Source organism: Rhizobium tibeticum (assembly GCF_900110205.1).
GTDB classification, from domain to species: Bacteria; Pseudomonadota; Alphaproteobacteria; order Rhizobiales; family Rhizobiaceae; genus Rhizobium; species Rhizobium tibeticum.
Genome location: NZ_FOCV01000017.1, coordinates 1 through 57671, shown reverse-complemented (window position 1 = coordinate 57671; position 57671 = coordinate 1). Strand labels below are relative to the sequence as shown.

At 60.2% G+C, this 57671-nt stretch carries 48 protein-coding genes and 6 pseudogenes (1 of these 54 running past the window's edge); 29 read left to right on the top strand and 25 right to left on the bottom strand.

The features are described from left to right. The 6 genes from BSG20_RS19075 to BSG20_RS19050 form a co-directional block, all read left to right on the top strand. A protein-coding gene (locus BSG20_RS19075) for a hydantoinase/oxoprolinase family protein (protein ID WP_072377137.1) crosses the window boundary here: on the top strand, positions 1-1558 show its 3' portion. It extends 485 nt beyond the left edge of the window; 1558 of the gene's 2043 nt are visible here — the last part of the coding sequence; its start codon lies beyond the left edge, outside the window; the stop codon is at positions 1556-1558. A gap of 2 nt (positions 1559-1560) precedes the next feature. Further along, positions 1561-3534, top strand: a complete 1974-nt coding sequence (locus tag BSG20_RS19070; protein WP_072377135.1) for a hydantoinase B/oxoprolinase family protein — start codon at positions 1561-1563, stop codon at positions 3532-3534. A 27-nt stretch (positions 3535-3561) separates the two neighbouring features. Beyond that, the gene (locus tag BSG20_RS19065; protein WP_072377132.1) at positions 3562-4452 is read left to right on the top strand and encodes a LysR family transcriptional regulator; all 891 of its coding nucleotides are present in this window, start codon (positions 3562-3564) and stop codon (positions 4450-4452) included. A 137-nt stretch (positions 4453-4589) separates the two neighbouring features. Further along, positions 4590-6053 (top strand): aldehyde dehydrogenase family protein, encoded by a 1464-nt coding sequence (locus tag BSG20_RS19060; RefSeq protein WP_072377129.1) that lies wholly within the window; start codon positions 4590-4592, stop codon positions 6051-6053. Positions 6054-6062: 9 nt separating this feature from the next. Continuing rightward, on the top strand, positions 6063-7106 hold the full coding sequence (locus BSG20_RS19055; RefSeq protein ID WP_072377127.1) for a tartrate dehydrogenase: 1044 nt from the start codon (positions 6063-6065) through the stop codon (positions 7104-7106). 69 nt (positions 7107-7175) lie between these two features. Continuing rightward, a complete protein-coding gene (locus tag BSG20_RS19050; protein ID WP_072377125.1) occupies positions 7176-8633 on the top strand; it encodes an NAD-dependent succinate-semialdehyde dehydrogenase in 1458 nt (485 codons plus the stop codon). Between the two features lie 63 nt (positions 8634-8696). Here BSG20_RS19050 and BSG20_RS19045 read toward each other — a convergent pair whose 3' ends face one another. Together BSG20_RS19045 and BSG20_RS19040 are read right to left on the bottom strand one after the other, a co-directional pair. After that, on the bottom strand, positions 8697-9971 hold the full coding sequence (locus tag BSG20_RS19045; protein WP_072377282.1) for an NAD(P)/FAD-dependent oxidoreductase: 1275 nt from the start codon (positions 9969-9971) through the stop codon (positions 8697-8699). A gap of 13 nt (positions 9972-9984) precedes the next feature. Next, positions 9985-10653 carry a haloacid dehalogenase type II gene (locus BSG20_RS19040; protein WP_072377123.1) on the bottom strand — a complete coding sequence of 223 codons (669 nt, stop codon included), beginning with the start codon at positions 10651-10653 and terminating at the stop codon, positions 9985-9987. Between the two features lie 311 nt (positions 10654-10964). Here BSG20_RS19040 and BSG20_RS19035 point away from each other — a divergent pair, with 311 nt between their 5' ends. The 7 genes from BSG20_RS19035 (at position 10965) to BSG20_RS19005 (ending at position 19392) form a co-directional block, all read left to right on the top strand. After that, the gene (locus BSG20_RS19035) at positions 10965-11801 is read left to right on the top strand and encodes a GNAT family N-acetyltransferase (protein ID WP_072377280.1); all 837 of its coding nucleotides are present in this window, start codon (positions 10965-10967) and stop codon (positions 11799-11801) included. Positions 11802-11814: 13 nt separating this feature from the next. Further along, a complete protein-coding gene (locus tag BSG20_RS19030) occupies positions 11815-13194 on the top strand; it encodes an aspartate aminotransferase family protein (RefSeq protein ID WP_072377121.1) in 1380 nt (459 codons plus the stop codon). A gap of 233 nt (positions 13195-13427) precedes the next feature. Next, positions 13428-14141 carry an HAD-IA family hydrolase gene (locus BSG20_RS19025; RefSeq protein WP_072377119.1) on the top strand — a complete coding sequence of 238 codons (714 nt, stop codon included), beginning with the start codon at positions 13428-13430 and terminating at the stop codon, positions 14139-14141. A gap of 77 nt (positions 14142-14218) precedes the next feature. Further along, positions 14219-15829: an ABC transporter substrate-binding protein gene (locus BSG20_RS19020; RefSeq protein ID WP_072377117.1), complete on the top strand. Its 1611-nt coding sequence runs from the start codon at positions 14219-14221 to the stop codon at positions 15827-15829. A gap of 94 nt (positions 15830-15923) precedes the next feature. Next, the gene (locus BSG20_RS19015; RefSeq protein WP_072377115.1) at positions 15924-16874 is read left to right on the top strand and encodes an ABC transporter permease; all 951 of its coding nucleotides are present in this window, start codon (positions 15924-15926) and stop codon (positions 16872-16874) included. Next, positions 16871-17737: an ABC transporter permease gene (locus tag BSG20_RS19010; protein ID WP_072377113.1), complete on the top strand. Its 867-nt coding sequence runs from the start codon at positions 16871-16873 to the stop codon at positions 17735-17737. The genes BSG20_RS19015 and BSG20_RS19010 overlap by 4 nt, the downstream gene beginning before the upstream one ends. Continuing rightward, positions 17737-19392 carry an ABC transporter ATP-binding protein gene (locus tag BSG20_RS19005; RefSeq protein WP_072377112.1) on the top strand — a complete coding sequence of 552 codons (1656 nt, stop codon included), beginning with the start codon at positions 17737-17739 and terminating at the stop codon, positions 19390-19392. Before BSG20_RS19010 ends, BSG20_RS19005 begins: the two co-directional genes overlap by 1 nt. Positions 19393-19426: 34 nt before the next feature. Here the strand turns inward: BSG20_RS19005 and BSG20_RS19000 are convergent, their stop codons facing one another. Then, a complete protein-coding gene (locus BSG20_RS19000) occupies positions 19427-19903 on the bottom strand; it encodes an Lrp/AsnC family transcriptional regulator (protein WP_024315500.1) in 477 nt (158 codons plus the stop codon). A 236-nt stretch (positions 19904-20139) separates the two neighbouring features. On the opposite strand from BSG20_RS19000, the pseudogene BSG20_RS18995 reads away from it, so the two are divergent. Together BSG20_RS18995 and BSG20_RS18990 are read left to right on the top strand one after the other, a co-directional pair. Beyond that, a pseudogene (locus BSG20_RS18995) lies at positions 20140-21468 on the top strand (NAD(P)/FAD-dependent oxidoreductase). A 159-nt stretch (positions 21469-21627) separates the two neighbouring features. Further along, positions 21628-23055, top strand: a complete 1428-nt coding sequence (locus BSG20_RS18990) for an aldehyde dehydrogenase family protein (protein ID WP_072377111.1) — start codon at positions 21628-21630, stop codon at positions 23053-23055. A gap of 443 nt (positions 23056-23498) precedes the next feature. On the opposite strand, the gene BSG20_RS18985 is transcribed toward BSG20_RS18990, so the two are convergent. Both BSG20_RS18985 and BSG20_RS18980 read right to left on the bottom strand, forming a co-directional pair. Next, on the bottom strand, positions 23499-26645 hold the full coding sequence (locus tag BSG20_RS18985; RefSeq protein ID WP_072377110.1) for an efflux RND transporter permease subunit: 3147 nt from the start codon (positions 26643-26645) through the stop codon (positions 23499-23501). Positions 26646-26654: 9 nt separating this feature from the next. Next, the gene (locus BSG20_RS18980) at positions 26655-27887 is read right to left on the bottom strand and encodes an efflux RND transporter periplasmic adaptor subunit (RefSeq protein ID WP_072377109.1); all 1233 of its coding nucleotides are present in this window, start codon (positions 27885-27887) and stop codon (positions 26655-26657) included. A 404-nt stretch (positions 27888-28291) separates the two neighbouring features. Between BSG20_RS18980 and nuoH the strand changes: the two genes are divergently transcribed. The 3 genes from nuoH to BSG20_RS18965 are packed head-to-tail and all read left to right on the top strand — an operon-like array spanning position 28292 to position 30361. Next, entirely contained in the window at positions 28292-29278 is a 987-nt protein-coding gene (nuoH, locus tag BSG20_RS18975) for an NADH-quinone oxidoreductase subunit NuoH (protein WP_072377108.1), read from the top strand. A 30-nt stretch (positions 29279-29308) separates the two neighbouring features. Next, complete coding sequence (locus BSG20_RS18970; protein ID WP_072377106.1) at positions 29309-29875, top strand: NADH-quinone oxidoreductase subunit I; 567 nt, start codon at positions 29309-29311, stop codon at positions 29873-29875. A gap of 45 nt (positions 29876-29920) precedes the next feature. Continuing rightward, positions 29921-30361 (top strand): CBS domain-containing protein, encoded by a 441-nt coding sequence (locus BSG20_RS18965; protein ID WP_072377104.1) that lies wholly within the window; start codon positions 29921-29923, stop codon positions 30359-30361. 14 nt (positions 30362-30375) lie between these two features. On the opposite strand, the gene nuoG is transcribed toward BSG20_RS18965, so the two are convergent. From nuoG to BSG20_RS18895, 14 genes are all read right to left on the bottom strand, one after another. Further along, on the bottom strand, positions 30376-32991 hold the full coding sequence (gene nuoG / locus BSG20_RS18960) for an NADH-quinone oxidoreductase subunit NuoG (protein ID WP_072377102.1): 2616 nt from the start codon (positions 32989-32991) through the stop codon (positions 30376-30378). Positions 32992-33021: 30 nt separating this feature from the next. Next, complete coding sequence (nuoF, locus tag BSG20_RS18955) at positions 33022-34287, bottom strand: NADH-quinone oxidoreductase subunit NuoF (RefSeq protein ID WP_072377100.1); 1266 nt, start codon at positions 34285-34287, stop codon at positions 33022-33024. Positions 34288-34291: 4 nt separating this feature from the next. After that, positions 34292-34807 carry an NADH-quinone oxidoreductase subunit NuoE gene (nuoE, locus tag BSG20_RS18950; protein ID WP_072377098.1) on the bottom strand — a complete coding sequence of 172 codons (516 nt, stop codon included), beginning with the start codon at positions 34805-34807 and terminating at the stop codon, positions 34292-34294. Positions 34808-34824: 17 nt separating this feature from the next. Further along, entirely contained in the window at positions 34825-36039 is a 1215-nt protein-coding gene (gene nuoD, locus BSG20_RS18945) for an NADH dehydrogenase (quinone) subunit D (protein ID WP_072377096.1), read from the bottom strand. Between the two features lies 1 nt (position 36040). After that, a complete protein-coding gene (locus tag BSG20_RS18940; RefSeq protein WP_072377094.1) occupies positions 36041-36604 on the bottom strand; it encodes an NADH-quinone oxidoreductase subunit C in 564 nt (187 codons plus the stop codon). Then, positions 36601-37104 (bottom strand): NuoB/complex I 20 kDa subunit family protein, encoded by a 504-nt coding sequence (locus BSG20_RS18935; RefSeq protein ID WP_072377092.1) that lies wholly within the window; start codon positions 37102-37104, stop codon positions 36601-36603. Before BSG20_RS18935 ends, BSG20_RS18940 begins: the two co-directional genes overlap by 4 nt. Further along, positions 37092-37457, bottom strand: coding sequence for an NADH-quinone oxidoreductase subunit A (locus BSG20_RS18930; protein ID WP_037122554.1), 366 nt, complete (start codon positions 37455-37457; stop codon positions 37092-37094). Before BSG20_RS18930 ends, BSG20_RS18935 begins: the two co-directional genes overlap by 13 nt. Before the next feature lie 160 nt (positions 37458-37617). Continuing rightward, complete coding sequence (locus BSG20_RS18925; RefSeq protein ID WP_072377090.1) at positions 37618-39057, bottom strand: NADH-quinone oxidoreductase subunit N; 1440 nt, start codon at positions 39055-39057, stop codon at positions 37618-37620. Further along, the gene (locus tag BSG20_RS18920; RefSeq protein WP_072377088.1) at positions 39054-40529 is read right to left on the bottom strand and encodes an NADH-quinone oxidoreductase subunit M; all 1476 of its coding nucleotides are present in this window, start codon (positions 40527-40529) and stop codon (positions 39054-39056) included. Before BSG20_RS18920 ends, BSG20_RS18925 begins: the two co-directional genes overlap by 4 nt. Before the next feature lie 9 nt (positions 40530-40538). Continuing rightward, positions 40539-42299: a Na(+)/H(+) antiporter subunit D gene (locus BSG20_RS18915; protein WP_072377086.1), complete on the bottom strand. Its 1761-nt coding sequence runs from the start codon at positions 42297-42299 to the stop codon at positions 40539-40541. Continuing rightward, complete coding sequence (locus BSG20_RS18910) at positions 42292-42546, bottom strand: hypothetical protein (protein ID WP_072377084.1); 255 nt, start codon at positions 42544-42546, stop codon at positions 42292-42294. The genes BSG20_RS18915 and BSG20_RS18910 overlap by 8 nt, the downstream gene beginning before the upstream one ends. Then, positions 42543-44006 (bottom strand): monovalent cation/H+ antiporter subunit D family protein, encoded by a 1464-nt coding sequence (locus tag BSG20_RS18905; protein WP_072377082.1) that lies wholly within the window; start codon positions 44004-44006, stop codon positions 42543-42545. The genes BSG20_RS18910 and BSG20_RS18905 overlap by 4 nt, the downstream gene beginning before the upstream one ends. A gap of 4 nt (positions 44007-44010) precedes the next feature. Then, positions 44011-44313 carry an NADH-quinone oxidoreductase subunit NuoK gene (nuoK, locus tag BSG20_RS18900; protein ID WP_037122536.1) on the bottom strand — a complete coding sequence of 101 codons (303 nt, stop codon included), beginning with the start codon at positions 44311-44313 and terminating at the stop codon, positions 44011-44013. After that, complete coding sequence (locus BSG20_RS18895; protein WP_072377081.1) at positions 44313-44813, bottom strand: NADH-quinone oxidoreductase subunit J; 501 nt, start codon at positions 44811-44813, stop codon at positions 44313-44315. Before BSG20_RS18895 ends, nuoK begins: the two co-directional genes overlap by 1 nt. A 410-nt stretch (positions 44814-45223) precedes the next feature. Here BSG20_RS18895 and BSG20_RS37580 point away from each other — a divergent pair. The 10 genes and pseudogenes from BSG20_RS37580 to BSG20_RS18850 all read left to right on the top strand — a co-directional run. Next, positions 45224-45382, top strand: a pseudogene (locus BSG20_RS37580) (sarcosine oxidase subunit gamma family protein); the annotation flags it as partial. Between the two features lie 578 nt (positions 45383-45960). Next, positions 45961-46311, top strand: coding sequence for an MbcA/ParS/Xre antitoxin family protein (locus BSG20_RS18885; RefSeq protein WP_024315526.1), 351 nt, complete (start codon positions 45961-45963; stop codon positions 46309-46311). Between the two features lie 8 nt (positions 46312-46319). Beyond that, positions 46320-46823 carry an RES family NAD+ phosphorylase gene (locus tag BSG20_RS18880; protein ID WP_072377079.1) on the top strand — a complete coding sequence of 168 codons (504 nt, stop codon included), beginning with the start codon at positions 46320-46322 and terminating at the stop codon, positions 46821-46823. A gap of 57 nt (positions 46824-46880) precedes the next feature. Continuing rightward, positions 46881-46988, top strand: a pseudogene (locus BSG20_RS35680) (IS6 family transposase); the annotation flags it as partial. Positions 46989-47134: 146 nt separating this feature from the next. Continuing rightward, positions 47135-47248, top strand: a pseudogene (locus tag BSG20_RS18875) (sarcosine oxidase subunit gamma family protein); the annotation flags it as partial. A 265-nt stretch (positions 47249-47513) separates the two neighbouring features. Then, the gene (locus tag BSG20_RS18870; protein ID WP_072377077.1) at positions 47514-47723 is read left to right on the top strand and encodes a cold-shock protein; all 210 of its coding nucleotides are present in this window, start codon (positions 47514-47516) and stop codon (positions 47721-47723) included. A gap of 159 nt (positions 47724-47882) precedes the next feature. After that, positions 47883-48263, top strand: coding sequence for a DUF6481 family protein (locus tag BSG20_RS18865; protein ID WP_072377075.1), 381 nt, complete (start codon positions 47883-47885; stop codon positions 48261-48263). An 84-nt stretch (positions 48264-48347) separates the two neighbouring features. Next, positions 48348-49379 (top strand): fatty acid desaturase, encoded by a 1032-nt coding sequence (locus tag BSG20_RS18860; RefSeq protein WP_072377073.1) that lies wholly within the window; start codon positions 48348-48350, stop codon positions 49377-49379. Between the two features lie 83 nt (positions 49380-49462). Next, a complete protein-coding gene (locus tag BSG20_RS18855) occupies positions 49463-49750 on the top strand; it encodes a hypothetical protein (protein ID WP_072377071.1) in 288 nt (95 codons plus the stop codon). Positions 49751-49959: 209 nt separating this feature from the next. Then, positions 49960-50550: an SOS response-associated peptidase family protein gene (locus BSG20_RS18850; protein WP_072377069.1), complete on the top strand. Its 591-nt coding sequence runs from the start codon at positions 49960-49962 to the stop codon at positions 50548-50550. A gap of 700 nt (positions 50551-51250) precedes the next feature. On the opposite strand, the pseudogene BSG20_RS38880 reads toward BSG20_RS18850, so the two are convergent. The 4 genes and pseudogenes from BSG20_RS38880 to BSG20_RS18835 all read right to left on the bottom strand — a co-directional run. After that, positions 51251-51328, bottom strand: a pseudogene (locus BSG20_RS38880) (DNA-binding response regulator); the annotation flags it as partial. Between the two features lie 393 nt (positions 51329-51721). After that, the gene (locus BSG20_RS18845) at positions 51722-52084 is read right to left on the bottom strand and encodes a hypothetical protein (protein ID WP_072377278.1); all 363 of its coding nucleotides are present in this window, start codon (positions 52082-52084) and stop codon (positions 51722-51724) included. A gap of 43 nt (positions 52085-52127) precedes the next feature. Then, positions 52128-52307: pseudogene (locus BSG20_RS37570) on the bottom strand (hypothetical protein); the annotation flags it as partial. 83 nt (positions 52308-52390) lie between these two features. After that, positions 52391-54322: a methyl-accepting chemotaxis protein gene (locus tag BSG20_RS18835; RefSeq protein WP_072377065.1), complete on the bottom strand. Its 1932-nt coding sequence runs from the start codon at positions 54320-54322 to the stop codon at positions 52391-52393. A 646-nt stretch (positions 54323-54968) separates the two neighbouring features. Here BSG20_RS18835 and BSG20_RS18830 point away from each other — a divergent pair. Next, the gene (locus tag BSG20_RS18830; RefSeq protein WP_072377063.1) at positions 54969-55193 is read left to right on the top strand and encodes a hypothetical protein; all 225 of its coding nucleotides are present in this window, start codon (positions 54969-54971) and stop codon (positions 55191-55193) included. 768 nt (positions 55194-55961) lie between these two features. On the opposite strand, the gene BSG20_RS18825 is transcribed toward BSG20_RS18830, so the two are convergent. Together BSG20_RS18825 and BSG20_RS18820 are read right to left on the bottom strand one after the other, a co-directional pair. Then, a complete protein-coding gene (locus BSG20_RS18825) occupies positions 55962-56240 on the bottom strand; it encodes a DUF982 domain-containing protein (RefSeq protein WP_072377061.1) in 279 nt (92 codons plus the stop codon). Positions 56241-56411: 171 nt separating this feature from the next. Next, a protein-coding gene (locus BSG20_RS18820; protein ID WP_093041283.1) for an IS3 family transposase occupies positions 56412-57625 on the bottom strand; the annotation gives its coding sequence in 2 pieces (ribosomal slippage) (positions 56412-57289 and positions 57289-57625; 1215 coding nt in all). Positions 57626-57671: the final 46 nt, after the last annotated feature.

The window sequence follows — 57671 nt, the reverse complement described above, 5'->3', positions numbered from 1 at the left end:
TCTGCATTCCTACCGCAATGCCGCCAACGAGCATGCAGTAAAGTCGATCATCGAGCGGCTCGCACCGGGGCTGCCGGTCATATCCTCGGCTGCCACTTGGCCGATCATCCGCGAATATGAACGTACCATCACGGCCGTGATCAGCGGCTACGTCCAGCCGCGTGTCGCCAATTATCTCGACCGCTTCGAAAAGGTACTGCGCGAGCGCGGCGTGACCTGCCCACTGCTGATCACCAAGACCAACGGCGGCGTCATGGGCATCGATCAGGCTCGCTCACAATGCGTCCAGATGATCCTGTCCGGCACTGCCTCGGGCGTCATCGGCGCCGGCTATCTGGCCAAGGCGAGCGGCTTCGACCGTATCATGAGCCTCGACATCGGCGGCACCAGCGCCGACGTCGCCGTCATCATCGATGGCGAGGCGCAGTACGGCACAGGCGAACTGATCGGTGATTTCCAGATCCATGTCCCGTCAGTATCGGTAAGCTCGGTCGGCCAGGGCGGCGGTTCGGTCGCCTGGATTGATCGGCTTGGGCTTCTCCATGTCGGGCCTCAGAGCGCCGGCTCAACTCCTGGTCCCGCCTGCTACGGGCGGGGCGGGACAAAGCCGACGATCACGGACGCGATGGCGGCCGCCAATCTCATAGGCCATATGCCGCTCGGCTATGGTGCCGTGAATGTCGATCACGCCGCATCGCGAGCGGCTCTTGCCCCGCTCGCCGAAAAGCTCGACACCAGCGTCGAGGAACTTGCCGGCAATATTGTCGATATCTCGGTGTCCGGCATGTATGCGGAGGTGAGCGCGCTCGTCTCGCGCTTTGCCATCGACCCGCGCGAGTTCCACCTTTTCGCCTTCGGTGGTGCCGGCGCGATGCTCGCCTGCTTTCTCGCCAGGGAGCTCGACATGCGGGGCGTCGTGGTGCCACCGACCCCCGGTGTCGTGTCCGCCTATGGCGGGCTCATAGCCGATCTCAAGAACGACTTCGTCCGCACGGTCTATTGCGAGGTGACGGGCGGGGCGCTGGCCGACCTTTGTGCAACCCTCGAGTCACTTGAAATAGAGGCGCGCGCCTGGCTCGAGACGCAGCGCTACAGCGGCCGCGGCAGCATTCGTCTCTCTGCGGAGATGCGTTACCTCGGTCAGTCCTTCGAGATCGAAACGCCGATCCAGCCTGCCTGGCTTCGCCACGGCGATGCCGCTGCGATACGAGCCGCGTTCCACCAGGAGCACGATCGGCTCTACGGCCACCGCGACGAGAACGCCGACGTTCAGATGGTCAGCCTGCGTCTCGTCATTGCCGGCGCCACGCCGAAGCCGCCACTCAATCCCATTGCTGTCGCCGAAGCTCCAGCCGCGCCGCGCCTTCACGTCGAGGGCTGGTTTTCGGGCCGCAGTTGGGTGACCGGCGTCTATCACCGCGCCGACCTGGCCGCAGGCCATCGCTTCCGCGGCCCGGCGATCGTCGCCCAGGACGACACCGCCACCATCGTGCCGCCTGCCTTCGAGGTCCTCGTCGACCGCTTCGGCAATCTTGTTATCACGAGGACGGAGCTCTGATTATGGCCATCGACCGCCGCAACCTGAAGGTGCTCGCAAACTTCTGCTCGGCAGCCGCCGACGCGATGGCCTTCACGCTGATGCGCACCGCCCATTCCGCCTTCGTCAAGGAGACAGAGGATTTCTCCTGCCAGATCGTCACGCGCGAGGGGCTCGCCTTCGCCAACCCCCGTCAGTTCGGCGCCCCTTGGTACAGCGGCATCGACTATGCCCCGCTGCTCGAGGCCTTTAAAGACTATGAGGAGGGCGACATCTGCATAACGAATGATCCCTATTCAGGCTTCGTCGCCACCCATTCGCCCGACATCCACATCTGGAAACCGGTCTTCTTCGAGGGGGAGATTGCCTGCTTCGTCGTCGGCCACATTCACAACACCGATGTCGGCGGCGCTGTACCGGCCTCGCTCTCCAGGTCCTTGAGCGAGATCGAGCAGGAGGGCCTGCGCCTCCCGCCGACGAAGCTTGTCTCGAAGGGCGAGATCAACCGCTTCGTCCTCGACGTGATCCGCGTCAATGTCCGTTTGCCGGAACAGAACCTTGGCGATCTTCATGCGCAAATCGCTTCTGTCAATGTCGGCGAGCGCAAGATCCGGGAGATCATAAGTCGCTTCGGCTACCAGACCTTCCTCGAGGGTGTCGCGCAGATTCTCGACTATGCCGAGGCTCAAACGCGCAGTATCCTCGCGCGCGTGCCAGACGGCGATTATTTCTTCGCCGACTATGCTGACGAGGATTCCGTCGGCGGCAAGCCCTGCAGAATTGCGCTCACCCTCAAGATCCGAGGCGACGAGGTCGTACTCGACTATACCGGGTCGGACCCGCAACTCGGCTCCTCACTCAACATGCCGACCGGCGGACGGGACCGCCATCCGCTGGTGATGGTCGGGCTGACCTATGTGCTTTACACGCTGGACACCAGCCTGCTCCTCAACGCCGGCACATTGAGGCCTGCGCGTGCGATCCTGCCCGAGGGCTCGGTCGTCAACTGCGGCCGGCCCGCAGCCGTCGGCATGCGCTCGCTCACCTGCGCCATGACCCAGATCGTCACCGTTGGCGCCTTCGTGCAGGCTTTGCCCAACCTGATGCCCGCCGCATCCCCAGGCGGCAACGCCATCGTGAACATCAAGACGACAAGTCGGGCCGGGCGCCCGGTCATGGCCTCGATCGGGCCGGTCGGCGGAGGCGGCGGCGGCACGCCTGCCGGTGACGGCAGCGACGGCGCAGGTGGTGCCACGGGTTTTCTGCGCAATACGCCGATCGAGATCAGCGAGGCAGAGGTGCCGATCCGCTTCCTGCGGTACGGCCTGGAGCGCGATACGGGCGCGCCCGGGCGGCATCGCGGCGGTCTGTCGGCCGTCATGGAGTTTGAGATCTCGGCGCCGGAAACCATCATTACCGCCCGCAACCGCAATCGCTCGATCATGCCGGCCTGGGGCGTGAACGGCGCACATCCCGGCAGCATTTCCCGGTTCCTTCGCAATCCGGGCCGGTCCGACGAGGACTCGCTCGGCAATACTGATGTCGTCCACTGCGGTCCCGGCGACGTGATCCGCATCGTTGGCCCCGGCGCCGGTGGCTATGGCGACCCCCTGTCGCGGCCGACGGACAAGGTCTTGAAAGATGTGCGTTGCGGCGCCGTCAGCGTTGCAAGCGCCGAGCGGGACTACGGAGTCGTCATTCGCGTTGGCAGGGTCGACGAGGAAGCGACCGCAGCCATCCGTTCAGGCCACGGGCGGCCTCCAGTGCCGGAAGTCATCACCCATGGCGTTGAACGGCGGGCCTTCGAAGCGACCTGGAATCTCGAGCGCTATGATCTCCTGACCGCCTTCCTCGCTTCTCAGCCGGTCGGCTGGCGGTATTTCCTCAAGCATCGGATATTCGAGGCGGTCGAGAAAGCCTCAGACGATCGCCCCCCTGTTGCGGAGGAGATGCGGATGCTGTTTGAGACGATGCGAATCCGCTACGCTCTCAGCTGAGAACGAAACTGCCGGAGCCGCCGTCTCATGAACATCCGCCAGCTGGAAGTCTTCCGTGCGATCATGCGCGACGGCACCATCACCGCCGCCGCCAATTCGCTCGGCGTCTCGCAGCCGGCAGTCAGCAAGCTGCTCGCCTATCTCGAAGATCAGCTTGGCTATCCCCTGTTCGAAAGGATCGGCGGCCGGCTCGCGCCGACGACAGAGGCGCATATTCTTTATGGCGACGCCGACCGCGTCTTTCGGCAAATGGAGGCGCTTTCATCCCTTGCCCGCGACGTCGGCGCGAGCAAGATTGGGCTCATCCGTATCGGTGCCAGCCTGCCGCTTGCCTATTCGGTCCTACCGGTGGCACTCACCGCTTTCCGCAACCACCATCCCGAGGTGAAAATTCATCTTCATACGCTGCCGAAGCGTGAGATCGCCGAGGCACTATCGCTCGGTGACGTTGACGTGGGCGTTACTCTATCACCGATCCTAGCACCGACAGTACGGGTGGAAACCCTCTATTCCGCCAAGATCGTGGCGATCCTGCCGGCAAGTGATCCACTGACCGCGGAAGCGACGATCACGCCGGCCGCGCTTGCTGGGCGGTCCATCATCTCCTACGGCTCCCACGCGGAGTTCGGCGCAGCTCTCGACGACGTCTTCGCGGCGGCAGGACAAGTGCGCGAGGTCTCGATCCAGATCGCTTCCTCGGTTGGCGCCCTGCCCCTGGTCCGTCAGGGGCTCGGCATTGCCCTCGTCGATGGACTTGCGCTATGGAGCCCAGTCGAGGGGATTGTCTTTCGCCCGTTCCGTCCAGCGATCTCGACACCAGTGTCGCTGACGATCAATGAGGCCCGGCCGCAATCACGCTTCGTTGCACCGTTCTCCGAATGCCTCAGGCAAGCCTTCGCCGATGCTTCGCAAATCTAGCCTCTGCACGAGCGCCAAAGAATTGACTGTGGCGTCGCTGAAAACGTAATTTTCCGCCGTCCCGGCATCGCCTGTCGATGCATGCTGCTTTTGTCGCCGCGCTAACCTCGCCTTTAGGCCCAGGCAGAGGACGCGCAATGACACTTAGCTTTGATCCGGACAGACTCCCCCTGCCCGTCGGACACTTCATCGGCGACCGGCTGGTACCGGCTGACGGCGTGCTCGACATGCATCGCCCATCCGATGCCAAAGCCTATGGCGGCTGCCCGGTCGCTGATGAGAACATGGTTGATCGCGCCGTCCAGACCGCCAAACAGGCCTTGAAGGTGAGCAACTGGGGCGGCGTACGCCCACGTGAGCGCACCGTCACGCTGCAGCGCTGGGCGGACCTCATCGAGGGCGAGGCCGAAACGCTTGCGAAACTCGAAGCGCTTTCCTCAACACGCCCCGTCGGCCAGCTTGTTGCCGGCGACATTGCGGTCACCGCAGAGCAGATCCGTTTCTTCGCCGAATTCGCCGACAAGGAGGGAAGCGATCTCGTGCCGACGGACGACAGCAGCCTCGGCATGATCATGACGGAACCTTACGGCGTGGTCGGCGCCATCACGCCCTGGAATTTTCCTGTTTCCATGGCTGGCTGGAAGCTTGGTCCGGCGCTTGCCGCCGGCAATGCAGTGGTTTTGAAGCCGTCCGAACTGACACCCTTTTCAACCATCTATCTCGCCGAACTGGCAATCCGGGCCGGCCTGCCGGCGGGTCTCATCAACATCGTTCTTGGCGACGGCCAGGTCACGGGCAATGCCATTACCGGCCATCCGGAGATCGCCAAGGTTAGCTTCACTGGCTCGACCGTAGCCGGTTCTGCGATCATGGCCAATATCGCCCGCACGGGCGTCAAGCCGATGACGCTGGAACTCGGCGGAAAGAGCCCGCAACTGGTTTTCGCAGACGCCGATCTCGACAAGGCTGCCATGGTGATTTCCCAAGGCATACTTTCCAATGCGGGCCAGGCCTGCGTCGCCGGCTCCCGGCTAATCGTCGAGGAATCCATTGCGGCCCCTCTGGCCGAAGCGATCGTCGCGCGCATGAAGATGGTGACGGCAGCGCCGACCTGGGACGAGACGACACAATATTCGCCGATCATCTCGAAGCGCCAGTTGAGCCGTATCCACAGCATTGTCGAGTCGGCTGTTTCGGCCGGCGGCGAATGTCTGTTCGGCGGCGCACCGATGGATGCGCCGGGCTATTTTTATCAACCGACATTGATCGCCGTTCGCGACGAGCTCTCGCCGGCGGTCACGGAGGAAATCTTCGGGCCCGTCCTCACCCTCCAGACCTTTGCAGACGAGGAGGAGGCGCTCGCGCTCGCGGACCATCCGACCTACGGGCTTGCCGCCGGGCTCTTCACCCGCGATCTATCCCGAGCGATCCGGCTCACCCGTCGTCTGCAGGCAGGCACCATCTGGGTCAACCGCTACAGCCGTTCGCGAGACCATATCCTGCCAACAGGGGGCTATAAGCAGTCAGGCATCGGCAAGGATCTTGGCCGCGAAGCTTATCTCGCCAACCGCAAGAGCAAGAGTGTGCTCATCAGCCTGTGAGGATCTGCGATGAAAACCTACAAGATCGCCCTTCTGCCCGGAGACGGCATCGGCCGCGACGTGACGGAAGCAGCCTGGGCCGTGCTCGAAAAGGCAGCTCGCGCGAACGGATTTTCTCTTGATGCAACCAGCTATCCCTGGTCCTGCGACTACTATCTGGAGAACGGCAGCATGATGCCCGCCGATGGCATCGAAACGCTCAGGTCTTTCGATGCCATCCTGCTCGGCGCCGTCGGCTGGCCTCGCAAAGTGCCGGATTCGGTGTCGCTGCACGGGCTTTTGCTGCCGATCCGCAAGGCTTTCGTGCAATATGCCAATATCCGCCCGCACCGGCTGCTGCCGGGTGTGCAGGGGCCGTTGCGGTCCGACAGCTTCGACATCCTCTGCATTCGTGAAAATACCGAGGGTGAATATTCCGGCGCCGGTGGCCGCGTCCACCAGGGCACCGACAGTGAGGTAGCGATCGAGACCTCGATTTTCACCCGCAAGGGGGTTGAGCGCATTCTGCGTTTCGGCTTTGAGCAAGCGCGTGCACGCAGCGGCAAGCTTGCCTCGGTGACGAAGTCCAACGCCCAGAAATATTCGATGGTCTTCTGGGACGAGATCACCCAGAAGCTCTCTGCCGAATATCCCGATGTCGACGTAAGGAGCTACCATATCGACGCCATGGCTGCCCGCATGGTCATGGCGCCGGAAAGCCTCGACGTCGTGGTCGCCTCCAACCTGTTCGGCGATATCCTGACCGACCTCGGCGCCGCCATCCAGGGCGGGCTCGGTTTTGCAGCCTCCGCCAATATCAATCCCGATCGCTCGGCTCCATCGATGTTCGAGCCCGTCCACGGCTCCGCGCCCGATATTGCCAATCTCGGCATCGCCAATCCGATCGCCGCCATCTGGTCGGGTGCGATGATGCTGGAGCATTTGGGAGAAACGGTTGCCGCCGCAAAGGTGATGGCCGCCATCGAGGCGACGACGGCACGCGGCATCGGCGCAATTCCAGGCAAGGACAAGACCGACGCGATCACGGCATCGGTGCTTTCGGCACTCGACTAGATCCAAAACCGCGCAGCGGTTTTGCGTCAGGAATTGTGGAAACGGAATGCTTTCATGAAAGAGGATAGAATGAACGGATTAAGGGATACCAGCCTGCTTCGCCAGCAAGGGCTCATCGACGGAGAATGGCGTGGGGCCGCAGCCGGGCGCACGATCGAGGTGATCGATCCGGCGACGCAGCATGTGCTGGGCACGGTGCCCGACATGGACGGAGCCGATACCAGGGCGGCGGTCGCGGCGGCGGAAAAGGCCTTCGGTCCATGGCGCGCAAAGACCAATGCGGAGCGCGCCGCATTGTTGGAAGCCTGGCACGATCTGATGCTCGACAATATCGAGGACCTGGCGCTGATCCTCACCCGGGAGCAGGGCAAGCCGCTGGCGGAGGCGCGCGGCGAAATCCGCTACGGCGCCTCGTTCATCAAATGGTTTTCCGAGGAGGCACGCCGCATCGGCGGAACGACCATTCCCTCGCCGACGGCGGATCGGCGGATCGTCGTTCTAAAGGAGCCCGTCGGCGTGTCGGCGATCATCACGCCGTGGAATTTTCCGAATGCGATGATTACCCGCAAGGTCGGGCCGGCGCTCGCCGCAGGCTGCACGGTCGTGATCAAGCCCTCGGACCTGACCCCCTATTCGGCGCTGGCGCTCGGCGTACTGGCTGCGCGCGCAGGCATCCCGAAGGGCGTGATCAATATCGTCACCGGCATGCCGGCCGGGATCGGCGACGAACTGATGGCGAACCAAACCGTCCGCAAGATCTCTTTCACCGGCTCGACCCGCGTCGGCTCGCTGCTGATGCGCGGCGCGGCCGACAGCGTCAAGCGGCTCAGCCTCGAGCTCGGCGGCAACGCGCCCTTCATCGTCTTCGACGACGCCGATCTCGATCTTGCCGTGGAAGGCGCAATCGCATCGAAATTCCGCAATGGCGGGCAGACCTGCGTCTGTGCCAACCGCCTTCTCGTCCAGTCCGGCGTCTACGAGGCCTTTGCCGCCAAACTTTCCGCACGCGTATCGGCCATGAAGGTCGGGGCCGGCACGGATGCCGGCACGGATATCGGGCCGATGATCAACAAGGCCGCGATCGAGAAAATCAAGCGTCATGTCGACGATGCGGTGGAAAAGGGAGCGAGGATCCTCGCCACCGCAGGTTCCGTGCCGCCAGGCGATCAATATGCAACGCCGATGGTGCTCGGCGGTGCCACGACCGAGATGCAGCTTGCCAGCGAAGAGACCTTCGGACCCATTGCCCCGCTTTTCCGTTTTGACAACGAGGAAGAGGCGATCCGCATCGCCAACGCCACGCCTTTCGGCCTTGCGGCCTATTTCTACACCGAGAGCCTGAAACGCTCCTGGCGTGTCGCCGAGGCGCTCGAATTCGGGATGCTCGGCCTGAACACGGGGGCCATTTCCACCGAGGTCGCCCCCTTCGGCGGGGTCAAGCAGTCCGGCCTCGGTCGTGAAGGCGCCCAATGCGGCATCGACGAATATCTGGAAATGAAGAGCTTCCACATCGGCGGGCTCTCCTGACCGACAGGACGACAAAGGGCGCCGGGACATCATCCCGGCGCCCTTTTTTGCTGACCATTTCTGCTACTGCAAACGGTCGAGCGTCTTGTAATAAAGCCCGACGAGCGGCAGGAACCAGGGCTTGCCGAAATGGCCAGGAACGGCCGGCCAGTCGAGGCCCTTGACCGGGTTGCGGTCGGCGTTGCCGAGAATGGCGTCGGCCATGATCATGCCGAGATGCGTCGACAGCTGCGCCCCATGGCCGGAATAGCCCATGGCGTACCAGACACCATCGACATAGCCAGCGCGCGGATAGCGGTCCTTGGTCATGTCGACGAGCCCACCCCAGCAATAGTCGATCTCTACTCCTGAAAGCTGCGGGAAGATTTCAAGCAGGCTCTTGCGGAGAATGTCGCCACTCTTTGCATCCGAGCGCTGATCGGACGTTGCCGAAAACCGCGCGCGGCCTCCGAAGATCAGCCGGTTGTCTGGCGACAGCCGGAAGTAGTTGCCGATATTCATCGAGGTGACACAGGTGCGGTTGCCCGGCATCGTCACTGCAATTTCTGCGTCCGTCAGTGGACGCGTTGCAATGAGAAAGCTGCCGACGGAAACAATCCGACGCCGGAAATAGCCGAACACTGGCGGCGTATAGGCGCCTGTCGCGACCAGCACGTGGTCTGCGGTGACGGTGCCCCGTGCGGTCGCGAGGCTATGGCGGCCGTTGCCACTTTGGTGCGCGGTCACTGCCGCCTTCTCGAAGATGGTGGCGCCATGGCGCGCGGCAGCGCTGGCAAGCCCGACGACATAGCGCCCCATATGCATCATGGCGCTTTTCTTCGACAGCATGGCGCCGTGGAAGGGCGCGCCGACCTCGCTTTTCAGATCATCTGCGCTAAGAAGCGCGGTATCCGGGTCCACCTCTTCGTGAACTGCCTCGAAATTGCGGGCGATCGCATCGAAATGCTGCGGCTTGGAGGCGAGCTTCAGTTTTCCGGCGCGGCGGAAATTGCAATCGATCCCCTCCTCGGCGACGATTGCCTCGATGGTATCGATCGAAGCATCGAGTGCCTTGTAGAGCGAAATAGCTCGCTCCTTGCCGAGTTCGGCCTTGGCGGCAATGAAGCTGTGGGCGAGGCCGTTGTTGAGATGGCCGCCATTGCGTCCGGAAGCCCCCCAGCCCACCCGCTCTGCCTCCAGTACGACAACCTTTGCGCCGGCCTTGGCCAGTTGGCGCGCCGCGGCAAGACCGGTGAAGCCTCCGCCGACAATGGCAACGTCGTAGTGTCCTTCGACAGGATCTTGCATAGCGCCTTCAAAGGCGGGGGCCGTATCGTGCCAGTAGGATTGGAACTTCATCGCCATGCCTTTCTCAGAGCCCGACAACGGCCGGCAAACCCGAGATATCGGCGATTTCGACATAGCCGTAATAGGGGTTCGCCGGTTCGTGGCCACGATTGACCCAGACCTTGTTCTTGATGCCGAGGTCATGCGCTGACATCAGATCGTAACGGAAGGAGGACGAGCAGTGGAGAATGTCTTCAGGCCCGCAGCCCAGCATATCAAGCATGTATTCGAAGCCCTTGAAGCGCGGCTTGTAGGACTGCGCCTGCTCCGCCGTGTAGACTGCATGAAACGGTGCCCCGAGCTTTTCGACATTCGACATGATTTGCGAGTTCATCGCGTTGGAGAGGATGACCAGCGGGATTTCCTTGGCAACCTTGGCAAGGCCTGCCGGAACGTCCGGATGCGGGCCCCAGGTCGGGACGCGCTCGTAGACCGCCCGCGCGGCTTCGTCATGGAACTTTATGCCGTTGCGCTTGCAGGTGCGCTCAAGCGAATTGAGAACCACCTCATGATAAGGTTTCCAGTCGCCCAGTACCTCGTCGAGGCGATAGGCGGCAAAGTTTTTGATGAACTCGGCCATGCGCGGCTCGTCGAACTGATCACCGTAAAGATCGCGCGCCGCCTCGGCCATCTGGAAGTTGGTGAGCGTGCCATAGCAGTCGAAGGTGATGTATTTCGGCCGGAAGTGTGTCATGACCTGGTCCTAAGCTGTAGCGGTTTCATCTGTGGCCATCATAGGCCGAGGTTCACCCACCCGCTCGACTGAAATCCGAACGATCAAAGCAGATTGTTTCGTATCCAAAGCCGGCTTTGGCAGAAGGTTGTGCGTCTTGGTGCGGTTTCCTCTCGCCCACGACAGCGTTTCTAGCGCGCGCGTTCGTTGCCAGCATAAGATGCGGCGGCATGCGGCTGCAAAGCCATAAGATATCGTCCGGGCCGCGTCCTTCAGACAATCTTCCGGCCGATACTGCCTCACACTTGCGAGCAGAAATGAAGGACATTCCAATGCAAACAAGTCAGATCGATCTTGTGACGTTCGGTCCCGAACACCTGGGCGCTGCCATCGACCTCTCTCGGCAGGCTGGCTGGCCGCACCGGTCGGAAGACTGGCAGATGGCGCTGGCGCTCAGCGAAGGGGTCGTCGCGGTCGAGGGCGGGCGGGTCGTTGGTACCGTACTCATGACGCCATACAAGACAGAATGTGCGACAATCAACATGGTTATTGTCGACGAGACGATGCGCGGTCGCGGTCTAGGCCGCAGGCTCATGGATGCCGCATGTCAGATCGCGGCAGACCGACCGCTGAGGCTCGTGGCGACGGCCGAAGGCCTTCCCCTCTATAAGAAGCTTGGCTTTTGCGAGATCGGCACGGTCTTACAGCACCAGGGGGTGGTCGGCGAGATCGCCGCGCCAACGGAAACCGAGGACGCGACCGTCGGCGATCTTCATGCACTCACCGAACTCGACCGGGTTTCTTTCGGCGCCGATCGCGAAGGGCTGATGGCCTATCTCGCCAAGGTCGGCGAGTTCGCCGTCACCCGCCGTGACGGCCGCATTTCAGGGTTTGCAGCTCTGCGCTCCTTCGGTCGCGGTGAAGTAATCGGCCCCGTCGTCGCCGCCGATCTCACCGATGCCAAAGCACTCGTCAGACATTTCATTGCTAAGCGTCCCAGCCGATTCCTCAGGGTCGACACCACCGACGACAGCAATCTTTCGCCATGGCTCGCCGAACAAGGCCTCGCGCACGTCGGGGGCGGCATTGCCATGGCCAAGCCGCAGATCCACCGCGCCGCAGATCGTGCTGCGGCCACCTTTGCCCTCGCCAATCAGGCGTTCGGCTGATCCGGAGACCTTCATGTTTAGCAATTCCCTGATCGAACTCGACCGCGCGCATTTGATCCATCCGGTCGCTTCCTATCGCAGCCACGAAAATCTGGGCGTGCGGGTCCTGACATCGGCTTGCGGTGCAACAGTCACCGATGCGAACGGCAAACAATTGATCGATGGTTTTGCCGGCCTGTGGTGCGTCAATGCTGGCTACGGGCATGACAGCATCGTCGAGGCGGCGGCAAAGCAAATGCGGGAGCTTCCTTATGCAACCGCCTATTTCGGCCTCGGCTCGGAGCCGGCCATCAGGTTAGCCTCGGAACTCGCCGATCGCGCGCCAGGGGACCTCAACCACGTTTATTTCACGCTCGGCGGCTCGGATGCCGTCGACAGCACGATCCGCTTCATCCGCTACTATTGGAATGCGCGCGGACGACCCGGGAAAGACCAGTTCATCTCCATCGAACAAGGCTATCACGGTTCCTCGACGGTGGGAGCCGGTCTTACTGCTCTACCCGCCTTTCACGCTGGTTTCGGCTTGCCTTTTGATTGGCAGCACAAGATTCCGTCCCACTATGCCTACCGCAACCCGGTCGGCACCGACCCCGAGGCCATCATAGCTGCTTCCATTGCCGCATTGAATGAGAAGATCGAAGAACTGGGTGGCGCCGATCGCGTTGCGGCATTCTATGCGGAACCGATCCAGGGATCGGGCGGCGTACTCGTGCCGCCCAGGGGCTGGATGAAAGCGATGCGCGCCGTTTGCCGCGAGCTCGATATCCTCTTTGTCGCCGACGAGGTCATCACCGGCTTCGGGCGCACAGGTCCGCTATTTGCCTGTTCGGAGGACGACATCGTGCCGGACCTCCTGACGGTCGCAAAGGGCCTCACCTCCGGCTATGTGCCGATGGGTGCCCTCTTCATGTCCGAACACGTCTACCAGACAATTGCCGATGGCGCCGGCGCCTCTGCTGTCGGCCATGGCTATACCTATTCGGCCCATCCCGTCAGCGCTGCCGTCGGGCTGGAGGTCCTGCGGCTCTATGAGGCCGGACTGCTGGAAAACGGCCGGAAAGCCGGAGCGCGGCTGATGGCCGGGCTCGAGAGCCTGAAGGACCATCCGCTCGTGGGCGACGTCCGCGGCCGGGGCATGTTGGCTGCCATCGAGCTCGTCGTCGACAAGGAGCGCAAGACTCCCCTTCCGGCCGCTGCAGAACCGGCGCGCCGCATCTTCGACCGCGCCTGGAGCAACGGTCTCGTCATCCGCGCCTTCGCCAATGGCGTGCTCGGCTACGCCCCACCGCTCTGTTGCACGGAGTCGGACATCGACGCGATCGTGGAGCGTACACGCAGGACGCTGGACGAGACGCTCGCCGACACCGATGTCCGGCGGGCCCCTGTGGCCTGAGAAACCCGAGCCGCAATATCGCGGAACCGTCATCTTCGGTATTTTGTGCCGCGCCACGGCCTCTTTTCGGAGACTCTGGTTTGGGACAGCTGCCAAACTCAATTCAAGAAAAGGGCCGGATCCCAGAAATCCCGGCTTTTCCACAAGAGCGAGAAAATCACCTCGCCAGGGAACAGAATATTCTTCTTCACGAAGCCGGCGTTCCCTCGGGAGGCCGAGAACTGGGAGTTGCAATGCCCAAGAGCCTTCAAGACTTCAAGTATCTTACCTTCGATGTCGTCGGCACGCTGATCGATTTCGAGGGTGGCCTTACGGAGTGCCTGGCCGGCATCGCCGCTGAGGCGGGCGTCGTGATCGACGCCGAGGAGGCGCTGAGCCTTTACCGCACGGCGCGCTACTCCAGGGATGCCGACCTCTTCCCGGATGATCTCATTCGCGTCTATCTGGCGATCGCGCCAAATCTCGGCCTGCCAGTTGAGCGGAAGTTTGGCGAGCGGCTGCGCGATTCCGCAAAACGCTGGAATGCCTTTGACGACAGCGCCGAAGCGCTGGCCCGGCTTGGCAGAGACTACCGTCTGGTGGCGATGACCAATGCACGTCGTTGGGCCTTCGATTACTTCGCGAAGGAACTGGGAAGCCCGTTCTATGCCGCCTTCACCGCCGACGAAACCGGCACAGAAAAGCCGGACCCCATCTTCTTCGAGAAGGTTTTCGACTTCGTAGCCGCCGAAGGAAATTCAAAGGACGAGATCCTGCATGTCGCCCAAAGCCAGTACCACGACATTGGGATTTCGCGGGAGCTGGGGATGAGCAATTGTTGGATTGAGCGCCGCCACGGACAGAAAGGTTATGGCGGCACCATCGAGCCGGCCAAATTCACCGAGCCCGACTATCACTTCACATCCATGAAGGGCCTCGCCAATGCAGTGGCCGCCGCACGGGGCTGAATGAGAATCTTAAAGAACCTGGCCTGAACTTTGCGCCAAGACGAAGACGCGCCAACCACCACGAAAAGGGGAATGCTGTGAACGACAAGATTTCCAACTGGACCACATCCGACGACACAAGGGTCGAAAATGCCATTCGCCGTGGCGCGACGCGTCGAGAGTTACTCCACATGATGCTTGCCGGCGGTGTGGCGATGTCGGCGGGCGGCCTCATCCTCGCTCGCGCCTCGCAGGCGGTCGCCGCCACACCCGTTTCCGGCGGCGCGCTGAAGGCGGCGGGATGGTCGTCTTCGACGGCCGACACGCTCGACCCCGCCAAGGCATCACTCTCGACCGACTATGTTCGTTGCTGCTCCTTTTACAATCGCCTCACCTTTCTCGACCAGAACGGCGTCCCGCAGATGGAGCTTGCCGAAACAATCGAGTCCAAGGATGCGAAAACCTGGACCGTCAAGCTTAAGAAGGACGTTACTTTCCACGATGGCAAGCCGCTGACGGCCGACGACGTCGTCTTTTCGCTGAAGCGCCATCTCGACCCGGCGGTCGGTTCGAAGGTCGCCAAGATCGCTGCCCAAATGACGGGCTTCAAGGCCGTCGACAAACAGACCGTCGAGATCACGCTCGCGAATCCGAACGCCGACCTACCGACCATTCTGTCGATGCACCACTTCATGGTCGTCGCCGACGGTACGACGGACTTCTCGAAGGCGAACGGTACCGGCGCCTTCGTCAAGGAGGTCTTCGAACCCGGCGTGCGGTCGGTCGGGATCAAGAACAAGAACTACTGGAAATCCGGCCCGAACGTCGATTCCTTCGAATACTTCGCCATCAGCGACGACAATGCCCGTGTCAACGCACTGCTTTCGGGCGACATTCATCTTGCCGCCTCGATCAATCCCCGCTCGATGCGTTTGGTCGAAACACAGGGAGACGCTTTCGTCCTGTCGAAGACGACGTCTGGCAACTACACCAATCTCAACATGCGACTCGACATGGAGCCCGGCAGCAAACGAGACTTCATCGAAGGCATGAAGTATCTCGTCAACCGCGAGCAGATCGTCAAGTCGGCACTGCGGGGCTTAGGTGAGGTCGGCAACGACCAGCCGGTTTCCCCCGTGAATTTCTATCGCAATGCAGACCTGAAGGCGCGCGCATTCGATCCCGAAAAAGCCAAGTTCCATTTCGAAAAGGCCGGCGTTCTTGGTCAGTCGGTCCCGGTGATCGCCTCCGACGCGGCGACCTCCTCAATCGACATGGCGATGATCATCCAGGCCGCCGGTGCCGAAATCGGCATGAAGCTTGACGTCCAGCGCGTTCCATCCGACGGTTACTGGGACAATTATTGGCTGAAGGCACCCGTCCATTTCGGCAATATCAACCCGCGCCCGACACCGGACATCCTGTTCTCGCTGCTCTACGCTTCAGAAGCGCCATGGAATGAGAGTCAGTACAAGTCGGAGAAGTTCGACAAGATGCTGATCGAAGCGCGGGGCTCACTCGACCAGAACAAACGAAAGGCCATCTACAACGAAATGCAGGTCATGGTCGCCGAAGAAGCCGGCACTATCATCCCGGCCTATATTTCGAACGTCGATGCCACGACTGCCAAGCTAAAGGGCCTGGAAGCGAACCCGCTTGGCGGCCAGATGGGCTATGCCTTTGCGGAATACGTCTGGCTGGAAGCCTGACGAGGCGAGTGGCCACGGGGCTGTAGCAGGACTGCTGTAGCCCCGGGCATTTTTGGATGCCGAAAACGATGTCGAACGTTGAAAGGGAACGCGCGTGAACAACCCGGTCCTATCCCTTGTCCTGGGGAGACTGCTCATCGCCGTGGTCACATTGTTGATCGTCTCCTTCGCCGTCTTCTTCGCGACGACACTGCTGCCGGGAGACACGGCAACGATCCTTCTCGGCCAGGCCGCCACACCCGAGGCCGTCGCAGGTCTGCGCAACGCAATGCACCTCGACGAGCCGGCGCTCTTCCGTTTCCTGCGCTGGATTGTCGGCTTGTTGCACGGCGATCTCGGGACCTCCTATGCCAATGAGATCCCGGTTGCCAAGCTTATTGCCGGACGTTTCATCAACACCATGAAGCTTGCCGGCGTGACCGCCTTATTCTCGGTCCCGATCGCACTTTCTCTCGGGATCACCGCTGCCATGCTTCGCGGTTCGCTCTATGACCGGATTGTCACGATTTTGACGATCGGCGTGATCTCCGTCCCGGAATTCATGGTTGCGACCTCCGCCGTACTGATCTTCGCCGTCTATCTAAAGTGGCTGCCGGCGCTGTCCTTCGCTAACGAGATCCATAGCTTGAGCGATATGCTACGAGTCTATGCAATGCCGGTGATCACGCTCACGTTCGTGGTTTCGGCGCAGATGATCCGGATGACGCGCGCCGCAGTCATCGAGACGCTCAAGACGCCTTACGTCGAGATGGCGCTACTCAAGGGCGCCTCCCGTCCGCGCATCGTCTTTCGTCATGCCTTGCCCAATGCGCTCGGGCCGATCGTCAATGCCGTGGCGCTCTCGCTCTCATATCTGCTGGGTGGCGTCATCATCGTTGAGACGATCTTTAACTATCCGGGGATTGCCAAGCTCATGGTCGATGCTGTTGCGACCCGCGACCTGCCACTGATCCAAAGCTGCGCGATGATCTTCTGTCTTGGCTACCTCATCCTGATCACGGCTGCCGACATCATCGCCATTCTTTCCAATCCGAGGCTCCGATGACAATGACGCCTTCAAGCACTTCGACACCCCTCCGGAAATCCGGAATCCGGCTTGGCTATCGCTTCAACATCGTGGGCATGATCGGCCTTGCGATCATCCTGTCCTGGGCGCTCGTTGCGATCTTTGCACCGCTTATAATCCCCTACCCGGTCGGTGAGATCGTTGATGTCGATTATTTCGGCCCGATGAGCCGGGATCTTTGGCTGGGCTCCGACTATCTCGGCCGCGACATGTTCTCGCGAATCCTGATGGGCGCACGCTATACCGTCGGTATCTCGCTCGCAGCCGTGACGATTGCCTGTTTCAGCGGCGTGGTTCTTGGGATGATCGCCGCCGTCACCGGAGGCTGGATCGATACGATCTTGAGCCGTGTCCTCGACGCGCTGAATTCGATCCCAAGCAAGCTGTTCGGCCTTGTGGTCGTCGCGGCCGTCGGCTCCTCGATCCCGGTGCTGATTTTGACGCTGTCGGTCATCTACATTCCCGGATCCTATCGCTTCGCTCGCGCACTTGCCGTGAACATTAACGCGATGGACTTCATCACTGTCGCGCGCATCCGCGGGGAGAGCACCCTCTATCTCATTCGATCCGAGATCCTACCCAACATCGTTGGGCCGGTGCTCGCGGATCTGGGGCTTCGCTTCGTTTTCATCGTTCTCCTGCTCTCCGGGCTCTCGTTCCTCGGCCTTGGTGTTCAGCCGCCTTATGCCGACTGGGGCGCACTTGTGCGCGAGAACATTGGCGGTCTGCCTTTCGGAGCACCGGCCGTTATGTTCCCGTCGCTTGCGATCGCCAGCCTCACGATCAGCGTGAACCTCCTGATCGATAACCTGCCGCAGAAGATCCGCGATCGGAGCGAGTGATGACCAATCTTGTAGAAATCTGTGACCTGAAAGTCGAAGCAACCACCGATTCCGGGCGCCACGTCGAAATCATCAAGGGCGTTAGCCTGGCAGTCGCCGAGGGCGAGATAGTCGCCCTGATTGGGGAAAGCGGTTCGGGAAAGACGACGATCGCATTGACGTTGATGGGTCACGCCCGCCCAGGCTGCCGCATTTCCGGCGGCATTGTATCGGTCGCCGGCAAGAACATGGTCGCGCTTTCGGAAAAGCAGCGCGCCAAGGTACGCGGCACCGAGGTCGCTTATGTACCGCAATCGGCCGCCGCCGCCTTCAACCCGGCTGCCACCATCATGGACCAGGTCATCGAGGTCACCCGCATCCACGGGCTGATGTCGCCCGACGAGGCCCGCACTCGCGCCGTCGAACTCTTCCGGGCGCTCTCCCTGCCCGAGCCGGATACGATCGGCAGCCGTTATCCGCATCAAGTCTCCGGCGGACAGTTGCAGCGCCTTGCCGCTGCCATGGCCCTGATCGGCGACCCCAAGCTCGTCATCTTCGACGAACCGACCACGGCACTCGACGTTACCACGCAGATCGAGGTGCTGCGCGCCTTCAAGGCAGTCATGAAGAAGGGCGGGATCGCAGGCGTCTATGTCTCGCACGATCTTGCTGTCGTCGCCCAGATTGCCGACCGCATCGTGGTTTTGAAAGGTGGCGAGGCGAAGGAGACTGGCACCACCGAACAGATCCTCAACGAAGCGAAGCATCCCTACACGCGCGAACTGCTCGCCGCCTTCGAGCCAAAGTCGCGCGGGCCTGTCGCCGCCGCACAGACTTCGCCTGCTCCGCTTCTGAAGATCGAAGACCTGGTCGCCGGTTATGGTCAGCGCCAGACCGACGGACTCCCGCTCGTGCGGGCTGTGGAGCATGTGAGCCTCAAGGTGGAGAAAGGTCGCAACCTCGGCATCATCGGGGAATCCGGTTGCGGAAAGTCGACGCTCGCCCGCGCCATAGCCGGCATCTTGCCGGCTGCCGTCGGCAAGATCGTCTTCGACGGCAAGGAACTCGGTCGCAGCGCACGCGAGCGCTCACGCGACCAGCTGCGCGAGATGCAAATCGTCTTTCAATATGCTGACACCGCACTCAATCCGGCAAAGTCGGTCGAGGACATCCTGGACCGGCCTCTTGTCTTTTACCACCGCATGGACAGAAAGGCGCGCAGCGCCCGCATCGACGAGCTGCTCGATATGGTGCGCCTACCGCGCAATCTGCGCCACCGGCGCCCGGGAGAGCTTTCCGGCGGCCAGAAGCAGCGCGTGAATTTTGCCCGCGCATTGGCCGCTGACCCGAAGTTGATCCTCTGTGACGAGATCACCTCGGCACTCGATACGGTTGTCGCCGCCGCCGTCATCGACCTCCTGAAGGAATTGCAGCGCGACCTCGGACTCTCCTACATTTTTATCAGTCACGACTTGTCCGTGGTCGAGGCGATCTGCGACGAGATCGTTGTGATGTATGGTGGCAGAAAGGTCGAAGAAATCATGCCGGCCAAGGTCAAGACGCCGCAGCACCCCTATTCGCAATTGCTCTTCTCGTCGGTGCCCAAGCTCGACCCCGCCTGGCTCGACGGTCTTAAACAGGATGCCGAGTTGGTTCGGGCCTATTGCCGGCGCTGAGGCGTCGGCGCTTCATGTTCAAAACGACACAGCGTTACATCGGAAACAGGCTGGTCAGTGGCATGTGGGCTTTTACGATCGGCGACTTTAGAACGACGAAGCTGAAATATTTGTCGATGCCGACATCCATGTCGGTCAGGCGTTCCATGATGGTTTGGTATTCGCCAATACCGGCAGTCACGAATTTCAGCAGATAATCGTACCCGCCGGATACGAGGTGGCACTCGATCACATTGTCAACCTTCTCGATCGCGGCGAGAAACCGGGCAAAGTCTATCTGCCGGTGGTTTTTCAGTGTGATCTCCGTGAATACAGTGAGCGTCTGGCCAAGTTTGCCGACATTGATCTGCGCAGAATAGCCTCCGATATAACCCTCCGACTGCAGCTTTTTCACCCGCATCAGGCAGGGGCTCGGCGACAGAGCAACGAGCTCCGCAAGCTCGACGTTGGTGATGCGTCCGTTCTTTTGTAGTTCGTAGAGAATCTTGATGTCGATCCTGTCGAGCTTCATGCGGCACCTCTTCGGATTCTCTGCCTTGGCCAATCGCACAGCAGATTATGCTGCGAAACACATTGCGCCGAACCTAGCACAAAGGACGGGTGTGTCGATTTCATTCTGCCTCTTGCGCCGAAGCACAAAGGCCCGAGCACATTCGGCAAGACAGAATTTTCTGCTGCCATCGGCGATAGTCCGGCAACGCTACAGCGGAGAAACCGCTAGACTGCGTCCGAAACGGAGACCATGCCATGCCTGCACCGCTGAAATTTGTCGCTACCACTCCGGAGCTGCCCGCGGCTGCGGACGCGGTGATCATCGGTGGCGGCATCGTCGGCATCTTTGCAGCCTATTATTTGGCCAGGCGCGGGTTGAAGGTAGCGCTCGTTGAGAAAGGTCGGATCGGCGCGGAACAATCGAGCCGCAACTGGGGCTGGTGCCGCCAGCAAAACCGCGACGCTCGCGAACTGCCGATGGCAACAAAGAGCCTCGATCTATGGGAGAGGTTCGCAGGCGAAACGGGAGAGGACACAGGCTTTCGCCGCTGCGGGCTTTTCTATTTGAGCAACAGTGACGAGGAACTGGCGGGCTGGGCGCGGTGGCGCGACTTTGCCCGCACCGCCGGAGTCACCACCCATATGCTCGACGGTGTCGAAGCGACGGAGCGCGGCCGCGCGACTGGCAAGCCTTGGAAGGGTGGGGTCTTTTTCGCCGACCGACGGCACCGCGGATCCGGCGTCCGCAGCACCGGCCGTCGCGGCCGCGACCCTGAAGCTCGGAGGAACAGTCCACCAGTCCTGCGCCGCCCGCGGTATCGAGACCGAAGGGGGCCGCGTCTGCGGCGTTGTCACGGAACACGGCACCATTCGCACCAAAATCGCGGTGCTTGCCGGCGGTGCCTGGGCGTCCTCCTTCTGCCACCAGCTTGGCATCCGCTTTCCGCAGGCCTCTATCCGCTCTTCGATCCTTTCGGGGTCTCGCCCGGCGCCACTGGCCTGCCAGATGCGCTACATACGGCTGCCGTTTCGGTCACCCGTCGCGGCGACGGCGGCTATACCCTGGCAATCAGCGGCGGTGGTCGCGTCGATCTGACGCCGCAACAGCTCCGTTTCGCGCCCCATTTCCTGCCGATGTTCGTCCGGCGCTGGCGCAGCCTGGCGCCGGGTGGATTGCAGGGAATTCGCTCAGGGCATGAGACACTGGCACGCTGGCGGCTGGACGCGCCCACGCCGATGGAGCGCATGCGCATCCTCGATCCGGCAATCGATAAGCGGACCATTCGCACCACCCATTTGCGGGCACTGGAACTATTGCCTGCTTTGAAAAACACCAAGATCACTGCCGCCTGGGCAGGCTATGTCGACAGTACCCCCGATGGAGTACCGGGGATCGGCGAAATAGCGACCGTTCCCGGCTTCATCTTAGCCGCCGGCTTCAGCGGTCACGGTTTCGGCATCGGTCCCGGCGCAGGTCACCTGATTGCCGATATCGTGACCGGCGATGAGCCGATCGTCGACCCTCGACCCTACCATCCAGATCGCTTCTTAACATCTGCCTGGGGGAAAGTGGCCGATTTCTGAGCGGTGACGCATGGAAATCGGAGTCTGAGTTGAAGAACGAAACCATTTCGTACGACCGCGTTCAATGTCAAACCAGCTCCCCCCAAGATCATGAATACTGAGGGACGCATTCAGTCATCCGCCAGCAAAATCAATTTCCACACATCCACGGAGAACCCCATGAAGAACGCTCACAGGTTCTACATAGACGGTGAATGGGTCGAGCCCGAGACACTAAGGAAGCACGACGTCATTGATCCATCGACCGAGCAGGTGATCGGGACGATTGCGATCGGCAGCGCAGCGGACGCAGAAAGAGCGATCAAAGCCGCGCGCAATGCGTTTGCCGGCTTTTCTAGGACGACGAAGGATGATCGGCTGGCACTGCTGAAGCGGGTTCTTACAATCGTGAAGCGTCGCAAGGATGAGATCGGCGACATGATCTCGCGCGAGATGGGAGCGCCGCTCATCATGGCCCGGGCAGAACAGGCCGGCCTCGGCGCCGCCCATTTCGAGGAGACGATCCGCGCCTTCAAGACATTCGACTTTGAATACATGCAGGGCTCAACCCGAATCGTCCATGAACCGATTGGGGTCGTCGCAATGATCACGCCCTGGAACTGGCCAATCAACCAGATCGTCTGCAAGGTCGCGCCCGCACTCGCGACCGGTTGTACAATGGTGCTCAAGCCGTCTGAGATCGCTCCCTTCAACGCTGTCATTTTGGCCGAGATCATGCATGAGGCTGGCGTGCCAAAGGGCGTCTTCAACTTGGTTCAGGGTGACGGCCCGACGGTCGGCGCGGTGTTCGCCAGCCATCCGGACGTCGACATGGTGTCCTTCACTGGCTCAACGCGCGCCGGTATTGCCGTTGCGCTGGCAGCAGCGCCCACCGTTAAACGGGTACACCAGGAACTCGGCGGCAAATCACCGAATATCATATTGCGAAGCGCCGATCTTGCCGCCGCAGTCAAAGCCGGCGTTCGCCGGTGCTTTGCCAATTCTGGTCAGTCGTGCAACGCGCCGACACGGATGCTCGTACCTGTAGAGCGAATGGACGAAGCAAGCGCCGTCGCGGCGCGAGAAGCAGCAGCGCTCGTCGTGGGTCCTCCATCCGATCCTCGTACCGACATCGGACCGGTCGCAAGCGCTACCCAGTTCGAAAAAATCCAGGCGATGATAGAAATGGGTATCGCGGAAGGAGCGGAGCTAGCTGCCGGCGGTCCCGGTCGGCCATCGCATCTCAGTTCGGGTTACTATGTGCGCCCGACCGTGTTTTCGCGGGTGACCAATTCGATGACGATCGCGCGCGAGGAGATCTTCGGTCCGGTGCTCTCCATCATCGGCTACGAAACCGAAGACGATGCGGTGGCGATTGCTAATGACACGCCATATGGCCTCGCGTCCTTCATCCATGGCGCTCAGTCGGAAGCGCGGACGCTGGCACGCAGGTTGCGCACCGGCAGTGTTCGCCTCAACGGCCCGGCATGGGATGGTGCCGCCCCCTTCGGCGGTTACAAGCGGTCGGGCAACGGCCGTGAATACGGCAAGTTCGGGCTACATGAGTTCACTGAGATCAAGGGCATCGTCGGATATGCAGGCGACTGAACAATTTGATCCCTGCCGCCGCACTACGCGGTTCGGCTACCACCCCGGTCAGGTATCAACAGCCAAATATTCGCAATGATTGATTGCACATCCGATGAGATTGCGCTCAGCCGGAACTCGTCCGAGGATCTTTCGACCGCGATTTTCGGGATACCGCTCGCCAACAAGGGGCTATCGACGCAAAGCGGCCAAGATGCCTCCTGTTTTAGGCGGTGCGCCCTCAACAAGCGTTTTCACGGTTTGTCTCGCCTCCTCTGCATCCGGCCCTTCCTCCGCTAGGTGCCGTGCCAACGCACGTATCAATTCACGGTCCGATTCAAGTGTCGCGGCTGTCGAGTTCATCGCTGCTCTCCGACGCTGACATGAAGCGAGGTCGCGCATTCCATCGTCTGCAAACGAGATAGAGCATCCGGTTGCCGATACCGCGCTGAGCGCCAGCCAATTTAGGCCTTGATCTCGACGGTTTCGGGTTGCGGGCGCTTGGATACGTCGGGAACATTGCCCTTGAAGACGCGCCTGACACTGACAAATAGCAGCGGGATAAAAAATATCCCAATGACCGTTGCCGAGATCATACCGCCCATCACACCGATACCGATCGAGTTCTGGCTGCCCGATCCCGCCCCATTGGCAATGGCAAGTGGCAAAACCCCAAGAATAAAGGCCAAGGAGGTCATGAGGATCGGCCGCAGACGCTGCCGGGAGGCCTCAAGAGTGGCCGCGAAGAGATCCTTGCCCGTTTTTTGCTGGTCGATCGCAAACTCGACAATCAAAATCGCGTTCTTGGCTGCGAGGCCAATTGTCGTCAGCAATCCCACCTTGAAGTAGACGTCATTGGTCTGGCCGAACAAGATAGCGGCAAGCAAGGCCCCAAAGACACCGATAGGGACCGATAGCATGACGGCAACCGGGATCGACCAGCTCTCATACAATGCCGCCAGCGCCAGGAACACCACGAGAATGGAGATAGCGTACAACTGGGTCGCCTGGTTTCCTGAGAGGCGCTCCTGCGCCGACAGGCCAGTCCATTCGTGGCTGAAGCCTTCCGGTAACTGAGCCACCAGATCATCAATCTCGTTCATGGCATCGCCGGATGAGACACCTGTCGCTGACGCCCCCTGAATTTCCACCGCAGACGAACCGTTGTAGCGTTCTAGGCGCGGCGACCCAAACTTCCAGTGTCCACTTGCGAAGGCTGAGAATGGCACCATTTCGTCGTCGGAGTTCTTGACGTACCAACGATCGAAGTCCTCAGGCTGCATTCGAAACTCCTTGTCAGCCTGGACATAGACCTTCTTGACGCGCCCCCGGTCGATGAAATCATTGACATAATTGCCGCCCCAGGCCGTCGACAGTGTCGTATCGATATCGGAAAGATCGAGGTTAAGTGCACTCGCCTTTTCCTGATCTATGTCGACAGAATATTGCGGCGAATCTTCCTGCCCGTTTGGGCGCGTGCCGCTCAATTTGCTGCTCTTGCCAGCTGCGGCGAGCAGTTGGTTTCTGACGTCGATCAATTGCTGATGACCAGTTGCATTCATATCCTTGAGGTAAAAGTCGAAGCCCGCATTGTTGCCGAAGCCGGGTATGGCCGGAGGCGCCAAAGCGAACACGTTTCCGTCCCTGATCTTGGAAAAAGCCGCCATCGCGCGCCCTGCGACGGCTTGCGCCTTCGATTGGGGAGTACTCCGCTCGGAAAAATCCTTCAGCTTCACGAAGGCGATGCCGACATTTTGGCCTTGGCCACCAAAGCCAAATCCAACCACTGCCATGACACCGGTTACGTAGTCCTTTTCATCGTTGAGATAGTGGTCGGTAACCTGCTGCAACACCTTCTGCGTGCGATCCGCCGTGGCGCCGACCGGCAACTGAACGCTGGTGATGAGGATTCCTTGATCTTCCTCGGGCAGGAACGAACTCGGCAATCGTGTGAAGAGGTAACCGACGGAAGCAGCGATCAGGAGGAAAATGCAAAGGAAGACAGCGCTGCGCCGCAGCATGCCTCCAACGCCGCGTTGGTATGCTGTTGTGCCGCGCTCGAAGTTGCGGTTGAAAAACCCGAACACGCCGCGCTGTTTGGCGCCGTGCCTGGGTTTCCTCAGGACGGTGGCGCATAGCGCCGGGGTGAGGACCAGTGCGACGATCACGGAAAGCAGCATCGCCGACACGATGGTCACCGAGAACTGGCGGTAGATGATGCCGACGGAGCCTGAAAAAAATGCCATCGGAATAAACACGGCAGACAGGACAGTGGCGATACCAATCAATGCGCCAGTGATCTCGACCATGGACTTTATGGTCGCCTCCCTTGGCGAGAGATCCTCCTCCTCCATGACGCGCTCGACGTTTTCGACGACGACGATGGCGTCGTCAACGAGAAGCCCAATCGCAAGCACCATGCCGAACATCGTCAGCGTGTTGATCGAATAGCCGAAGTAGGCAAGGACCCCGAATGTGCCGAGAAGCACGACCGGTACGGCAAGTGTCGGAATGATCGTCGCCCGCAGATTTTGCAGAAAGACGAACATAACGAGGAAGACCAGCACGATGGCTTCGATGAGGGTCTTGACGACGTCTTCGATCGACAGCTTTACGAACGGCGTCGTGTCGTATGGGTAAACAACCTCGACGTTGGGCGGCAAGGTCCCCCGTAGGCTGTCGACCGTCGACTGAACGGCCTCAGCCGTGTCAATCGCATTTGCGCCGGAGGCCAGGTTGATAGCAAGACCGGCAGAGGGTTTGCCGTTGTAGGTACTAAAGCTGGAGTAGCTATCCGCTCCTATTTCCACGGTCGCGACATCATTGAGACGAACGAGCGAGCCGTTGCTGTCACTTTTGAGAATGATGTTTTGGAACTGCTCAGGCGTCTGGAGGCGGCTCTTGGCAGTAACCGTGGCGTTGAGTTGCTGGCCCTTGCGCTGCGGCAGTGCGCCGATCTGACCGGCGGCAACCTGCGTGTTTTGCGCTTCGATAGCAGAGGTGACGTTGCTGACCATCAGCGAGTACTTCGCGAGCATGTCAGGATCCACCCAGATGCGCATCGCGTATCCCGAGCCGAAAAGCTGCGTGTCGCCAACACCTTCAACCCGCTTCAACGTGTCATTCAGCGAGCTGTTGACATAGTCGGCGAGATCAGTTGACGTCAGCTTCCCGTCGGTTGAGACAAAACCAATGACCATCAGGAAGTTGGATGTGGATTTAGTGACCGTCAGCCCAGTGTTTTGAACGCTTTGTGGCAGCTGTGCCTGGACAAGCTGCAGCTTGTTTTGCACCTGCATCTGGGCCACGTCGGGATTTGCCGCACTGGTGAAGGTGAGCGATATCGACGCCTGACCAGTCGACTGGGATGTCGACGCCATATAGTCGAGATTGTCGATACCGGTCATACCCTGCTCGATGACCTTCGTTACCGAGTTTTCGACCGTTTGTGCGTCGGCGCCCGGATAATTTCCGGATATCCTTACCGTTGTTGGCGCGATCTGCGGATATTGAGAGATGGAAAGTGTTGTGATCGACAAAATGCCCGCGAGCATGATGACGATTGCGATGACCCAGGCAAACACCGGCCTGGCAATGAAGAACCGAGACACGTGATCACCTCACTTGGAAACAGGAGTGTTGGCCGCTTCCTTCACAGGAGCAGCGCTTGTGTCAGCCGCCTGATTGATCTGACCGGTCGCATCATCGATCACCACATCATCGACCTTGACATCTTGCCCGTCCCGGACACGCTGCAGACCTTCGACGATAACACGGTCGCCGTCAGTTATGCCTTCTGCAACGAGCCAGCTATTGCCGACGCTTCTTTGCACTGAGAGCGTCCGCCTCTGCACCTTTCCATCTGAAGACACAAACAAAGCGAGTGGCTGGCCCTTCGCATCACGTGTGACAGCTCGCTGAGGCACGAGAAAGCTATTGGGGGCTATCCCCTCTTCGATTGTTGCCCGGACATACATCCCGGGCAGAAGAAGTCGATCGGGATTTGGGAAGGTGGCACGCGCAGTCACGGTGCCTAGTGTCTGCGAAACAGCCGCTGTAGAGAATTCGAAGGTTCCAGGCAGGGGATACTTCGATCCATCTTCAAGCCTGAGGTTGACCGAGACGTTGTTGCCGACGATCTTTATTCTTCCCTCGGATATCGCTCGGCGGACCGCCAGTAGGTTTGCGCTGGATTGGGTGGCGTCGACGTTGATCGGATCGAGCTGATTTATCGTGGCGAGCGCCGTCGTCTGCTCAGCCGTCACCAAGGCGCCCACTGTAACCGATGATGCGTCGATGCGGCCCGAGATCGGCGCGCGGATTCTTGTGTAGTCGAGATTGATGCGGGCAGTCTCGAGCGCTGCCTTGGCCGAGGCGACATCGGCCCGCGCCTGCGCCAGTGTTGACAGCGCATCGTCGAGGTCCTGCTTGCTGACGACTGACTGGGAGGTCAGGCCCTGATATCGGTCTACCTTGGCCTGGGCACTGGGAACAGCACCCTCGGCTCTCTGCAGCCCCGCGACTGCACTGTCGAAGGCTGCCTGATAGGCGCTGGGATCGATCTCGTAGAGAACGTCTCCAGCGTTGACCTCGCTGCCTTCCCTGAAATTGCGGGCCCGGATAATGCCTCCGACCTGTGGGCGGACTTCGGCGATCAGCGACGCTGCGGTCCGGCCCGGGACCTCTGCCGTTATCGTCACGGATTGTGGATGTAGCGTGACCGCACTGACTTCCGGCTTTGCGTCGGCGCCTGCCTTCTTTTGGGCACTCTGTTCGTTGCAGGCAACGAGCGCCAAGCCAACAGCTGCCATCTGGGTGAATAAAAAAAGGCGCCTTCTTTGTGACAAAAGCATTGATGGCTCCTGAATGTGGCGCTGCTGCGGGCCAACGCACACGCTAAAGTTCTGGTGTAGTCTTGGGATCTTTCAAGAGGCCGATGTGTAACGACCACTGGCGATCCTTGTCTCCAGCGACATTTAATTCAAAAGTCGACCCGTGCCTCCCCGCCAAGTCATGCAGGGGCTCGACGGTCCGTTAGAGGTTGTCCGATCGCACACCGAGGCGCTCGATCGCTGGGGCGCCTGATCAAGCACAGCTGTGCGACCACAGCATCCCTGTGACGCCATAAGTGTGGTCGCATTGTATGGCGTGTGTCATCGTTGTATCCTGTGGCCTGACAAATGCGCAAACTACGCAGTGCATGGCCGGAGCCAAACTCCGGTCGCGTGTTTCAACCCGTGAACAATAGCCGCGGATCATGGAACTCATCGTCGCCATCGGATTGATCGTCGTCAAGGTCGCGTTGCTGATTGCGATGCTGCTACTGCTGCCCTTGCCTCTAACCTGGCTGGAACGCAAGATCGCCGGACACATGCAGCAACGGCTGGGGCCGATGCGGGTCGGGTGGCACGGGCTGCTGCAACCGATAGCGGACGGAATCAAGCTCTTGACCAAAGAGGACCACATCCCGGCCGAGGCTGATCGCTTCCTGTTCAAAGTGGCTCCCATCCTGGCGCTCGCTCCGCCCTTTGTCGTATTCGTCGCGATCCCCTTCGGCGAAACCGTCTCGGTCTTCGGCGCCGAGGTCACGCTCTACGTTTCCAACATGAATGTGGCGCTCCTTTTCGTCTTCGCAGTGATCGGGATCGAGGTGTATGGCGTTATCTTCGGCGGCTGGGCCGCTAACAGCAAATACGCTGTCCTGGGCAGCCTGAGGACCTGCGCGCAGATGATAAGCTACGAGATCCCAATGGGGTTTGCGGTGATCGGCGTGGTCATGTTGGCGCAATCCATGAGCCTGCTCGACATCGTGCGAGCGCAAGCCGATGTCTGGAACATCGTCTACCAACCGATCGGATTTTTCGTGTTCTTCGTCGCCGGACTGGCCGAGGCACAGCGCATTCCTTTCGACCTGGCGGAAGCGGAAGGCGATCTCGGCGCCGGGTTCCATACCGAATACAGTGGTATCCGGTTTGCGTTCTTTATGGTCAGCGAATATGCCATCGTCTTGCTGGTGTCGGTCCTCGTGGTGATCCTGTTCTTCGGCGGCTGGAACGGCGTACTGATCCCTTTGCCACCCCTCCTCTGGTTTCTGCTCAAGGTCGCGTTCTTCGTCTATTTGTTCATATGGTTCCGCTTCACTTTCCCTCGCTACCGCTACGACCAGCTGATGGCGATCGGATGGAAAGTCTTGCTTCCTTTGTCGATGGCGAACATAATCATAACTGGTCTTGTTTTCTTTTAGGGGCCCCAGCGGCTCCGTAGTGGGGCGCCGATGTCGCGCGCACGGGACAGCATTGGAACATGGATCGGCTGGACGTTCTTCGCCGATCTGGCCAGCGGCTTGGCTCTGACCTTCAGCTACATGTTCTCCAGATCCGTGACCATGCAATATCCGGACAAGGAAAAATGGTTGCCCTACCCCCGTTACCGCGGGCATCACTTTCTGACGCGCGACGAAGAGGGCGAGATCAAATGCGTGGCCTGCGAACTCTGCGCGCGAATTTGTCCCTGCGACTGCATCGAAGTCATCCCCTACGAGGACGAAAAGGGCAACCGTCACCCGGCAAAATTCGAGATCGACACAGCACGGTGTCTCTTCTGCGGCCTTTGCGAGGATGCCTGCCCGGCGGACGCGATCGCGCTTGGCCAGCAGTACGAATTCTCGAGTTTTTCCTCGCGTGACCTAGTGGTCGGACGTGACGATCTGCTCGGCAAGCCGGGCAAGGCCGCGACCGGCGGCGGCGTGATTGCCGCGCGCTTGAATACGAAGAAGGACGTGCTCGTCGAGACGAAAGAGACGCAGGGCTACAACTGGTGGCGGAATATCCGGCGAGCGTAAACGCGCACCAGCTGTCAGACCGAAGCGCGCAGACAGGAGGCTCAGATGTTTGTCGGCGAAATCATGAAGAACAAGGGTGTCGGTGTCATCGCGGTCACTCGCGATCAGACGATGGTGGAAGTCTTAAGGCTGTTTCGCGAGAACAATATCGGCTTTGTCGTCGTCGGCAAATCGAACGGCGAATACCTGGGTACGCTGTCGGAGCGGGATTGCTGCAATGCAGTGGCGGAATACGGGGCAGAGGCGGCGACGATGCGGGTCGTGGACATCATGAACCGCAATGTGGCGACCTGTTCGACACGGGATTTGCTGCCCGTCGCGATGGAGATCATGACTCAGCGGCGTACGCGTCATGTGCTGGTCATGGATGGGGACGACGTTGTCGGCGTGGTCAGCATCGGTGATGTGGTCAAACATAGGCTCGACGAAGCGCAGCTCACCGAGCAGGAGTTGCAGGATTACATCTGCGGGGCCAGATATCACTGACGAGACCCGCCAGGTCAGGGTGAGCGGCCGGCGGTGTCTTGGCCGAGGGTCTTGGCTTCCGCCCCGACTCCGGCAACAGGGGTGATCTCGACTGCCGCATGCGCCTTTTGAACCTCCACCGGACATGGATACTCGCCCCGCCGCATCAGGCTGTTGAGGCGAAGGGCTTTGTAGTTTTCGGGAATGAACACGAGCCCCCGAGGAAAGCGCCAGTCGACCTTGAGCTTCGCCGTCAGTTCGTGCTGGGCGGATCGCACGACCACCGGATCGCCATCCGAGAGGCCAAGTTGTGCGGCGTCCCACGCGCCCATCGCAACATAGGGGTCATCGGCGACCGTGTTCAGGATTTCCGAGCGCTCGGAAAGATATCCATTGTGGAACAGGCAGTTGCCAGTGACCAGCATGAGCCGATCGGTTGCAATGGGGACAGGCGGCGGGGCGAAGAACCTGCCAACCGGTGGCGCAAGAGCCGCCTTGGTGAATACTCCGTCGGCGCCAAGCCCATCCTGCGTCAGGCCCTCGTAAGCGGGAACCAGCCGGGCAATCTCGTCGAAAATCTCGGTTTGAACCGATGGCCGCAGCGCGTGGCTTTGAAGTGCTGCCACAAAATCGAAGATCGCCAGATTGCCTCGGGCCTCGGCGACCGGCTCACGGCACTTGCAGACCCTCTGGGTCCGGCCTTCGTTGTTGGTAAAAGTGCCCGATTCCTCGCCATAAGTCGCGGCGGGCAGCACCACGTCGGCCAGGCCTGCCGTATCCGTGAGGAACGCGTCCTGCACGATCAGGAGATCTGCGGCTCCAAGTGCGCGCTGCACGAACGCCCGGTCGGGATACGACATCAGGGGGTCGCTTCCGGCTATATAGAGTGCGCCCATCTGCCCCTGGTTGCAGAGGTCCAGCATGGCGTCGAAATCGGCGCCTGTTTCAGATGGGATCTCGGCGCTCCAGGCCCGCTCGAGAGCGGCGCGCGCCGCGCCATCGGCGACCGCGCCCAACCCCGGCAACGTCGACGGCAGAACCCCCATGTCCCAGGCGCCCATCTGGTTGGCACGGTCGAAGAGGAACTGCATCTTCGGGTCCTTGCCGAGCAGGCTGAGAACCTGCAAAAGGTTGTTAAGCTGCTGCAGGGCCGCGCGCGCGTGTTGAGACCGAAGGACTTCGACGCTCACAAGCACGGTGACGCGCCGGCCCCCCAGAAGCGCCGTGGCCAGAGGGTCCTGTTCCTCACCATGGGTGGACGCGGGTTGCCAGCCGGTTGTCGCAACGATGTCGGCAAGAACGTCGTCCGGCAGGTCCTGACCGGCCGCCGCCACGACAGAGGCCACCACCGCGGCAAGGCTCGCGGCCTCACCGCCCGGCAGAACGCGAACGACCGCCCGCGCATCGGCGTCCAGGCGGGACGGCCGCGCCGAAAGCATGAGCAATCCGGTCTGCCGCCGGTGTGCACCATCGCGCAGGAGGTACTCGGTGACCGGGTTCTCCTCCGTCACGTTGCCGCCGACGACGAGCACGCAGGCATCGCCGATCACCTCTTGAAGCGGGGCGCGGGTGTAAAAGCCCGCCACCAGCGGACCCAATGTCTCGACGGGCGTTGACCAGCGCGACGAGCAGTCAATATTGTTTGTCCGGAACACCGTGCGCATCAGCTTCTGGAACTGATAAAGCACCTCGTTGGGAAGACGCGGCGAGGCAAGCCCGCCCGCAGCCTTTTTCTCGACGCCCGACAGTCGCCGACGCAGGTAGGTGCCCGCTTCGTCCCAAGAAACCGCAACGAGGGCGCCATCTCGGCGGACCATCGGCCGCTTAATCCGGTCCAGGCTTGCGACGAAATCGAGTCCGAAGCGCCCCCGCACGCAGAGCGTTTCGCGGTTGAGCCCCTCGTCCCACTTCGAGCGGACCCGCATGAACTCGCCCTTGCGGGTGCCGACCGTCAGCTGGCAGCCGGTGCCGCAATGTGGGCACACCGTGTCGGTCTCGTCGAGATCCCAGGGTCGCGCCTTGTAGCGATAAGGGAAGCTCATTAGCGCGCCGACCGGACAGACCTCGACGCAATTGCCGCATTGGTCGCAACTCGCAAGACTGCCCTCGAAGCCGGTCACGGCGGTATCCATACCTTTTTCGATCGTGCCCAAGGCGACCGCGCCGACCACCTCCTCGCACATCCGCACGCAGCGTTGGCACTGGATACAGCGGTTGACGTTCATGATGATGACCGGGCTGAGGCGGATGTCCTGGGAGTGGAACACACGTTTGGCATCACGGAACCGGCTTTCGCGCGGCCCGTAAGCCATCACCTGGTTCTGAAGCTCGCACTCGCCGCCTTTATCGCATATCGGGCAGTCGAGCGGGTGGTTGGCGAGCAGCATGTCGAGCATGGACGAGCGCGTTTCCTCGATCAGCGGCGTATTTGTCCGCACCACCATGCCGTCCGTAACCATTGTGGCACAGGACGGCTGCAACCGCCGCTGCCCTTCGATCTCCACCAGACACATGCGGCACGAGGCGAGCGCTGGCAGCCGCTTCATGTAACAGAACGTCGGGATGTCGATGCCCAAACGCTCGGCGGCCTGCAGCACCGTAGAGCCAGCTTCCACTTCCAGCGTTTGTTCATCGATCGTGATGCTAATCATGGCCTCCTCGCGATCTTCTTCTCGCGCACCTCAATGAAACGGGCACCTCCGCTCTTCGATATGGGCGACGAATTCATCCTCGAAATGCTTCAGTGCCGCGCGCAGCCCCATAGCCGCGCCGTCGCCAAGAGCGCAGAACGTATTGCCGAAAATGCCCTTGCAGAGCGCCTGCAGCTGTTCCAGATCGCCCGGCGCGCCCTGCCCCGACTCGACCCGGCGGAGCACTTTCACGACCCAGTTCAGCCCTTCGCGGCAAGGCGTGCATTTGCCGCAGGACTCGTGGTGGAAGAACTCGATGATCCGGGTGGCCACCTTGACCATGCAGGTCGAGTCGTCGATCACGATCACCCCGGCCGAACCGAGCATCGAGCCGGCGGCGGAAAGCGAATCGAAGTCCATCCCAACGTCCAGCCCGGACGCCGCGATCACCGGCGCCGAGACCCCGCCGGGGATCACGGCCTTGATCTTGCGCCCCGGCAGCGGCCCGCCGCCATGGTTTTCGACCAGTTCGCGCAGCGGTATACCCATTGGCAGCTCGTAAAGGCCAGGTTTTCGCACCTGCCCGCTGAGGCAGTAGAGTTTCGGACCAGGGCTCTTGTTCGGGCCGATGCCGCGAAACCAGTCCGCGCCCCGCATCACAATATGCGGAACGCAAGCGAGCGTCTCAACGTTGTTGATCACCGTCGGGCTGGCGTAGAGCCCTTCGACAGCCGGGAACGGCGGCTTCAGGCGCGGCTGCGCCCGTTTGCCTTCGAGCGATTCGAGCATTGCAGTCTCCTCGCCGCAGATATAGGCACCCGCACCGCAGTGAATGTGTACGGCGAAATTGAAATCCGAGCCCAGAACGCCCGTTCCGAGAAAACCCCTTTCGAGAGCCTCGGCGATCGCCTGGTTTAGGCGACGAATCGCCGTCACATATTCTCCGCGGATATAAACATAGGCAGTTTCGGCCCCAATCGCGTAGGCGCTGACCGCCAGCCCTTCGATGAGCTGGTGCGGGTCGCGCTCCATGAGGATCCGGTCCTTGAAGGTGCCCGGCTCGCCCTCATCGGCGTTGCAGCACAGATATTTGGGCCTGTCGGCCCGCTTCGGCACGAAACTCCATTTCATGCCCGTCGGAAATCCCGCACCGCCGCGACCGCGCAGGTTGGACTGTTTGACCAGATCGACGACCGCATCTGGTGTGTACTCGCGCAGCACCTTTCGCAGCGCCTGATAGCCGCCGCCGGCCTCATAGGTCGACAGCAAATGGCCATCCGGCACGTCTACATTTTTGAGAAGAACCGGCTCGAACATGGCGCTATTCTCCCGGCGGTCGCGTCGAGGCGTCGTCGACAACGCTCTTGACCCGCCCCGCCGTCGCCCGGAGATCGTCCAGGAGTGCGTCTATCCGCGCGACATCAAGGTCGCCGTGGTAATCGTCGCCGACCTGCATCACCGGAGCCATTTCGCAGGCACCGAGGCACTCGACGGTCGAAAGCGTGAACAGCCCGTCCGGGGTGGTATCGCCCTTCTTAATCCGAAGCGCCGTTTCCAGATGCTCCAGCAGATCCTCGGATCCGCACAGCATGCAGGAAACATTGTCACAGAGTTGCAGGTGGAATAGGCCCACCGGCTCTGTATGGAAGAGTGTGTAGAAGGTCGCCAGCTCGTAAACCCAGATCCGCTCAACGCCGAGAATGTCGGCGACCTCTTCGAGCACCGGGCCGGGCAGATGGCCATGCTCCCCCTGGGCAATCATGAGCGCGGGCATGATTGCCGAGCGCTGGTCCGGATAGCGTGCCGCGGCCTCTTCGATCTTTTGACGCATAGTCATCGCATCCAATTCCCTTGTTACTTATCCACCTCCGCCATCACCGGGTCGAGGCTGCCGAGCACGGCGATCATGTCCGCAAGGTAGCGCGCGTTGGTGACGCCGAAGAGGCCCTGAAGGTTGACGAAAGACGGTGCTCGCACCTTCATGCGGAACGGTTTCGGCGACCCGTCGCTAATGATGTAGAACCCCAGTTCACCCTTTGGCGCCTCGATCGCCGAGTAGACCTCGCCCTTGGGTACCTTGAAGCCATAGGCCGACAGGTCGAAATGCTGGATCAGAGCTTCCATCGAGCAATGCACACGCTCCTTGTCCACCGGGAACGCGATCGTCGGCATGTCGATCTGGAATGGTCCCTCGGGCATCTGGTCGATGCATTGTTCGATAATTCCGATGCTTTCACGCATCTCGTCGACACGGCAGCGCCAGCGCGCGTAGCAATCGCCCTCTTTGCGCGTGATGACATTGAAATCGAGTCGGTCGTAAATTTCGTAGGGTTCGTCGCGGCGGATATCCCAGTCGACCCCGGAGGCACGCAGGTTCGGGCCGCTGAGACCCAGATCGACAGCGTCTTCGCCGGAGATCACGCCGATCCCCTTCGTGCGGTTGAGGAACACCCTGTTATCTTCGAGCAATCGCTCATAGTCGCGGATCCGGTTCGGGAAGATGTCGCAGAACTCTCTGATCTTGGGAAGGAAACCGTCAGGCAGGTCCTCGCGTACGCCACCAACCCTGCAGAAGGACGTGTGCATTCTTGCACCGCTGATCATTTCCAGCAGGTCCATGATCATTTCGCGCTCGCGCATGACGTAAAGCAGCGCGGTCATTGCACCCAGATCCATCGGCAGCGCACCGGTGATCAGGAGATGACCGGAGATCCGCGCCAGCTCCGCCATCATCACGCGTATATACTTGGCCCGAACTGGTGCTTCTATGCCGAGGAGTTTCTCGACCGCCAGCGCGAAAGCAAGGTTGTTTGACGGCGGGCAGAGATAGTCGAGCCGGTCGGTAAGTGGGAATATCTGCGTGTAGGTGAAACTCTCTGCCAGCTTTTCGGTGCCCCGATGGAGGTAGCCGATATGCGGGTCCACGCGCTCGACGTACTCACCGTCCAGTTCGAGGACGAGCCGAAGAACCCCATGCGTACTGGGGTGCTGCGGGCCGAGGTTGAGAAGCACTTCCCTGGTAGTGAGCGCTTCGCCGTCCGGCCTGCTGAGCTCTGTGACTTCGGTCATCTCAATTTTCCGGCGTAGAACGGCCTCCTTGCGGAATGTCCCTGGTGGCGAGGTCGGGCTGTGTTGGCGGCGGACCTTCGGCCCCGAAGGGGTTCAGCTTATCCTTATAGCCTCTTAGGGGGAAATCCTTGCGCTGGGGAAAGCCCTCGAAGCCTTCCCACATGTAGATCCGGCGCAGATCGGGATGCCCCTCGAACCTGATGCCATACATGTCCCAGGCCTCGCGCTCATGCCAGTTGGCAGTGCGCCAGACCCCCGTCACCGAAGGGACATGCGGCGGATCGCTAAGCGGGCACTTGATGCGAACCCGCCACTTGTTGGGTAGTGAATAGAGGTGATACACCGCCTCGAACCGCGGCGTGTCGGGATAATGGTCAACCCCGCAGATGTCCGAAAGAAAGTTGAACTGCAGCGCCTCATGGTCTTTCAGAAACCGGCAGAACTCGACGATCTTCTCAGGCGGCACTGCAAAGACGTCAACGCCGTGCGCAGCGCCGAGATCCTCGATCGTTCCCTCGAAGTGCTCCATGATCAGAGCGCGATTGAGAGGCAACGCCACGCTCATGAGGTTGCAACCCGATCCAGAGGCGTCCCGGCCAGCGCGCGGGACCTCTTGATCTTCTCCTGAAGCAGCAGGAAGCCGTGCATCAGTGCCTCGGGCCGTGGCGGACAGCCGGGCACATGCACGTCGACGGGCACGAAGGTTTCTGACCCCTGCACTACGGCATAGGTGTTGTAGACCCCGCCCGAGATCGCACACGTGCCCATTGCGATCACCCAGCGCGGCTCCGGCATCTGGTCATAGAGCCGGCGCACGACGGGCGCGAACTTCCGGGTCACGGTGCCGGCGATAATCATCACATCGGACTGGCGCGGCGAAGGCCGGAACACCACGCCGAACCGGTCGAGATCATAGCGCGCACATCCCGCCGAGATCATCTCGATGGCGCAACAGGCAATGCCAAAGGTCTCGGGCCACAGCGCCGACTGCCGGCTCCAGCTGATGACACTGTCGGCCGTGGTAAACAGCACGCTGTCGCGGATCGCATTGTTTACGCCTCCCATTCCAACGCTCCCTTCAGCCAAGCGTAGGCGAAACCGACAATAAGCAGCAACATGAAGACGAACATCTCGACATAACCAACCAGCCCGATGTCTTTCAGGACGACAGCCCAGGGAAAGAGAAACATGGTCTCGACATCAAAGACCACCAACAGGATCGCGAGCATAAAGAACTGCACCCTAAAACGGCCCCCGGCGGCCTCGCCAGCCGGGTCCATGCCGCATTCATAGGGCATGTTCTTCGCGGGATAGGGATTGGACGGACGCAGCAGCGAGGAGACGAACAGCGTTGCTCCCGTCACCAGAACAATCCCGGCGACCATGAAAAGAACCGGCAGGAATTCCATTGCAGCCATAGTCATATCGCATTGCCCCGGTCACCCACCAAGAGCTTGTTCAGGCCGCCGCCGAGCCCATTGGGAACCGGTAGTGCGGTCGCCTCGGGAAGCGACTTTGGCAATCCTTTCTTGCATTGTCAGTGTATTCCGTCGGGTGGTTCATTGCAAATTCAATAGATCAGCCGCCAAGCACCGCATGCTGAGCAAACCTCAGAAACCACGCCGGAAATAGGCCGATGCCGATAGTGCCGGCGGCGGTAAAGGCGAGCGTGGCGCGGACCAAGGGTGTCAGCGCGGGGTCGAACGCCCTGTTTGGCTCGCGCATGTAGATCACCATGGCGATGCGGATGTAAAAATAGGCGGCGACGACACTCAGCAGCACTGCGATCACCGCCAGCATGACGAAACCCCGCTCGACGAGCGCCACAAGCACGTAGAACTTGGCGAAGAACCCGGCCGTCGGCGGAATGCCGGCCAGCGAGAACAGATAGAGCAGCATCAAAAGCGCCAGCCCCGGATGCGACTTTGCGAGACCCGCGTAGTCTTCGATGACCTCGCCCGAGAAATCACCATTCCGCATCATGATGATGGTGCCGAAAATGCCGAGATTCATCAAAGAGTAGATCAGCAGGTAAAGCATCACGCTGGCGATCCCGTCAGCACCGCCGGCAACCACGCCGAAAAGGGCAAACCCGGCATGGGCAATGCTGGAATAAGCCAGGAGGCGCTTAAAATTATCTTGCACCAGCGCCACGAAACTGCCAAGCGCCATCGTCGCGACCGCAATTGCCGCAACGATGATCCAGACATCCGAGGCTGCGACCATCGGGTTGAGGAATACCCGCAGGATCACCGCGAAGCCCGCCGCCTTGGGACCGACAGACATGAAGGCGGTGATGGTGGTCGGCGCGCCTTCATAAGCGTCCGGCAGCCACATGTGGAACGGCACCGCGCCGACCTTGAAGACCAGCCCCGCGACGATGAAGACCACCGCCAGCAACAATCCAGGATCGAGCGGATCACCGGTCACCGCCGCAGCCATCCCGTCCAATTGCGTCGTGCCGGTGAGCCCGTAGACCAATGAAACGCCGTAAAGGAAAATCCCGGTCGAGACCGAGCCAAGGATCACGTATTTCAGCGCCGCTTCGTTCGACCGCCGCTCCTGCCGCAAGAAGCCGGTCAGCACATAGGTGCAGAGCACCGTCAGTTCCAGGCCCACATAGATCGACAGGAGGTCGGTCGCCGAGGCCATGATCATCATTCCCGAAAGCGCAAAGAGCAGCAGGACGTAGTATTCGCTGTGCCCAATCCCTTCGATGTCGGCGTATTTTTGCGAAAGGAGGAGCGTCAGAACTGTGGCCAGATAGAAAACGAACTTGAAGAAGACCGAGAAGCGGTCGGTGACGAACATGCCCGCGTAGGCTGGCCGCACCTCGCCCGACAGCATGATTGTCCCCAGGGCGGCAATCAGCACGACCGAGACGGTCGCCCAGACAAGGAATTGTTCCTGCCCCTTCCGTACAAACTGTCCCAGGATCAGAAGGATGCAGGCCCCGGTGACCACGACGATCTCGGGCAGGCTCGCGAGTATCGACTGGAAAAGCGCGGCGGTGGTCATTGGCCGCTCCCCTTGCCGTGCACCTGCACCATGAGATGCTGCACCGAGGCGTCGATGATGCCAAGAAAGGGTTTCGGATAGAGTCCGACCCAAAGGACGAAGAGTGCCAGCGGCAGGATCGCAACCATCTCGCGAGCGTTGACGTCGCTTATGTTGAACCGGGCGTTGACGCGGTCCGGACCGAGCGCAACTTTCCCATACATGCCAAGCAGATAGGCCGCGCCCAGTAAAGCGCCCAAGACGGCGGCTGTGCCGACCATCAGGTTGGCCGCAAACCCGCCCGATAGCACGAGCAATTCTCCCACGAACGAGTTCGTTCCCGGCAGTGCCATCGATGACAGGGTGAACAGCGCAAGAAACGCGGTATAGACCGGCGCCGCCTTCATCAACCCGCCATAATCCGCCATGCTGCGCGTATGTGTCCGCTCGTAGATCAGGCCAACGAACAGGAACAAGGCGCCCGTCGTTACGCCGTGATTGAACATTTGCAGGATGGCGCCTTCGAGCCCGCGCAGGTTCAACGCGAAAATCCCCAGCGTCACGAAGCCCATGTGGCTGATACTGGAATAGGCCACCAGCTTCTTCAGGTCGTCCTGCGCCAGCGCAAGCAACCCGCCATAGACGATCGCAAGCGCTGAAAGAGCCAGCATCAGCGTCGAATAATAGACCGACGCCTGCGGCAGCATTGGCAAGGAAAACCGCAAGAATCCGTAGGCACCCATCTTCAGGAGCACTCCGGCGAGTATGATGCTGCCCGCTGTCGGCGCCTGCACATGGGCGTCCGGCAGCCAGGTGTGGACCGGGACCATCGGCACCTTGACCGCGAAGGCGACCAGGAAGGCGAAAAACAGCCACGACTGGATCCGGAACGGCAAATCTTGCGCTGTCAGGGCGAGGATGTCGAAGGTCTCGCCGCCGTTGAAATAGAGCACGATGACACCGATCAGGAAGAGGACGCTGCCCGCAAGCGTGTAGAGGAAGAACTTAAACGCCGCATAGACCCGGCCCTCGCCACCCCAGACGCCGATGATCAGGTACATCGGGATCAGCATCGCCTCCCAAAAGACGTAGAACAAGAACAGGTCGAGCGCGCAGAATACCCCCAGCATCAGCGCCTGCATGACCAGCAGACTGACCATGAACTCCTTCACCTTGCGATCGATCGCGACCCACGAGGCGAGCACGCAGATCGAGCCCAACAGCGCGGTTAGGAACACGAAGAGCGCGCTGATCCCATCAACGCCAAGCGCATACGTGATTCCGAGCGCGGGCACCCACGGGTGCGTCTCGGTGAACTGCATCACGTGGGTCGTGGTGTCAAAGCTCGTCAGCATGGCGATGCCAAGAGCAAGGTCGAGGAGGGTGGCGCCCAGCGCTGTCCATCGAACGGCATTGTCGCTGCGCAGAAACATCAGAACCGTTGCCCCGACGGCGGGGGTGAATACGATGAGGCTGAGGAGCGGCAACCCCATGGACACCCCCTACTGCCACGCCACGGCGAAGACGACGGTGGCGGCGATCAAACCGACGATCATCGCCAGCGCGTAATGGGTCACAACGCCGGTCTGGAGCCGCCGCAGCGCACCGCCGCTGCGCAGGATCGAGCGGGCGACGCCATTCACGATGGCGTCCACGCCGGTGAGATCGACCCGCAGTCCGGCCTGCGCTGCCCCATGCAGGAAGGGCAGCGCCGCGGTCTCGGACACATTGCTCACAGCCTTCTCGTAGCGCGCCAGCGGCTTTTCGGCGATCCACATGAAGCAACGCGCACCCTTGCGGTAGAACCAGTCGGTATCGATGCTGATCGTGTTTTCCGGGTCGAGCGCCCTGAGGAACAGGACGAAGCCCAGTGCGGTAAACATCAGCAACCCGAGGCTCTCGGTGACATGGACGCCGGTGTAGGGTTCGAAATCGACTGGATAAGGCAGAAGCGCGTAGAGCGGCTGGGGGAAAACCCCGATCGCAACGCAGAGCACCGCCGCCATGGCCATGGCAACCAGCATGTTGCGGGGTGGCTCATGCGCCTCCAGTTTCCGGTCCGTGCCGAAAAACATGTAATAGGGGAGTTTCAGCCCCGTGTGCAGGAACGTCCCCGACGACGCCATGGTCAGCGCCAGCACCACCAGCGCGCGATGATCCTGTCCGGCAGCGGCTATCACCATCGACTTGGTGACGAAGCCCGAGAAGAATGGAAATGCCGAAATCGCGAAGGCGCCGACCATATAGAGCGCCACTGTCAGCGGCATGGCCTTGTAAAGCCCACCAAGCTCGGTGAGCTTGCGCCGGCCGGTCACATGAATCACCGCCCCGGCGCCCATGAACAGGAGCGCCTTGTAGAGGATGTGCGCGAAGGCATGGCCCGCGGCACCATTCACTGCCATCTCGGTCCCGATACCGATGCCCGCCACCATATATCCCACCTGGCTGACGATGTGATAGGCCAGGAGCCGCCGGCAGTCGTTCTCCAGCACCGCGTAGATGACGCCATAGAGCGCCATCGCGGTACCGAACCAGACCAGAAGCTCGGTGCCCGGAAACGCTCGCGCCAGCACATAGACGGCGGTCTTGGTGGTGAAGGCGCTCATGAACACCGCCCCCGTGACGGTCGCCTCGGGATAGGCGTCGGTCAGCCAGGCGTTGAGCGGCGGCACCGCGGCGTTGAGCATGAACCCGGCAAGGATCAGGTAGGCACCGACACCCATTTCCCCCACGATCGGGCCGAACAGCAGCGAGCCTGTCGTAAGCCCGTAGAGAATGACGCCGCCAAGCAGGACGACGCCGCCGGTGATATGGACCATGAGATACCGGAACCCGGCGTTGATCGCTTGCCGGCCGCCCTGGACGAAGACCAGGTAGGCAGAGGCAAACGCCATGCCTTCCCAGAACAGGTAGAGCGTTAGGTAGTCGCCGGCGAACACGACGCCAAGCGCGCTGCCGACGTAGACGAACGCAGCGACATGCTGGCCGGGGCGCGACAGGTGCAGCGCATAGACCGTTCCAATCAGCGCCATGATGGTGAAGACGGTGGCGAAGACGATGCTCAGCTTGTCGACCTTCGCGATCAGGATCTGGTGCCCGATGAACGACGCCGCACCGTAGTTGCCCGGGTGCATCGCAACGACGGCGAGGATCGCCAGCGCTGGAATCAGCAGCAGATAGAGCTTGCGGATCGATCCGGACAGGAAAGGGATCGGCAGAGCACCAAGAATGAAGAGCAGGGCGGGATGGACGAAGTCAGTCATAATAGTCCTCGCGCCGCATGAGACCGCCCTGATGGCCGAGGAACTTGGAAACGAAGATCAGTAAAACGCAGGATAAGAAGCCGTAGACGGCCGACCACCCCGGCAGTTGGTCCCACAGGTATTCGGCGTGTTCGCGGGGGACCAGAAAGTCGGCGACGACGATCAGAACGAGCGCGAGATAGAACAGGCGGCGGCGCTGACTGGCATATACTTCGTCGCCGAAGAAATCGACCACGCGCTTTATCATCTGACAACTCCTTGTGCCAGGGCGAGGAAATAGTCTGGGAAGATGCCCATCGACACCGACAGGATGGCGGTCGCGATCAGCGGGATTGTTATCATCGGAATTTCACGGACTGTCGCCGGGCTCTCCTGCGCCTCCGTCCCGAAAAAGGCGACATAGCTGACCGGCAGAAAATAGGCGGCGTTCAGGACCGAGCTCGCCAGGAGCACGATCAGGAACGCGATTTGCCCCCCCTCCACCGAGCCCCAGGCCAGATACCATTTGCTGACGAAGCCGGCGGTCGGCGGCACCCCGATCATGCTCAGCGAGGCGACAAAAAATGCTCCCATCGTCCACGGCAGCCGGCGGCCGATACCGGCCATGTCGCTGACGTTGCGCTTGCCAGACGCGCAATAGATCGATCCGGCGCAGAAAAACAGCGTGATCTTGGAGAATGCATGCGCCGCGATGTGAATGATCCCGCCGACCATCGCGACTGGAGACAGTAGAACCACGCCGAGCACGATGTAGGAAAGCTGGCTGACTGTCGAATAGGCGAGCCTCGCCTTTAAGTCGTCCCGCGTCAGTGCGTAGATCGATGCCATCAGGATCGTGAACGAGACCAGATAGGCCGTGGCGATGCCGAGCCCCAGCCCGTCCACCAGCCTCGTGCCGAAAATATCGAACACGACCCGCAACACGCAGAACACGCCCATCTTGACCACGGCCACCGCATGCAAGAGAGCGCTGACCGGTGTCGGCGCCACCATCGCGGCAGGCAGCCAAGCGTGCATCGGCATCACCGCTGCCTTGGCGAAGCCGAAGAGATAGCAGAAATAGACGACGGTCAGCAGCGCCGCCGAGGCATTGACCCCGGCCAGCAGCCCACCCGCGACAAAGTCGAGCGATCCCGCAATGTGGTAGGTCAGCGCCAGCGCGGCGAGAAGCGCGCTTTTCGAAGCGCCCATCAAATAGACAAGGTACCTGCGGCTGCCCGTCCATGCCTCATGGTCCTCGTGGTGGTAAACGAGCGGATAGGTAACGAGGCTGAGCACCTCGTAAAAGATCACCAGCGTGAACAGATTGGCGGCGAAAGCGCCGCCGGCGGCGGCCGCAAGACTGCTGGCGAAGCAGGCGAAGAACCGGGTCTGCGCGTGCTCGTTCAAGTGCCGCATATAGCCGATGGAATAGATCGCCGCCACGATCCACAAAAGCGACGAGACGGTGGCAAACACCATGCCAAGCGCATCGACCCGGAAAGCGAAGTCAATTCCCGGCAGGATCTCGAACAGGCGCAAATCGATTGTCCCGCCCGCCAGCACGGTAGGTGCCATCGAGGCGACAATCGCGAACATGGCGATCGCCGCCATCGGCGAGACGACATCGCGGAGTTTCTCGCGGTTGTTCAGAAGGAGAATCGCAAGAGCCGCCAGACCTGGGACGGCAACGGCAAGCAGCGGCCGGATCGATAGCACCGGGTCCAAACCGCTATCCTTTCATCATCGTCACATCGTCGACCTTGAGGGTGGATTTGTTCCTCACAAAGGCGACCAAGATGCCAAGGGCGACGGCAACCTCCGCCGCGGTGATTGCGATGACGAAGATCGCGAAGATCTGTCCACGAAAGTCGTCGTACTGACGCCCAAAAGCGATGAAGTTTATGTTGACCGAGTTGAGCAGCAGCTCCAGCGACATCAGCACGACCAGAATATTGCGCCTGAGCAGCACGCCCGCCGCTCCAATCACGAACAGGACCACTCCGAGCACGATGTACCACGAGAGCGGAACCATCACCCCTGCTCCTTTCGCGCCAGCACGATGGCGCCGACCAAGGCCGCCAGCAAGATGATGGAAGCGACTTCAAACGGCAGCAGGTAGTCAGCGAAAAGCGTCGTGCTGAGTTGCCTGATCCCATCGCCGCCGCGCATGGCGGCGGGCTCGGTTACCGAAAAACGCTCGCTCCGTAGCACCAGCACGAGCATCTCGACCCCAAGCACGACGAGCAGCACCAGAGCCGGCAGGTTGCCGCCCGGCAAGAACCGCTGCAACACCGCTTCGCGCACATCGATCATCATGATCACGAACAGGAAGAGGACCATGATCGCGCCGACATAGACGAAGATCTGGATGACGGCGAGCAACGGCGCTTCGAGCAAGATGAAGATTGCAGAAATCTGCAGGAAACACGCCATCAACGCCAATGCGCTGTGAACCGGATTGCGCGCCACGACCACAGTCAGGGCCGCAATCACGGACACCGTCGCGAACAGAAGAAAGAACCCCTGACCCATCGGCGCGACCCTCCCACGCAAGCTGTCACCCAGCGCGAAATGGCCGGATTTGAGATAGTTGCGCACTACAGGTGCATTTATAAATTGTGCCCTAGTCTCGGATTTTTCACAAGATTATTGTCATTGGTAGAGCAGGACCGGGCCAATCTGAATGTGGCGAAAGCCGCTCGCGAGGGGCCAAGCTCGTGGCTGCCAAGCCGATCGGCAAGCAGACGCAGGATGAGCCTCTCATTACTACTCTCAGGAGCCGGGTGGACCGGCCTGTGGCGAAGACTGTCCTGCAACGCACGATTCCGGACAGGTCCGGCCAGCCTTGTCCATTACCTTGACGTCTTTTGGACAGGCGGGATCGGCCGCGGAATTGCCTGCGATACGATGACGCCCTCAAAGGCGGAGCCAGCGTGACGTGGGCCGTCGATCTGGCGCTTTCGGAGTGTGCGGTCGGCCGCTCCACCACCACGCTGATCGGCCACATCGCGGCGCACATCACGCGAGTCGACGAAGACGCCTTCGAAATCATCGTACTGCGCGGCTTCGCCGAAAGCCTGTGGGACGACCTTGCCCGCATGTGCCGCCGAATACGTGAAGCAGGAGCGAACCTGTTACAGTCATCATCGATGGCAAGCAGATCGCACCGCGGCGCACATCTAGTCGCCGCTGGATGAAAGTCCATGACCGGTCACATCTGTTGCTGCACGATGCCGACGACCTTGATGGTCACTGGCAGCGGCGCAACGGCCTGCGAAGTGGACTTCGTCTGGCGCGACTTGTCGGGATTTCCTGCAAGACACGCGAATTAATTTTCATCACATACCTGCTGCGCTCGCTTCCGGGGTTGCGGACGCTGCCTCACGCCGGTCCTTCCTCGTCTTCTTTCGCGAAGACATCCCCACAGCCGTGGACAGACGGGCCAGTGCACCTGCGGCCGAGCCTGTCGGGCTGAGCAAGCAGGGCTTGAAGCTCTGCAAAGGACGAGGGGACGGGATCACGCCATGCGGTTGAGCGCAAGCGCCGACTGTCCGGCCGATCTGTAACCAGCTCTTTTCCCTTCCTCCTTCCGCCTTGGTCTCTTGTCGGATTGAACACCGCTGTTTCTGACGCTATATATCGTCAGTGAGATTGGCATTCTGGAACGAAGGTAAGAGAAATGGGACTCGCTCAATATGCGGATAACGGGCTGTTTGCGCCGCGTAAAATCGCGGACGTTTTCCGCACGACCAGCGAAGAAATCGCCCGCACCGCCGGACTCGGCAAGGACGCGATTCAGCGCAAGGACCGTATCCGCTCCGGCAAGACCCAGCGTCGCCTGCGCGAGATGATCGAGGTCGTCAACAAGGTCGAGCCGCGCTTCGGCTCGGGACTGATGGCCTATGCGTGGTATCGCTCCGAGCCCCTGCCTGGTTTCTCGGGCCAGACGGCCATGCAACTGGTGCGCGACGGCCGTGCGGATGAGGTGCTCGACTATATTGACGCGGTCGACGCCGGTATCCACGCGTAGCCCAGCTAATGCGATATGAAGGTAAACTCTATCGGGCACTAAACCCGATATATGCTCGCCACCCATTCTCGGGCCGGGGAGCCGAACTCTATGGCGGAAGGTTCAACACAAAGGGGATGCCGGCGCTCTACACGTCGCTATCCGTGATGACTGCGTTGCGCGAGGCCAATCAGGTCGGCAACCTGCAACCGACAACGCTCGTCTCCTATGACGCTGCTTTCGAGAGCGTCTACGACAGTCGCGACGAAGATTCGCTTCAGGCCAAAGGAATGGATGCTGCCGCGATTTCAGACCCGACATGGCGCGATCAGATGAAGGCAAGCGGCGAGGCCAGAACGCAGGACTTCGCCAGGCGGCTCGCCGCCGGCGGCTATCATGGTCTGCTCGTCCGAAGCTTCGCCCCCGGCGCGACGGGGGAGGATCTGAACCTCGTTCTTTGGGAATGGGGTGAGCGCGCGCCAGCAAGACTGATACTGATTGACGACGAGAACCGCCTGGGTCAAGCGGAATAGCCCGCCGGCGATGTCATCTTGTCCTGGGCTTAACGATTGGAAAGGTAAGCGGTCTGCATGACCACGCCGACCGTCAGTTATAGGAACCATCGTTTTCCACCGTCGATCATCGCCCATGCTGTTTGGCTCTATTTCAGGTTTCCGCTGTGCCTTCGTCTGGTCGAGTGAGTCCGATGCTGCAACAGGCGTCCTTGCCGAGACAATGGCGAGTTCATCCCAGCGCGCCGAAGGGACTCCGCACTCTCTTTGGGCCAAGCGACTGCGAGCACCACTCGTTCAGCCAAGGTCGTCGCCTCTTAAGGGATCTTCTCATCGCCGCGCACATCACGCGGGTCGACGAAGACGTCTTCGAAATCATCGTACTGCGCGGCTTCGCCGAAATCCTCTGGGACGACCTTGCCCGCATGTGCGCCGAATACGTGTGAAACGGAAGCGAACCTGTTGCAGTCATCATCGACGGCAAGCTGATGGCCGCCGCGGCCATCGATAGGGTAAAGTACGCTGCGCGGCGGCTGGAGGAGGTTGACGCCCCTGGCTCCCCCATGTATCAGAGCGCATCGATACTTTGTTTTGCCGATATTTGTTGTTGCTGCGCTTGGCGCTTCGTAACGAACTTCCCCTCTCAAAAGTCGAAAACTAGCCGCTGTGCATCGCCCAGCGGTGATCAACGTTGCTATGAAAGGGTTTGTGATGACCGCTGGCACAGTTAAATGGTTCAATGCCACGAAGGGCTTTGGCTTCATTCAGCCCGACGACGGCAGTGCGGATGTGTTCGTTCACATTTCTGCTGTTGAGCGGGCCGGAATGGGCTCGATCGTCGAAGGACAGAAGCTCGGCTACGAGGTCGAGCGCGACCAGAAGTCGGGCAGGATATCCGCCGGCCGGCTCCAGGCCGCATGAGCTTAAGCGCCTGCCATGACCGCGGATGTACCGGCACGGCGGGCGACGACTGAGAAGGTCAGGCACATGCCTGGCCTTTTTTCGTCGCAAGGCCCGCTAAACCGCGACGAATGCCCCTTCTCTTTTCCCGACTTTTGAAAATCAAACTAGGAAGACACGTTGAGACACCCAAGCGACAACGGCTTTGCCGAACGGCGGAATTCTGCGGCGGAAGCCAAAAAGCAGCTTCTGGCGAAGTTTGCGTCTGCCCCGAAATCGACCGATCCCGCGATGCGGGAACGACTTGCTGCACGCGAAGCGATCGCTGCCGCCAGACAAGCGCGTCGCGCCGACCGCGAAGCATCAAAGAAGGCGGAACACGAGCGTGTTCTGATAGAAGCGGCGGCACTGGCGGCTGCCGCAGAAGCCGACGAACGGACCGAGGCAGAAGCCCGGCAAGCCGTTATCAACGATCGAGTTTCTCGGGATGTCGCCGATGAAGCGGCTCGCAAGGCGGAACGTGATCGTCGATACGCGGCACGTAAGGCCCGTAGAGCCTGACATTTTTCAAGACAGGCCGAAGCCGGCAAATTACGCGAAGCTGCAGCGGCGCTGCGCCTGAGGCCAAAAAGACGGATCGAGTTCATGGAAAGCAGTGTCTACATGCCTGCCGAGTCTACTGAGGATAATGTTCGAGCTTGGCTGAAGGTTCTTTCCAGATACCGCCAGCCTCGCATCGGGCGGAGCGGCTTTGAGCTTCTGGTTACGGTCGTCCCGTTCGCCGCCTTTTGGGCTTGCGCGTCCATATCCCTCTTCCAAGGTTTCTGGCTCGGACTGATAGCGGTCGTTCCGGCGTCCGCGTTTCTATTGCGGCTTTTCATGATTCAACATGATTGCGGGCACGGCTCGTTCTTCGCCCGCCGGCGTCTCGACGACTGGACAGGGCGCGCCATTGGTGTTCTGACGCTGACCCCCTATGACTACTGGCGGCGGGCGCATGCCGCCCATCACGCATCAGCAGGAAATCTCGACGAGCGGGGCACAGGCGACATCACCACGCTGACGGTCGCCGAGTATCGATCTCTCCCGCGCTTAAAGCGGCTCGGCTATCGCCTTTACCGGCATCCGCTGGTGATGTTCGGCATCGGCCCCGCCTGGCTCTTCCTCTTCAAGCAGCGCTTGCCCTTTGGGATGATGGGCGATGGTCCGTTGCCGTGGATCTCCACCATGGCGACCAATCTCGCGATCGCAGCCGTCGCGCTCGCCATGATATGGGCCGTCGGACTTGTTCCCTTTCTCGCGATCCACCTCCCGATCGTCACTTTGGCGGGAGCGGCGGGTGTGTGGCTCTTCTACGTTCAGCACCAGTTCGAGGAAACCCACTGGTCGAAAGGCAAGGAGTGGCGATTTGCCGAAGCTGCACTCCACGGCGCGTCCCACTACGATCTGCCGCCGGCACTCCGATGGATCACCGGCAATATCGGCATCCACCACGTTCATCACCTATCGAGCAGAATTCCCTACTACCGGCTTCCTGAAGTATTGCGCGACCACCCTCAACTGGCAGACATCGGCCGCATAACATTATGGGAGAGCCTGCAATGTGTCAGGCTCGTGCTCTGGGATGAAACGAGGGGGAAGCTGATATCCTTCGGGGAAGCAGCGGCGAACCCCTAATTCAGGAAATCTGAGTAGACCGCCAGTGTAAATCGCCGCGCGCGTCAAACGAATTCACACCTTTCAAGGACCAGACACTGCAGATGATCACGCTTACGCCGACGCAAATCAGGGGGCTGAAACTCGCCAAAGATGGAGATCTGTTTCCATCGGATCCGAAGAAATGGACCCATCTGAACGCCACCGTCACCTATGCGAAGACCGATAGATTTAAGGAACGACCGCAAAAGGTCAAATTCTTGACCACGTCAACTTTGGAAGAGTTGAAAGAATTCGGCTTTCTGCAAAGCCTTAATCCTTACGCTGCAGCGCAAGAAACCGCTCATGGCATAACGATGGCAGGTAAAATCTGGCTTCTGAAGAACATTTAGCCGTACCCGCAGTGGGCCGCCAAGGCAGTCGCGGGCAATCGCCTAACTGTCGTCGTATGACGACTGATAGAAAGCTGCTAATCTCGCGGCATGCGCTGCAATGAGACTGAACATGCGGCACGTTCGGGATGGAGCCCGTTTCTTGGCATGTGTTGCCTCAACCGCTTCGGTTTCGAGCGCACCAGTTTGCGGCGAAACGGAGGGCGCCTATGTGCAATGACTACAGGCTGATGGTCGATGTCGCGTCGATCGTCGAGGACTTCGCCGAGCTCAAGATCAAGATCCGTTTCAGCGAAGGCAGACCGAACCTCGACGCGCGCGAGGACGTCAAGATCACCGATATCGGCCCCATCGTCAGAACGATCGAGGGCGTGCGCGACGAGGCCGAGCTCGTGCAGCGGCGATGGAGCTGGCCGGGTCAGAACAAGCGGCCGGTGTATAATTTCCGGTCAGAAGGCCGGGCGTTCAACTCCAATCGTTGCCTGATTATCGCCGACGGCTTTTACGAGTTCACGGAACCCAAGGATCCGAAGAAAAAGCGCAAGGACAAATGGCTGTTCACCAAGAAAGAGGAACCGATTTTCTGCATAGCCGCCATCTGGCGAGAGACGCCGGAGGTGGGCCAAGCCTTCACAATGCTGACGATGGAGCCCGGTCCTGATATTGCCCCATACCACGATCGGCAGATCGTTATCCTCGAGCGTAGCGCCTGGGCCGACTGGCTCGATCCAACCATCTCCGCAACCTCTCTGATCAAGCCGCTTTCGGCAGGCACTCTGGCAGTGGAGCAGGTTGGCTGAGAGATATATTCAGACTCGGGGGGGTGAGCAAGCAACTGCCTCGCGATAGCGGCTGGAGCGCTTTGTGTCTCCTCGAGCGACGATTTCAAGTCTGTGAGCTTCTCCTTGATTGCGAAACATCGCCGCATGAGGGCGATCAAACGCAGGTCGTTCTCCGCGGCACCGACATTCGCATCTTCCAATCGCGTCCCGTCACGAAAGACCAGGTGAGGCGATCACCCTCCCCGGCAGGGCATGGAGGTGATCCCACTCGCTCCAAAAACGAAAAAGCCTGCCGCGGGAGGAGGTGCGGCAGGCTTTCGAGAAAGACCGAACAGCAGCTGGGAGGAGGAGTGCTGCCGTTCCCGCAGGCGACCTTGGGAGGAGGATAAGAGCGCCTGCAAATCAAAGCGACACGGGAGGAGATGCATCGCTTCGATGAGTTTATATATAGACCCGTTTTGCCTAATGCATAGGCTTTTATTTGCAGGGCAGGCATGCGCTATGCGAAAAGCGGAGGTCTCGTTCAGGGTTGGCATTCACTCGGGACGCGCAGATCGCAAAACAGAAGCGCCTGCTCGGTAGGATGAGGCGCCCTTCCCTCATCAGATGAATGATGGTCCTACTGAGATAGGTTCAGACTGATCTAGCAACGCATCACGTGCTTCAGCAGCAAACCGATCGTCATCATGTCGTAAGCGGCTGGGCTGCTTCGGCCGGTGATGATGTCGTGCTTGCTGAGCGCCACCGTTAAGGCGTTCGCCAGTTCCCTCTCGTCCTCTATCAGCAGAATTCTCATCACCTTCCCGTTTTTTGCGGAGCGTCAAAGGCAAGCAGGGGTTACTCCCGCAATCTTGGAAGATAAGGGACACTGCTACGGGACGCCAACCTACTGGACTGGCCATGCCCGCTGATGCGCTGGTCCTGGCTATGCAGGTGCCAAGGCCTTCAGAGAGAGAAATTTAGAGCGGGTCGGTCCTCATTTATACCACAAGCCAAAGACCTCGATCACGGTGTATGGCAAGCAGAAGCCCGCGTGGTCTTTGAGAGAGAGAGAGAGAGAGAGAGAGAGAGAGAGAGAGATGGCGAACTTGTTGTCGCCTTCAACGCGGCCAAGAAAAATTCAGAAATTTTTCTTGGCCGAAAAACCTGTTTCAGATTTTGAAGATAGGCTGATACCCAAGCCGATGATTCAGTCGACGTTTTGCTTGCGCCTTACAGGCACGTGTACAGACCAGTTTTCCATCGCAACGTTCGCAAGCGCGACGGTGCATATCACCATCACGCTGCGTCGTGAGAGGCCGAAACTCTTCGGCGTCCACCGTGCCTCGAGGGGGACCGCGCAGCGAGGAACGAATGTCTTCAGGTTGGGCTCCAATACGTCCCATTGCTGAAGCCCCTTGGCGTTCTCCTTCGAGATGAAGCGCCTGGCCTCTTCACGGATTTCAAAGAGGCCGTGCTTGTCTGGTGTGGAGAGATCATTTTCGATGCTCCACGACGCCATGGTCGGTGCGGGCGCGGACAACGCGATGATGAAGGGCAAGGATCGAAGCAATGGTGTGCGATTATCCGCCAAATCCGTCTCCTTCCACGGAAAAAGCTGCCTTCTGATGCGTGTAAGGCTTATGGATCATAGGATCACGTCCTCGCGGCGCCTCGTGCTCGCAATCGACGTCGATACCCGGCGCCTCGTCGCGTTCCTGCCACACGAAACGCTCAAAAAGAAGATCGTTTGTGATCCCGGGGGAATAACTGACGGCCGCGTTCGCAGCCGAGCCCAACACAATGGCAATGACGAACATCTGAACGAAAAAGTGCCGCAACATCGATGGTCACGGCGCTTTGTGTCGTGTCGGTTATTTTAGAATTCGCGCCAATCTTCAGCAACCGCACGGCCAGCAAAAGCTGTCGCGACCTTGCGTACCATTGCCGCTGGAGCGTTTCTCTGTGGCGCTCGCGGTGCGTAGGCAGGTTGCGCCGTCCCGGCAGAGCCCTGAAAGCGGAATTTTGACAGTTGGCTTGTCAGCGAACCCGCTTCATCAGCCAGCTTGTGGCTGGCTGCGGATGTCTCTTCGACCATCGCCGCATTCTTCTGCGTGGATTGATCGAGCGAATTCACCGCGGCATTGATTTCTTTCAGCGCCGTGGACTGTTCCTTCGCAGCCTCGACGATTGAGCTCACGTGACGGTTGATTTCCTGCACTTCGCTGACGATCTCCGTCAGGGCAGTACCGGTCTCGCCGACCAGGGTCACGCCGGAACGCACTTGACCGCTGGAATTGCTGATCAGTTGCTTGATTTCCTTGGCGGCATTGGCGGAGCGTTGAGCCAGTTCGCGAACTTCCTGGGCGACGACTGCAAAGCCTTTGCCCGCCTCTCCGGCACGTGCAGCCTCGACGCCGGCGTTCAGGGCCAGCAGGTTGGTCTGGAATGCAATGTCATCGATGACGCTGATGATATTGTTGATCTCGTTCGAGGAACCTTCGATCTGGCTCATCGCGGCAACCGCACGCTTCACGACTTCGCCGGAACGCTCGGCATTCGTTCGTGTTCGTGCAACAAGGTTGCCAGCCTCTTCCGCGCGGCGGGTCGAGTCATTGACCGTGGTCGAAATTTCATCGAGCGCTGCGGCAGTCTGTTCAATCGATGCCGCCTGCTGTTCGGTGCGCTTTGCCAGATCATTGGAAGCTTCGCTAATCTCGCGGGCCCCGGCATCGATCGACAAAGCGTTGTCGCCGATCGTCTTCAACGCAGATTGAAGCTTCTCTACGGAGTTGTTGAAGTTGATGCGCAGCGTATCGAGAGATACGGCAAACGGCTTGTCGAGACGGATATCAAGATTGCCGGCGGCCATTTCCTCAAGCGCCTGGCCGAGCTGACGAACGGCATCGTTCGTCTGGGCCGATAGCGCCTCGCGTTCCGTCGCGGTTGCTTCAAGCCGGGCGTTCTCATCGGCAGTCCGGCGAGCGTCGGCTGCGGCGCGCGCCTCGGCCTGCGAGGTCACGGCTTGGCGCACGGCGCCAACGGCCTTCGCCAAATCGCCGACTTCGTCGCTGCGGGCCTCGATATCGCTGGTGCTTTCGTTGTTGCCCTCTGCCATCCGCCGCAGGGCGATCTGCAGCTTGGCCATCGGCAAGGTGATCGAGCGGGTCGCGAGGAACGCAGCGGCAATAGCCATAAGCACAGCGCCTCCCAACGAGCCCAGTGCCAACGTCTGGAAGCCTGCGACGACGCCGCTGACGCCACTGCCGACAGACTTGTTCAAGTTTTCCTGGTAGTCGATGAATTTGTTGATGGCCTTGAGCCAGTTGACGAAGAGAGGCGTTGCCTGCTCGATTAGCATCTTCTTGGCTTGCACCGGGTCGTTTGCCATCTGGCGCGCGATGACGTCCGCGACAACTGGATTGGTTTTCGACTGAACGTCGGCGATTTCCGCAATGATCGCCTTCTCGGGCTCACTCGCAGCGCCTGGGACAGAGATCATCGCATTCATCTTCTGCTCGTTTTCTGCATAAATCGCAGCAAGCTTTGCAATGAGATCGATCGCGGTCTGACGCGCGGCAGGCTCATCGCGCAAAACCACATCGCGGATGGCAATGGCCCGATCATGAACGCTACCCCGGAAATTGATGGCGAAGCGCTGCTTGACGCTGTTGACCTCGTTGATCTGCATGAGATCGTGGTCGACAAAGTTCATCTTTGAAATGGAAAAGAGCGTCAACCCAATCATGAGCAGCAGCAGGAAGCCAAAAGCTGCATAAAGGCGGGGGCCGATGCCAAATCGGAAAGTCATTTGCAATCCTCCAAGCGCAAATAGTCGCGCAAGCAACGAATTGCGCGATGCTGCAACGATGAGCGTTATCCGGGGATACCGGCCGAGCGCCGTTGAGCTCATGTCTCGCCTTGTCTGAAGAGAGCACTCGTGAATAAACAGATAATGAAAGATGGTTAATAATTATAATATGAGTAAAAGAATTCTGCCCTGGCCAAGTAACCCTTTGCGTGAGTATTGCAGGTTGCAATTCAAAACCGCTGGGTTTTCTTCACTCGACTCTCTAGGGATTGAATCACTCTGTTTGCTGCTTATACCGGTGCTTGCAGGGATGCCGCGACATGGGTCTCTTCCAGCCACGATCGCTTCCTTGGAGACGATATGATGCGCACGCTTCTTCACCAGGCAGCACAGGCGTCCATCTGACGTCGGGTCCCAGCCGGCAGCTTAACCTCGGCAAACAGGTCGTTGAACGTCAGCACGCGCCTCCAAAGCAGCGGTTATTTCCTCAGCCCGCGGGAGGCGTCCTTTGTGCTTTGGAATAGCTCGGTCCTGAAAATGTGGAACGCGCCCCTCGGGCAATTGCAGGCGAAACTATCAGAGGCAGACCTTGCCACCTTGCTCCGAGCGGCGCCGACAATGCTCAATTGGCTTGCGAAACTGCTAAGTGCGCGAGGTGACTGCGGCTGAATTGTTCGGTGTTGCTGCCCCGGCTTCCGGCCGCAAGGCGATCGATCGTGTTTCTGAAGATGTCGATCTGACCTACGATATCCGTGCTTTGATCCCCGACCTGGATCGCACCCAAGGGTTGTCGGATGTCTATGGGGCCTCAACACGCGAAGCACTTCACATCAAAAGCGGCTATCTGCGAACCGCACCACGATACGGGTGAATCGTTCGCAGCCAGTGCGCAGATCGCCGACAGTCACCGCGCAAGACTTAAGGCCGCGATCGACCGGCCGAACAACTTTTTTCGATGCGGTCGTCGAGAGTCTGCGCCTAGACCAATAACGTCGGGAATACCCTCTATTAATGACGTTGAAGATTTGTGACTCGACTTGTCCCTCACGTCAGTAGTTCAATTTTCAAAACGGGACATGAGGTTAGGTCGATGAGATACGAATGGGATGATGATGCCCGCGGGCGTCGGGCTTATGTGATCAAGGTCGTCTCGGTATTGCTGGCATCAGCCTTGACGGCCGGGGTTCCGACCTGGATTGTCGCCAGAGCCATGGGGTTTTGACAGACGGCAATGCCGCACTTGAAGCCGGCGCCAGCGGCCCGGTGAAGCTCATCGCTGCGATTGGAAAGCAGCGTTCAGGTTCAGCCTGTCAAAGGCTCCGCTGCTCGCGCTTGCCAATGGAGCGACGATCGGTCTCGCTGCCTCCATCCGCACGACAACTCGTCAGAGATTTGGCAGCGCCTGTTCGAGTTCAATCTTGGCGCCGCGCACGACAGGTGTCCACTTGGCGATCTCCGCCTTTACATGTGCGCCGAGCTGCTCCGGCGCAGAACTCGCGACAACGGCACTGAACCCGGGCGCGACGCTAAGGGCGAGGATTTCATGATGAGCCTGATCCGAGGTAAATACAGTTGCCCCATCCAGTCACTGTCGCGGCCTTGCATGGCCGGGCACCCAGGAGTGGTGTGCGATCCAGCGCTAAGCCTTGGCCTGTCCAACTTGAGATGATGCGGGCATGAAGTCGAAGGCAATATCCGCGTCAGACAGAGCGGCAATGAAGGCTTCCTGAGCCGCCGCATTTTCGTTCCTGTCGGCTATCGACCGGCCACAGACATAAATCGCGGTCTGGTAGCTGTGGTTCAGCGCACAAGGCCAGCGCATCAGCAAGAAGTCTATGGCCGCTCGGCTATCGCCAATCGTATACGCCACGCCGCCTTCATTACCGGCAACGATGATAGGGACATCCCAGAGTTCCATGGCGCTTCTACCAGTAAAATTTTTCACGCAAAAGTTATATCTTTACTATATACAACTTTACGCTCGGTGCAAAGCTCTTGCTGCATGAGCACAACGACTGCGGGATAAGCCGAAACAATCGTTCGGTCGCGAACTGTAAGTGGAGTGCCCCCGTTTTGCCGGACAGGTCAGCTATTGAGATAAAGCTTTGATGAACTCCCTTGGGGAAGCCATCTTCAGCGCTGAATGTGGATGGATTTCGTTGTAATCCTCGATCCATCCGTCGATCTTCCGGAGTGCTGTATCTGCGTCCGGAATGGGTGAGATGCGTATGTAGTCCCGTTTCAGGGTTTTGACGAATGCCTCCGACATGCCGTTCGACTGTGGGCTCGCAACCGGCGTGAAGCATGGGATCAGATTGAGGGCTTGAGCAAATAGCCTGGTATCCCTTGCAGTGTAGGCGCTGCCGTTGTCGGATAGATGTTCGATAGCATGCGGAGCGCTGGTTGCTCCGAAGCGCTTCTCGACAGCCTCCAGCATCATGTCTCGCACGTCAGAACCGGATATCCCGGCATTGGCGACGGCGGCCCAGGATATGATCTCCCGGTCAAACGCGTCGATGATGAAAGCGAGACGGACCACCTCGCCATTCCAGCAGGTGAACTCAAGACCGTCCGAGCACCAGCGAAGGTTTGATCGCATCACCATGACCTTGCCGTCATGGAGGCGACCCTTGCGTACGGCCGTGTGTTTTTCAAGGATCATGTCGTGGTTGGCCATGATGCGATGAACCCGCTTGCGGTTGACGGCCGGCTGATCGGCGGCTCGCCGCTGCCTGTTGAGAAGGGCAGCGATCCGCCGATAGCCATAAGTCGGCCGAGCATCCACGAGCCTACGAATGGCAGGCAGCAGCTCGGCATCGTCTGCTTTGAGATATGGTCCACGAGGCTTGGACTTGCCCTTGAGACGCTCAGCGAGATGGGAACGCGACACGCCCAGGACGTCTGCCACCGTCTTCATCGGGAACCGTCCTTCGGTAACAAGATCGGCCGCGATATCGGTTTTTTTGACTGGGCTTTGGAAAGGGCTTCGCGGAGAATCTCGTTCTCAAGCGTCTTGCGTCCGAGGATGCGCTCAAGCTCACGCACCCGATCTTCCAGCTTCTTCACCTCGGAATTGCCGATCACTGGTTCGTCGGAATCCACGGCCACCGCACCTCCCTCGCTCAGGAGCCTGCGCCAGCGATACAAAAGATTTGGCGCAACTCCATGTCGCCGAGCCGCAGAGGAAACAGTCTCCCCCGGGGCATAGCTCTCCTCGATGATCTGCAGTTTGCGTTCCGTTGTCCAGCGTCGCCGCCGGACGTCACCGATCATCAGGTCAACCTGTCGAAACTCGTTAGACATAAGCTTATCCTCAAGCCTGTGCTTGAGCCTTCCTGCTTATGCTGAG

What these genes read in the sequence shown, in the direction of transcription:
- BSG20_RS19070 (WP_072377135.1), top strand. Translation starts at nt 1,561, where the DNA reads ATGGCCATCGACCGCCGCAACCTGAAGGTGCTCGCAAACTTCTGCTCG.
- BSG20_RS19065 (WP_072377132.1), top strand. Translation starts at nt 3,562, where the DNA reads ATGAACATCCGCCAGCTGGAAGTCTTCCGTGCGATCATGCGCGACGGC.
- BSG20_RS19060 (WP_072377129.1), top strand. Translation starts at nt 4,590, where the DNA reads ATGACACTTAGCTTTGATCCGGACAGACTCCCCCTGCCCGTCGGACAC.
- BSG20_RS19055 (WP_072377127.1), top strand. Translation starts at nt 6,063, where the DNA reads ATGAAAACCTACAAGATCGCCCTTCTGCCCGGAGACGGCATCGGCCGC.
- BSG20_RS19050 (WP_072377125.1), top strand. Translation starts at nt 7,176, where the DNA reads ATGAACGGATTAAGGGATACCAGCCTGCTTCGCCAGCAAGGGCTCATC.
- BSG20_RS19045 (WP_072377282.1), bottom strand. Translation starts at nt 9,971, where the DNA reads ATGAAGTTCCAATCCTACTGGCACGATACGGCCCCCGCCTTTGAAGGC.
- BSG20_RS19040 (WP_072377123.1), bottom strand. Translation starts at nt 10,653, where the DNA reads ATGACACACTTCCGGCCGAAATACATCACCTTCGACTGCTATGGCACG.
- BSG20_RS19035 (WP_072377280.1), top strand. Translation starts at nt 10,965, where the DNA reads ATGCAAACAAGTCAGATCGATCTTGTGACGTTCGGTCCCGAACACCTG.
- BSG20_RS19030 (WP_072377121.1), top strand. Translation starts at nt 11,815, where the DNA reads ATGTTTAGCAATTCCCTGATCGAACTCGACCGCGCGCATTTGATCCAT.
- BSG20_RS19025 (WP_072377119.1), top strand. Translation starts at nt 13,428, where the DNA reads ATGCCCAAGAGCCTTCAAGACTTCAAGTATCTTACCTTCGATGTCGTC.
- BSG20_RS19010 (WP_072377113.1), top strand. Translation starts at nt 16,871, where the DNA reads ATGACAATGACGCCTTCAAGCACTTCGACACCCCTCCGGAAATCCGGA.
- BSG20_RS19005 (WP_072377112.1), top strand. Translation starts at nt 17,737, where the DNA reads ATGACCAATCTTGTAGAAATCTGTGACCTGAAAGTCGAAGCAACCACC.
- BSG20_RS19000 (WP_024315500.1), bottom strand. Translation starts at nt 19,903, where the DNA reads ATGAAGCTCGACAGGATCGACATCAAGATTCTCTACGAACTACAAAAG.
- BSG20_RS18990 (WP_072377111.1), top strand. Translation starts at nt 21,628, where the DNA reads ATGAAGAACGCTCACAGGTTCTACATAGACGGTGAATGGGTCGAGCCC.
- BSG20_RS18980 (WP_072377109.1), bottom strand. Translation starts at nt 27,887, where the DNA reads ATGCTTTTGTCACAAAGAAGGCGCCTTTTTTTATTCACCCAGATGGCA.
- nuoH (WP_072377108.1), top strand. Translation starts at nt 28,292, where the DNA reads ATGGAACTCATCGTCGCCATCGGATTGATCGTCGTCAAGGTCGCGTTG.
- BSG20_RS18970 (WP_072377106.1), top strand. Translation starts at nt 29,309, where the DNA reads ATGTCGCGCGCACGGGACAGCATTGGAACATGGATCGGCTGGACGTTC.
- BSG20_RS18965 (WP_072377104.1), top strand. Translation starts at nt 29,921, where the DNA reads ATGTTTGTCGGCGAAATCATGAAGAACAAGGGTGTCGGTGTCATCGCG.
- nuoG (WP_072377102.1), bottom strand. Translation starts at nt 32,991, where the DNA reads ATGATTAGCATCACGATCGATGAACAAACGCTGGAAGTGGAAGCTGGC.
- nuoF (WP_072377100.1), bottom strand. Translation starts at nt 34,287, where the DNA reads ATGTTCGAGCCGGTTCTTCTCAAAAATGTAGACGTGCCGGATGGCCAT.
- nuoE (WP_072377098.1), bottom strand. Translation starts at nt 34,807, where the DNA reads ATGACTATGCGTCAAAAGATCGAAGAGGCCGCGGCACGCTATCCGGAC.
- nuoD (WP_072377096.1), bottom strand. Translation starts at nt 36,039, where the DNA reads ATGACCGAAGTCACAGAGCTCAGCAGGCCGGACGGCGAAGCGCTCACT.
- BSG20_RS18940 (WP_072377094.1), bottom strand. Translation starts at nt 36,604, where the DNA reads ATGAGCGTGGCGTTGCCTCTCAATCGCGCTCTGATCATGGAGCACTTC.
- BSG20_RS18935 (WP_072377092.1), bottom strand. Translation starts at nt 37,104, where the DNA reads ATGGGAGGCGTAAACAATGCGATCCGCGACAGCGTGCTGTTTACCACG.
- BSG20_RS18930 (WP_037122554.1), bottom strand. Translation starts at nt 37,457, where the DNA reads ATGGCTGCAATGGAATTCCTGCCGGTTCTTTTCATGGTCGCCGGGATT.
- BSG20_RS18925 (WP_072377090.1), bottom strand. Translation starts at nt 39,057, where the DNA reads ATGACCACCGCCGCGCTTTTCCAGTCGATACTCGCGAGCCTGCCCGAG.
- BSG20_RS18920 (WP_072377088.1), bottom strand. Translation starts at nt 40,529, where the DNA reads ATGGGGTTGCCGCTCCTCAGCCTCATCGTATTCACCCCCGCCGTCGGG.
- BSG20_RS18915 (WP_072377086.1), bottom strand. Translation starts at nt 42,299, where the DNA reads ATGACTGACTTCGTCCATCCCGCCCTGCTCTTCATTCTTGGTGCTCTG.
- BSG20_RS18910 (WP_072377084.1), bottom strand. Translation starts at nt 42,546, where the DNA reads ATGATAAAGCGCGTGGTCGATTTCTTCGGCGACGAAGTATATGCCAGT.
- nuoK (WP_037122536.1), bottom strand. Translation starts at nt 44,313, where the DNA reads ATGGTTCCGCTCTCGTGGTACATCGTGCTCGGAGTGGTCCTGTTCGTG.
- BSG20_RS18895 (WP_072377081.1), bottom strand. Translation starts at nt 44,813, where the DNA reads ATGGGTCAGGGGTTCTTTCTTCTGTTCGCGACGGTGTCCGTGATTGCG.
- BSG20_RS18885 (WP_024315526.1), top strand. Translation starts at nt 45,961, where the DNA reads ATGGGACTCGCTCAATATGCGGATAACGGGCTGTTTGCGCCGCGTAAA.
- BSG20_RS18880 (WP_072377079.1), top strand. Translation starts at nt 46,320, where the DNA reads ATGCGATATGAAGGTAAACTCTATCGGGCACTAAACCCGATATATGCT.
- BSG20_RS18870 (WP_072377077.1), top strand. Translation starts at nt 47,514, where the DNA reads ATGACCGCTGGCACAGTTAAATGGTTCAATGCCACGAAGGGCTTTGGC.
- BSG20_RS18860 (WP_072377073.1), top strand. Translation starts at nt 48,348, where the DNA reads ATGGAAAGCAGTGTCTACATGCCTGCCGAGTCTACTGAGGATAATGTT.
- BSG20_RS18855 (WP_072377071.1), top strand. Translation starts at nt 49,463, where the DNA reads ATGATCACGCTTACGCCGACGCAAATCAGGGGGCTGAAACTCGCCAAA.
- BSG20_RS18850 (WP_072377069.1), top strand. Translation starts at nt 49,960, where the DNA reads ATGTGCAATGACTACAGGCTGATGGTCGATGTCGCGTCGATCGTCGAG.
- BSG20_RS18835 (WP_072377065.1), bottom strand. Translation starts at nt 54,322, where the DNA reads ATGACTTTCCGATTTGGCATCGGCCCCCGCCTTTATGCAGCTTTTGGC.
- BSG20_RS18825 (WP_072377061.1), bottom strand. Translation starts at nt 56,240, where the DNA reads ATGGAACTCTGGGATGTCCCTATCATCGTTGCCGGTAATGAAGGCGGC.